The organism is Pseudoxanthomonas beigongshangi (assembly GCF_016820515.1).
In the GTDB taxonomy this organism is placed as follows: Bacteria; Pseudomonadota; Gammaproteobacteria; order Xanthomonadales; family Xanthomonadaceae; genus Pseudoxanthomonas_A; species Pseudoxanthomonas_A beigongshangi.
The window spans coordinates 1-57671 of the sequence record NZ_JADHDV010000012.1; the positions used below are offsets into that span (position 1 = coordinate 1).

Consider the following 57671-nt stretch of genomic DNA (forward strand, 5'->3'; position numbering starts at 1 on the left):
CCGGCGGCGGCGGCATGGCCGGCGACGGCGCCTTCGAGCAGCGCGCTGTCGCGGCCGCCGACGCCGCAGGCTTCGCCCGCCGCGTACACCTCGGCCAGGCTGGTCCGTTGATTGGCGTCCACCCACACGCGCGGATGCCGCGGTGCCGGTTCCAATGCGCAGCCCAGCGACTGCGCCAGTTCGATATTGGGCACCAGCCCATAGCCGACCGCCACGCCGTCGCAGGCAACGCGCAGGCGTTCGCGGCCGCGCCGGATGTCGACGGCTTCCACGCATCCGTCGCCGTGCGCGGCCAGCACTTCACTGTCGTGCCAGTACGGCACGCGTGCCAGCCGCAGGCGCAGCGCGATCGCCTGCCCGGCCTTGCCCGGCCAGCGCGGCAATCCGGCCGCGAAACGCCACAGGCGCCCAGGCGGGGTCCATTCGCAGAGGGCGACCACGTGCGCACCGTACTGTCGCAGGGTGTCGGCGGCGGCCAGCAGCAGTGGACCACGACCGGCGACCACGATCCGGCGACCGTCGTACGGAACGCCCTGCTTGGCCAACGCCTGCGCGCCGCCCGCGCCGGTCACGCCCGGCAGCGTCCAGCCGGGAAACGGCAGCAGCAGCTCGCGGGCGCCGGTGGCGAGAATCAAGGCGCGGAAACGCAGGCGCAGTGCGCCAGACGGGTCTTCGGCCAGCAGCTCCCCGGTGGTTCCGGCGGTGGCGATGACCTGGGTCTGCGCGTGCCACTGCACGCCGGCGGCCAGCGCCTGCCGCAGATATCCCGCGGCGGGCGTGGCGGACTGGCCGACCGCGTTTCGCCACACCTGGCCGCCCGGCGTGGCCTGCGCATCGACCCAGCCCACCCGAGCGCCATGGCCACGTGCCGCGAGCGCCGCGGCCAGGCCCGCCGGCCCGGCGCCCACGATCAGCACATCGTAGTCGCGCACGCGCTCAGCCATCGGTTTCCACCCGCATGCCGTCGCGTACCGGCGTCATGCACGCGCGTCGCTGGCCGAGGCCGTCGACCTGCACCCGGCATTCGAAGCACACGCCCATGCCGCACAGCGGCGCGCGTGGCAATCCACCGACCGAACGGCGTGTCGAGAGCACACCGGCCCGCGCGATCGCGGCCGCCACGCTGCTGCCCGCCGGCACGTCCACAGGCTGGCCGTTCACCCTCACCCGCACCGCGCCGCTCACGACATCCCCCGCGCGGGCGAATACGGTGCCGGGTCGATCGCCGGCTCGCGTCCCAGGAACAGATCCATCAGCAGGCGGGCGGTGCCCAGCGCGGTGGTGATGCCAAGCCCTTCGTGTCCGGCCGCCACCCATATGTCGCGCGCGTCGGGCATCGCTCCGATATACGGACGCCCGTCCGCCGTGGCCGGGCGAAACCCGGTCCACACGCGGATGGCCTGCACGGATCGCAGGATCGGCAGGTAGTCCAGCGTGCGTGCCAGCATGCGTTGCAACATGGGGATAGACACCGACGCATCGGTCACGCCTTCCTCGCGGGAAGAACCGATCAGCAGTTGCCCGGTGGGACGCGGCTGCACGTTGAAGGCGACGCTGCTGGCTGCGTTGCCGTGCGCGGAATCGGCATAGCCCAATTCCAGCAATTGGTGGTGGACGATGCCGGGATGGCGGTCGGTAATCAGCAGTTGCCCCTTGCGCGGACGCAGCGGCAGCCCGGGCAACAACGTCGGCGCCGCGCATCCGGTGGCGACGAGCACCGGCCCGTGCAGGCGGGTACCGTCGTCCAGCTTCACGCCGCCTTCGAATCGCGCCTCTGCACGACGACCAAGGAACAAGTGCAGGCGATGGGTCCGCGCGCGATCGACCAGGCAACGCGCTGCGCGTGGTGGATACACCACCGCCTCCCGCTCGACCCGCAGGCCGCCGGCCACGCCCTGCGCCAGATGCGGTTCCAGTGCCCGCAGGCGTGCGGCATCCAGCGCCTCCGCCTGGATGCCGACGGCCGCCAGGCGCGCGATCTTGGGCGCTACCCGCTCAAGTTCCCGTTCGTCGCGCGCGACCCAGATCGTGCCGCAGCGACTGAATTCGGCCGCGCACGGATCCGGGAATTCCTCCCACAAAGACAGCGAGTACGCCGCCAGCGCGAGTTCCGCCGGATCCTCGTCCATCGCCACCAGATGCCCCATCGCCGCCGCCGTCGCACCACCGCCGATCGGACCCGGCTCGACCAGCGCCACCTTCAGTCCCTCCGCGCAGGCGGCGTCGGCACAGGCCGCGCCAACCATGCCGGCACCGACGACGATGAGATCGAACGTGTTCACCGCGCGCCGTCACCCGTCGCGCCGATGCCCCAGGCAAAGGGATCGGAGGGATCGATGCACAGCTGCGCCCTGGCGGTGAGGTAGGCCTGGCCGGTAATCCGCGGCAGGATGCCGCGGGTGCCGCGCCGGTAATGGCCTTCGAAGCGGGTGCCGAGGATGCCCTGTTGGATCCAGGTCTCGCCTTCGGCGAGTTTTCCGTCAGCGGCCAGGCAGGCCATCTTCGCGCTGGTTCCGGTGCCGCAGGGCGAGCGGTCATAGGCCAGTCCGGGACACAGCACGAAATTGGCGATTACCCCGCTGCCGTCGCCGGCCGGCGCGTTGAGTTCGATGTGATCGATCTCCGCACCATCGGCACCGGTGATCCCCGACTTCCGCAGGGCGTTGCCGATGGCTTCGCTGTAGGCGGTCAGCTCGCGCTGGTGGCGCAGCACCAGCGGCAAGGGCGTCTGCGCGGTGATGAAGAACCAGTTGCCGCCCCACGCGATGTCGCCGCGCACACGGCCATGTCCAGGCACGTCGACCGCGACGTCGGCCGCCAGCCGGTAGCTCTCCACGTTGTCGACCGAAACACGGCCGTCGGTGTGCAGTTCCACGCCGACCGTACCCACCGGCGTCTGCAGACGATGCGCGCCCGGCGCCAGCCGCCCCAGCGCATGCAGGGTCCGCACGACGCCGATGGTGCCGTGCCCGCACATGCCCAGATAGCCGACGTTGTTGAAGAAGATGACGCCCGCCGCGACATCCGGCTCGGTTGGCGGCAGCAACAGCGCTCCCACCACCGTGTCCGAGCCACGCGGCTCGCACACGATGGCGCTGCGCCAATGATCGAAATCCTGGCGGAAGCGGCGCAGTTGCGCCGCCGGATCGCCGCCGCCGAGATCGGGAAAACCGGCCACAACCACCCGGGTGGGTTCGCCGGCGGTGTGCGAATCGATGACGTCGAGTGTCTGCATGGCGGACATGCTTTCATCCGCGGGTTGGCAGCGGATAGCCGGCAATGTCCGGTGCCGATGCGGAATTCGGCATGATTTTGACGCGACCGGAACGGTGCGCCGCAGCATTTCCATCCCTGCCGGATGGCATTGACATATCGGCGCGAATCACTGTTATGGTGCTTCACGGAGAGGGGTACACGGTGCCCGCGGAAACGCGGTTCCACTAACGCCACGATGCCGCGCCGGCGTCGTGGCGGATGCCGAATGCCGCAGGATTGCGAACGCGGCGCGCGCCCTGGCGGTGCGTGGACGCGCATGCACTCTCCGCGTTTCGCCGCCATCGGAGTCCATGCCCATGCCGTTCGACATCGACATCCCGTCACAGGAATTGCAGGCGCTCTACGACGCTCTGCCGGACGTGGTGTTCTTCATCAAGGATGCGCAGGGCCGCTATACCCATTGCAATCTCACCCTGATGCGCCGACTGGGCCGCAAGCAGCGCGCCGACGTGCTCGGCAGGACCACCGTGGAAGTGTTCCCGCAACGCTTCGGCGACAGCTACCAGCAGCAGGATCTGCGCGTGCTGCGCGGCGAGATCATCGAGAACCAGCTGGAAGTCCACCTGTTCCCCAATCGCATGCCGGGCTGGGCGCTCACCTTCAAGCGGCCGGTGTTGCAGGCCGGCGCGGTGGTCGGGCTGATCGGCATCTCGCGCGATCTCGGCCAGCCGGACAATCGCCATTCGACCTTCCCGCGCCTGATGAAGGTGGTGGACCACATGCAGGAGCACCACGGCGAGAACGTCCGCATCACCGCCCTGGCGGATCTCGCCGGCCTGTCGGTCGCCCAGCTGGAAAGGCACTTCCGCCGCGTCTTCCAGCTCACCCCGCAGCAGATGCTGACCAAGCTGCGCATCGAGACCGCGATGCGCTTGTTGCAGGACGATGCCAGCATCGCCAGCATCGGCCAGGCCTGCGGTTTCGCCGACCAGAGCGCGTTCACCCGCCAGTTCAAGGCCACCGTGGGCATGACCCCGCGCGACTATCGCGCGCTTGGCCGGCATCCGCGCGCGGCGCCGATCGCCGGCACCTGACCGCCGCCCTGCGGGGGCGCGCTACTGATCGTCCTCCGCACCCAGATCCAGCTGCGTGGCGGGCAGGCCGGTGGCGGCACCCCAGCAATAGGCCAGCAGGGCGAACACCGCCACCGCCGTGGCGTCCCAGGGATGGACGAGCATGCCGCGGCCACCGAACGAGCCCAGGTACGACACGCCGATCATCATCAGGTAGAACCCGATCAGCCACAGCGAGGAGCGGATCTGCGCGCGCAGCGGCAGCTGTCCCGCCGGCATCAGCCGCGCGCAGGCCAGGTAAATCAGATAAAGCAGCACCTGCAGGCCCAGCAGCCAGGACACGGTGGACCAACCGGACCAGTAGACGATCAGCGAGGCCACCACGAAAGCGAGAGGTCCAAGCACGTCCAGCGCCTTCACCCGGAATGGCCGGTCCAGTCCGGGTGCGCTGCGACGCAGCGCGGCGGCGGTGACCGGTGCGACGGCGTAGCTCATCATCAGCGCGGCCGACACCACGTTGATCATCGCTTCCCACGACGGAAACGGCAGTGTCCAGAACACCGAGAGCGCGAAGGTCAGCCACAAGGCCGGGCGCGGGATGCCGGATGACACCCCGACCCGGGTGAACAACCGGAAGAACGTACCGGTCCGCGCCCAGCCATAGATCACCCGCGGAGTCGCGTTCATGTAGATGTTGCCGGTACCGCTGGGTGAAACGATGGCATCGGACACGACCAGCACCGCCAGCCAGCGGGCGCCCAGCGCCAGCGCGATGTCGCGGTACGGCAGCGAGTACTCGCCACCGACCGGTCCCCAACCCTGCGTCAACGCCGATGCCGGCACGCTGCCCAGGAACACCACCTGCAGCAGCACGTAGATCAGCGTGGACAACACCACCGACAGCAGCAGCGCGATCGGAATGGTCCGCTGCGGATTCCGCACCTCGCTGGCCACGGAGATGATCGGTGTCAGCCCCAGGTAGGCAAAGATGATGCCGCCGCCGGATACCGCCGCCCCCACGCCGGCCATGCCGAACGGCGCGAAGCCGTGTTCGGACAGGTTGGCTGGCTGGAAATGCAGCGCGAGCACGCCGATCACCAGCATCGGCACAACGAACTTGAACGCGCTGACGATGTTGTTCGCCAATGCGAAGGTCCGGATGCTGAAATAATTCAGCAGGAAGAACAGGCACAGCAGCAGGAACTGCACGGTCCAGCCGGCCAGGCTGGCATCGCCGGAACCAGGCTTGTTCATCCAGGGAAACCAGGCCGCCGCGTACTGCCGCGCCGCCACCACTTCGATGGCGATCAGGCTGGAGAACGCGATCAGCGTGATCAGTCCCATCAGGTAACCCAGCAGCGGACCGTGCGAAAAGGTGGGATAGCGGATGATTCCGCCCGCGCGTGGCAACGCGGCGCCGAGCTCGCAGTAGATCAGGCCGAGCAGGAGCACCGCCACGCCACCGATCAGCCAGGAGAGAATTCCCGCGGGGCCGGCAATCGACGCCACGTGGCTGGCCGCGAACAGCCAGCCGGATCCAAAGATGGCGCCGAGCCCGATCAGGGTCAGGTCCGCCACGGAAAGACTTCGTTTGAACTTGCCCTGCTGCATGCCATCCCCCCCGGGTAGCTCGTTGCCTTGCCGTGCTCCGCCCGCGGCCCCCACCGGGAACCGCGGGCGATTCGTCCCGCCGTGCCGTGTCCGGTGCATCCGGTCGTGCGTGGCGGTCAATGGAGTCTAGAAAGCGCGTTTTGCCCGGGTCTTGGCGGATTCCGTCGGTCCTGGCGGCGAAGTGAGCACAAACCCGTTTCCATTTTTCCCGTTTTGTCGGGATCGGGGATTGGCATCAAGCATGTCATCTGCAAACCCAGTGACGGGCGTTGCGCGCCTGTTGCTCCGGCAGAGCTCACCGCGGCTCTCCGACATCCGCATGACGCACTTTCGTTATGCGGTTTTCCGCATCCCTCCGCGCCATCAACGCCTAGAACGCGGCCGGCTCTCGCACCTAATGTGAAAAACGACACGTAAGCCCTGGGAGGGGCGAACGACGTTTGCCGGCATCCGGCCAAAACACCATCGGGGAGAGGGAATGAAGACGCATTCAGAACGGCTGCGGCCGACAATCCTGTGCCATGCGCTCGTGCTGGCGCTGGCGGCAGGCACACCGGGGGCGCTGTTCGCGCAGCAGGCAGACGGCGCAACACCGCAGGCCACTGCATCGACCGACCAGGACGAAGACACCGCCGAACAATCGGCCAATGGCCAGACCAGGACGCTCGATCAGGTCACCGTCACGGGATCGCGCATCAAGCGCGCCGAAGTCGAAGGCCCGGCGCCGGTGACGGTAATCACCGCCGACGATATCGAGAAGCAGGGCTTCAAGACCGTCTTCGACGCGCTGAACACGCTGACCCAGGCCAACGGTACCGTGGTCAACGAATCCACCTTGGCCAGCCAGTCGATCTTCGCGCCCAACGCCAACATCATCAATCTCCGCGGCCTGGGCCCGGGCCGGTCGCTGATCCTGATCAACGGCCGCCGCGTCGCCGAGTACCCGCTGCCCTATGGCGGCCAGAGCAACTTCGTCAATCTGGGCGCGATTCCCAGCAGCGCGGTCGAGCGCATCGAGGTGCTGTCCGGCGGCGCTTCGGCGATCTATGGCTCCGACGCGGTGGCCGGGGTGATGAACATCGTCACCAAGAAGAACTACGAAGGGCTGGAAGCCAAGCTCTACGGGAGCACGACCACACGCGGCGGCGGCGACACCGGCAACCTGCAGATCGTGGGTGGAAAGTCCGGTGACCGCTGGAGCCTGACCTACGCGATGGAATACATGAACCGCGAGGCCATCTTCACCCGCCAGCGCGACTTCATGGATTCGATGCGGGACAGCCCGATCGCCAGCGGTCGCACGCCATGGGCCAACCTGTACCTGTACGACTTCGACGCGCCCGGCTACGTCAGCGAGATCGCCGACGCCTGCGACCGCTTCTTCGGCCATAGCGTGGTCTACACGACCGCATCCGGCAGCCGCTGCGCGCAGTACGACCGCCTGGCCGATTCCACCATCCGCAGTTCCGACGACAACCTGTCGCTGTACGGCTCCGGCGTGTTCGATATCAGCGAGAACGCGCAGATCTTCATGGATGCGATGTGGTGGCGATCCAAGGCGCGCTATTCCACCGGCACCCAGTGGTGGTCTCCCTACAACGAGGAAACCGGCTACTACTATTACGACGTCGGCCGCGGCGCGCTGATGGACGCGCTGCGCGTGTTCCAGCCGGAGGAAACCGGTCGCGATGGCCTGATGACCGACAACGACGAGGAATCCTGGAGCATCACCACCGGCATCCGCGGCAGCCTGTTCGACAACCGCTTCGACTACGAACTTTCCTACAGCCATGCCGAGTACGAGACCGACACCCGCACCCCGCGCCTGATCGCCAGCAAGGTCGCCGACTACTTCCTTGGTCCGCGCCTGGGCAACGATCCGGTCTACGACTACTACCCGGCTTACCGGCTGGACTACGACCGCTTCACCACCCCGCTGACGCCGTCGCAGTTCGCGGCGATGTCGGCGACCATCCGGCCACGCGGCTACTCCGAGGCCAGCCAGTTCCAGGCCACCCTGAGCGGCGATCTGTTCGAACTTCCGGCCGGGCCGGTCGGCATGGCCTCGGTGCTGGAATGGGGTTCGCAGGAATATGAGCTGGTGGCCGATCCGCGCACCCTGCCCAACGCCGACCCCGCCGAGGAAGCCTACAACTGGAACGACACCGGCGGCCGCGGCGCCCGGGACCGCTATGCGCTGGGCCTGGAGTTCAGCGTGCCGATCTTCAGCACCCTGAAGGCGCAGTTGGCGGCGCGCTACGACAAGTATGACGACATCACCGAGGTGGACGGCGCGGTCACCTGGAACGCCGGCCTGGAATGGCGTCCGGTCGACAGCCTGCTGCTGCGCGGCAGCTACGCCACCAGCTTCCGCGCACCGGACATGCACTACGTGTTCGCCGAACCATCCGGCTACTACATCCAGATCTTCGACGAATACCGCTGCCGCGCCGAGAACAACAACGACGTGCTGGCGGCGGCGTGCCGCGACAACAGCAACACCGACTACTACTACTACACCGAGGGTGGCCGGCGCGGCAACCGCCTGCTGGAGGAAGAGACCTCCAAGTCGTGGACCGCCGGTTTCGTCTGGGACATCCTCGACGGTCTGTCGGTGCAGGCCGACTACTACAGCATCCAGCTCGACCAGGGCGTCAACGATCTGTCCAACGGCTACGTGCTCAAGCGTGAAGCCGATTGCCGGCTGGGCGTGGATCGCAGCGGCAATCCGGTCGACACCAACTCGCTGCTCTGCCAGACCGCACTGGATTTCGTCCAGCGCCGGCCGTCGCCGACCGACCCCGAAGGCACCGCGGTGACCCTGCTGACGGTCGGGCCGATCAACACCGCCACCGAGAAGACCACCGGCATCGACGCCACGGTCCGCTATCGCTGGGACACCGATCGCCTCGGTCGCTTCAACGTCCTGCTCGGCTGGTCGCACACGCTCAGCTACGAGTTCACCCAGTACGCCGAGGATGGCGTGCTCTACGACCGCGACAACCGCTCCTACAACTGGAACGCCCGCAGCCGGGCCAACCTGTCGGTGAACTGGAATCGCGGCGACTGGGGCGCGAACGTCTACGGCTCGCGGATGGGCTCGATCCCCAGCTACGACCTGGACCGCCGCATCGCGCCCTACCTGCTGTGGAATGCGAACCTGTCGAAGAAGATCACCGACAGGATGTCGGTGACCCTGTTCGTCAACAACGTGTTCGACAAGATCCATCCGCGCGACGACAGCTACGCCGACTACCCGTACTTCTACTGGACCTACAGCCCGATCGGGCGGGAGATCGGCGCGCAGCTGGCTTACCGGTTCCAGTGATCGGTGTTTCCCCGGGGCCGGCGATGGCCGGCCCCTTCTTTTTTTGCTCCAGAGAAGATCGAATGAAAGATGCCCTTCGCCCACCTGCCGCCACCCGCCGGTCACGCGCGGCCCTGACCGTACTGGCCCTGCTCTCGCCGTTCGTCGCTTCAGCGAGTGATACCGCCCCCGGCGATGCGGACTATCAGCGCTCGCTGCACCTGGGACAGGAATGGATGTACCTGACCCGCGACCTGCCCTTCGCGGCCAAGGCCACCCACGATGGCCGCTTCTACTACCGCAAGACGGTGCCCGGCGGTTTCAGCTACGTGATCGTCGACCCAAAGGACCAGCGCAAGCGCCCGGCCTTCGACCAGGCACGCCTGGCGGCGGCGCTGGGCAAGGCCACCGGCGAACGCTACGAGCCGCTGCGGTTGCCGTTCCGCGATTTCGAATTCGCCGACGAAGGCCGCGCCATCAAGATGAAAATCGGCCTGGCCGAGCCGCGGCCATGGCGTTGCGAACTGAAGAACTACACCTGCGCGCGCGACGGTGGCACGCCCAGCCGCCCGCGCGGCTGGGGCGTCGTGCGCGACATGACCCAGCCCGCCGACAACGCGCCGCGCCGCTCGCCGGACGGCAAATGGGAAGTCTTCGCGCAGGGCCACGACCTGGTCATCCGCGCGGCCGGTTCACTGGCGCAGCCCGAACCGCTCACCCGCGACGGCCGCGCCGACGCCTTCTACGATCCCGAATCAATCGCGTGGTCGCCCGATTCCCGGCGCCTGGCGGTCTACCGGGTCAAGCCCGGCACCGATCGCCGCGTCACCCGGGTCGAATCCACTCCCCGCAACCAGATCCAGCCAATCGTCCACACCCAGCTGTATCCCAAGCCGGGCGACGAGGTCGACATCGAACGACCGGTACTGATCGATGTCGATTCACGCACGGTACGGGTCGTCGACGACGCGCTGTTCCCCAACCCGCTGCAACTGTGGGAGATCCAGTGGCGCAAGGACAGCGAGAGCTTCGCGTTCGAATACATCCAGCGTGGTTTCAAGCACGTCCGCGTGATCAGCGTCGATGCCGCCAGCGGCCAGGCGCGGGTGGCGGTCAGCGAGGACAGCCCGACCTTCGTCAATGCCTGGAACCTCTATCGCCATGACGTCGGCAAGGACGGCAACGAGGTGCTGTGGATCTCCGAACGCGACGGCTGGCGCCACCTGTACCTGTTCGACGATGCCAGCGGCCAGGTCAAGCGACAGATCACGCGCGGCGAGTGGGTAGTGCGCGACGTGGTCAAGGTCGATGACGACAAGCGCCGGATCTGGTTCACCGCCGGCGGCATGGACGCGGGCAAGGACCCGTATCTTCAGCATTACTTCCGGGTCGACTTCGACGGCGGCAATCTTACCCGCCTGACCCAAGCCGACGCCTGGCACGATGTCGCCTTCTCCAGCGACATGGCCTATTACCTCGATACTTACTCGCGGGTGGATCTGCCGCCGGTCTCGGAACTGCGCCGCGCCGACGGCAGCCTGGTGTCGGTGCTCGAACGCGCCGATGTCGGCGCGCTGCGCGCGGCGGGTTGGAAGCCGCCCCAGATCTTCGCCGCCAAGGGCCGCGACGGCGCCACCGGCATCTGGGGCATCGCGGTGCGTCCACGCGATCACGACCCGTCGAAGCACTATCCGGTCATCGAGTCGATCTACGCCGGGCCACACGGCGCCTTCGTGCCCAAGCGCTTCTGGCCGTTCGACATGGATTCGGGCAGCGACAGCCTGGTACGGATGCAGGCATTGGCGGATCTGGGCTTCATCGTCGTCCGCATCGACGGCATGGGCACCACCGGCCGCTCCAAGGCCTTCCATGACGTGGCTTGGCAGAACCTGCAGGACGCCGGTTTCCCGGATCGCATCGCCTGGCACCGCGCGATGGCCGCGACGGATCCGTCCTACGACATCGGCCGGGTCGGCATCCACGGGATGTCGGCGGGCGGGCAGAACACCCTGCACGCGCTGTTGTTCCATCCGGAGTTCTACAAGGCTGGCGTGGCCAGCAACGGCTGCTACGACAACCGCATGGACAAGCTGTGGTGGAACGAGCAATGGCTGGGCTGGCCGGTCAACGGCAGCTACTCGGCCGCGTCGGGCGTAGAACACGCCAGCAAGCTGCGCGGCGACCTGCTGCTGATCGTGGGCGAACAGGACGCCAATGTGGATCCTGCCTCGACCCTGCAGGTGGCCGATGCGCTGATCCGCGCCGACAAGGATTTCGAACTGCTGATGATGCCCGGTGCCGGCCATTCGGTGGGACGCTGGTCCGAACCCTTTGACTACGTCCAGCGCCGCCACTACGACTTCTTCATCCGCCACCTCCAGGATCGGCCAACACCGCGCTGGAACTCGGCGTCATCGGCGCCCTGAGCCACGCGCCTGTTTCGCGCGCCGGATGAACGGGCCAACGCGCCCGTTCGCCACGACCGGAAAAAGCGAAGCCCGGCAATGAATGCCGGGCTCTGCAAGCAGCGGCGGAGGGGGAGAGAGGGAGCCTCGTCGCTACGGAGGGAATTTTCCGCTGCCCCGGTTACGGGAACGTTTCACCCAATCGCAAATCCTGTTGCGGTCGCCACGCGGCCGCGGCGCCATGGTTGAAATGAACACGTAGCGTCACGGCTCTATAACTGTGCCCGGAACACGGGAGGATCCACGCCCCCGCCCACGCACCCGAGCCCCTTGCGGAACCCGCCATGCACAAGCCGTTCCGTGATTACCTGGGTGCTCACGGTGGAAAGAGCCTGGTCTGGCACGCCTACGATCTGCTGTTCGCCTATTTCCTGACCCAGCATCTCCAGTTGCCGCCGCAGACGATGGGGCTGCTGACGATGGCGCTGATGCTGTTCGGCGCGCTGGCCGATCCGGTGGCGGGCTGGTTGATCGGACGCGGCCCGGACGTGCCTCACCGGCTGGTCCGCCTGCAGGCGTGGGGAGCGCTGATCTCGACGCTCGCGTTCATGGCGCTGTTCTCGGCGCCACTGCCGTTGTCGCCGGTCGTCCATGCCCTTGGCACCGGGCTGGTGTTCCAGCTCTGTTACAAGCTCTACGACGTTCCCCAGAATGCGCTGACATCGGTGCTCGCGCGCGACCACCGGGAAGTCCTGCAACTTTCGGCCGGGCGCTATTTCCTCAGTGGCGCCGCGCGCATCCTGGTGGCCCTCGCCGCCTATCTGCTGGTCGGCGAACATGCGGTGTCGCCTTCCGGCCGGCACATCGCGCTGTTCATCGCAGTGCTGTGCGCGCCGGCACTGCTCTCCGCCTGGCGACTGGCCCGCGTCGTCCGGAAACCGGTGGACGATTCCGCCAACAGGAATGTCCATGGCGTCGCCGTCCGGATCCGCAGCGGCACTTTTCCGCGCCTGCCGGAGGGCATGGCGATGCTGTTGATCGCCACCTTCGTCAACGCCGGCCTGCTCTCGGTGATGGGCAGGATGATGCCCTACCTAGCGTCGCGTTCCGGCGTGCTGATCGTCTTTTCCATCGGCACGCTGGCGCTGCTGCCGCTGTTCCGGCAGCTGGCCTCGCGCCGCGGCGAACATGCGGCGTTCCTGCTGGGCGCCTGCCTGTCCGCGATCGCCTGCCTCGGCCTGTCACGATCGTTCGCGCTGCCGGGTGTTGCCGGGGATATCGGACTGAATGCTTTCGCATTTCTTTATGGCGGCGGCTCATTCGGCTGCACCATGCTGCTTTGGGGAACGGCCGCCAATCTGATCCATCGCCATCACGATCGGACCGCGACGCGCGCCGACACCTGGTCCTACGGCATCTACACCTTCGCTTCCAAGCTCGGCATCGCCCTGTCGATGCTGATGCTGGGCCAGGTGCTGGATCCGGCGGTGGCGCGGTCGCCGGCGGCCGATCACGGGCTTGCCCTGGCGCGGGCGGCGGCATTGGCCGCGCTCGGCGCACTCGTCTGCACCATGGTCATCTATCGGACGATGAAGTCGCTGCGCGGATCGCACGCCGGGCGCCCGCGCCCGTCTCCCGTGCTTGAAGCCGTCCCTCAGGGATCCAACGGATCCAGCGGATCCACCTTCGCCGAATCCGGCGAGGGACGGAACGGCACGTCGAATGGCGAGGTGCGCTTGCCGAGCGTGCCCGGCAGGTAGCCCAACTCGGTCCGGTTGCGTTCGACGAATTCCGCGCCCACCACGTAATCGATGTGCTTCGGGTCGCTGAGCACCAGTGCATCGCGATCCGCTGGCGCCTTCATCGCCATCAACAGGCGCGAGGCATTGCGCAGGTTGGTGGTGGTGTGCCGGGCATAGGGTTCGATCACCAGCGCGTTCTCCGGAACGCCGTACCGCTCCACCAGCGCGCGGCGCATCTCGACTGCTTCGACATGGCGGGTTCCGCGCGGGTGGACGGCGGCACCGCTGAGGATGATGAAAGGCGCCAGTCCGTCGAAATAGCGTTGCGCGGCGACCTTCACGTGCAGCTTGCCGCGCGCGCTCAGCGGCGTCAGCGGATCTTCCGGCCCGGCCCCGAGCACGATGATCGCGGTGTAGCGGTAGCGCGACCAGTCCAGCGTTTTCGCCTGGGCGAAGGCGGCCGCGTTCAGGCCACCCTCGATGGGCTCGAACGCGATCGCGTCGAGCCGGTCGTTGACGTCGATCAGCGCCAGCGCCAGGCCGATGCTGGCGTCCAGCGAGGCGACCGCCTCGCCGCGGCCGACCTCGCTGATCGCCACGGCGGTGGCGACGTCGGCGGCAAGCCGCTGGCTGCCCGCCTCGCCCATCGGTCCGTCGATTCGCGGATAGCGCGAAGCCGCGCCCTTGCCGTAGACATCAAGGATGGAATTGAGTCCGGCCAGCTCGCGGCGGATCGCCTCCGGCGGGCGGTCCGGCGCCGCCAGCGTCGCCATCGCGTCGATCTCCTGGCGGTTCCAGCGCGCGGCGTCGACCTTGCAGGCGGCATCGTCACCGCACTGCGTGAGCCGGCGCTCGCGCGCGGCCAGCAGGGTGCGAACCTCCGTGCCCGCCTGGTCGCGGCGGATCGCGGCGAGCGCCGGGAACAGGCGCTGGCCCAGCGCGGCGGTCACGCCGTCTTCCACGGTCGCGGCGAATCCGGGTTGGGCCACCGCCAGCATCAGGCACAGCAGAGCCGCGACGCGCATCACCAGCTCCGGCTCAGGACCAGGCGGAAGTTGCGCCCGAACAGCGGCCGCCCGTAGATGGCCTCGCTCGAACCCTGCCCGGACAACGCGTCGGTGCGCGTGTTGCCTTCGGTCAGGCCCTCTTCGTTGGTCAGGTTGTCGCCCACCAGTTGCACGCCCCACGGGCCACGCTTCCAGGACACGCCAAAACCGAGGGTTTGATAGGACGGCAGCATCGTGCGGTTGAAGAGATCCACGTAGGCCTTGCCGACCACATCGTAGCGGAGATAAGCCTCGATCTGTCCATCACCGGCGTCGAAGTTCACGGTCGGGCGGATATGTCCGTAGAACTTGGGCTCGCGGACGATCTGGTTGCCGTTCACCGCGCTGGGGTCGGCGCCGGAATTGTTCTGCAGATCCTTGTACTGCGGATCGCTGAAGGTCACCGCGCCCGCCACCGCGAACCAGTCCGTAGCCCGGAACAGGCCGTCGATCTCGACGCCCTTCGATACCGCCGTGCCGATGAAGGGCACCGACTGGTCGTTGCGGCCTGTGGTCGGGTTGTATGCCACGAACGAGGCGTTGAGCGGATCGAACTTGGTGTAGAACGCGGTCAGGTACAGGTACGAGGCTCCGAACGATGCCTTCAGGCCCAGCTCGTACTGATCGGTCGCGGTCTTGACGATGGTCGGATTGATGCTGCGCGCGACGCTGGACTGCGGCGGAATCTCCACATGGGAGGCGCGTGCGTACGCACCCAGTCCCGGGCGGAAGTCGTAGTTCAGGCCCACGGTCCAGTTGGTGACCGACGGGCTGAGGTTGTGGGTCTGGGTGGCGCCGTTGAAGCGGCGGGTGGTGTCGTCGGCCAGGGTGGTCGCATCACCCAGGTTCGCGGCGGCGGTGTCTTCGGCGTAGCCGTCGTAGCTGTACTTCTCGTGGCGGATGCCGCCATCCAGTTTCAGTTTTTCGGTGATTTCCCAGGTGTCGTTGGCGTAGACCGCCAGCATCCGCGCATCCACTTCGCCGGCATTGAGCGTGGTGGTGTAGCGCAGCACGCCGTTGTCGGTGACGTAACCCAGCGGCGCGCCGGCGGCCGAATAGGCGACCAGATCGAGCGTCCTCGGCTTGCCGGACACCTCCAGCAGCATGTCCTGGTAGGCGGTGAACGCGGTGGTGCCGTAGAAGGCGGTGTAGATGCCGAAATTGACCTCGTGCGCGCCCAGGCCGGTTTCGAACCTGCGCGCGGCGCTCAGATCCGCCTGCGCCGAATAGAATTCCGACTCGATCGCGCGGTACTGCGCGGAGATCACCAGGCCGGAGGCGCCATAGGGGTCATAGGCCGCCGTGCCGCGGCTGCCGGCCAGGGCATAGCCCATCCGGGCGACGTCCGGACCGAACGCGGCCCGCGCCCGCTCCAGGTAGCTGTTGGCGAAGGTGTTGCCATCGGCCGGATTGGTCGTCGAATACAGCGCGTCGAAACTCAGCTTGCCCTTTGTGTAGCCGGACTTGAACGAGATGGTCCAGTCACCGGCGGTGTTCTCGTACTGGAAGCCGACGTTGCCGAAGCGCATGTGGCGGCCGTCGGCCAGATCCCGGCGCAGGCCGTGCATCACGCCGGCCGCGTCCAGGTACTTGAGCGAGACGTTGCGCAGCGACGGCGAGTTCATCGTTCCCTCGAAGTAATCCAGGTACGGATTCAGCGACACCGAGGGATTGCGCGGATCGGCGACCGGGATCGGCAGGTAGAACACGTTGTGGTCGTCGACGTAGGTCGCGCTGAACTTCATCCAGCTGTCTTCCATGTAGTGCTTGATGTTGGCGCGCAGCTGGCCGCCCTGGTCGTTCGGGAAATCGTTGTCGCGATAGCCGTCGTGATGGCGGAGGAATCCGCCCACCGCGTAATAGGTGTCCTCCGACAGCGCGCCGGATTGGTACGCCTCGCCGCGGTACAGCCCGGTGTCGCCCAGGGTCAGCTGCGCCTTGCCACGGGTTTCGTCGCCGCCCTCGACCAGCACGTTGTTGACGATGGCCGCGCCGCCGCTGGCATAGATCGGCGCCGGACCGCCGCGCACGATTTCCACGCGCTGGTTCATGACGTCGAAACGGTGCATGCCCTCGCCGGAGTTGAAGAAGTGCCCGTCGATCTCGTGGAACAACGGCAGGCCGTCCTGCTGGAACACGATGTAGCCGCGATCGGTCGGTATGCCGCGCAGGCGGGTGATGTTCTGCACCTCGCCGCCGGTGGATTCGACATGGATGCCCGGCACGCTGCCCAGCAGATCCGCGAAGCTCTTCGGCGCTAGCCGCTGCACTTCCTCGGCGGTCAGCGAATTGACCGCGTAGGAGGCGTCGAACCGCCGCTGGGTGCGCGCGGCGCCGGTGACCACGATGGCGTCCAGGGTGTTGGCGTCGGTGTTGCCCGGGCGGGCATCGGCGGGGCGTGCCGGGGTGTCCTGCGCCGCGGACGCCGGGGCGGTATCGGCGGCGGCCGGCGGGTTCTGGGCGAACCCCGGCAGCGCGGTCAGGATGCCGGCCGCGAGGACGGACAGCCTGAAGGCAGAACGACGGGTAAGGCTCGACATGGTGGCTCCGGTGGGGGTGGCGGGGCAAAATATATTCCGCCAAGAAACATACTTGCTGATTGTTTCAGCCGGATTTCATGCTTAATCGCGAATTATTCTGTGTCTTTGACGAAATTCGCCCGTAATATCTTTGTCACTGGAATATAAAGGAATGGATCCATGTCCATAGCCCTGGGACTGGCGCCCAGCGAGCAGCGCGTGCTCGACCTGCTCCGTTATCGCGGACCGATGTCCCGCGCGGAACTGTCGCGCGAATCGGATCTGGCGCCGCCCACCCTGTCGCGACTGATCCAGCAACTGCTCGACCGCGGACTGGTGATCGAGTCCGAGAAGGTGCGCGACGGCCAGCGCGGCAAACCCGCGCAGCTGGTGCGGCTGAATCCGCGCGGCGCCTTCGCCGCCGGCATCGCCGTGCAGAGCGAATACCTGGAAGGCTGCATCGTCGACATGGAGGGCGGCGTCTGCGCGAGCGCGAGGCTGCCGCTGCCGACCCTGGCGCCGGATCAGGTGGGCGCGGCGGCCTCGCGCATGCTCGGGCAACTGATCGCCGAGGCCGGCATCGACACGTCCCGGTTGATCGGCGCCGGCGTTTCCATGCCCGGCGTGGCGCTGGGCGCGTACGGCTCCGGCACCCGCCCCGAAGGCAACAACGATCTGCCCGACGAATTCGAGGACTGGAAGCCGCTCGATCTGCAGGCGTTCTTCGCCGGAGTGCTGGAACTGCCCTGCTGGCTGGAGAACAGCTCCAAGGCCGTGGCGCTGGCGGAAATGTATTACGGCGAGGGACAACGGCTGGGCAGTTTCGCGGTCATGCACATCGCCTACGGCTTCGGCGGCGGGTTGATCCTCGACCGCCGTCCGTTTCGTGGCGCACGCGGCCACGCCGGCGAATTCGGCGGGCTGTTCCCCTACTCCAGCATCCGCCCCTCGGGCCGCGATCTGCTCGCCTACCTGGGCGAACGCATAGCGCGGCCGCCGCGGCATGTCCGCGACGTGGTGATCGAGGACATTCCCGAACATCTGCTCCACGGGTGGGCCGAGCGGGTCTATCCCTGCATGCACGACCTGTGCAGGTTCCTCACCGTCGCGCTGGACCTGGACGGCATCGTCCTGCACGGCCTGATTCCGGAAAAGCTGCTGCACCTGCTGGCCGATCTCCTGCGCCAGCGCGTGCCGCAGACCCTGCCGCCCGAACTCGTCATGCCCCGCGTCGTGGTCTCGCCCCTGTCCGCTTCCAGCCTGAGCGTCGGCGCCGCCAGCCTGCCGCTGCACTACACCACCGCCGCCACCCCGTAGAGCGGAGCTCGCTCCGCTGCTCCTCCGGCACCGCCCGAATCCACGAAGCCGAGCAAGCTCGGCTCTACGTAGAGCGGAGCTTGCTCCGCTGCTTTCCACCGCCGCTCGAATCCGCGGAGCCGAGCAAGCTCGGCTCCACCGCATTCGACGCGCCGCCATCGCGGCTGACGCTCAATCCAGCTTCACCACCAGCTTGCCGAAGTTGCGTCCCTTGAGCAGGCCGAAGAAGGCTTCGGGCGCGTTCTCCAGGCCTTCCACGACGTCCTCGCGATACTGGATGCGGCCGTCCGCCAGCCATTGGCCCATCTCTTCCAGGAAGCGGGGAAACAGATCGATGAAATCGCGCTGGATGAAGCCGCGCACGCTCAGGCGCTGGCGCAGGATCTGGCTGAAGAATCCGGGCAGGCGATCCGGTCCCGGCAATACCTGGCCGCGCGCGTTGTAGGTGGCAATCGTGCCGCAGACCGGGATCCGGGCGAAGTCGTTGAGCAGGGGAACGACCGCGTCGAACACCTTGCCACCCACGTTCTCGAAGTACACGTCGATGCCATCCGGTACCGCGGCGCGCAGCTGCTCGGAAAAATCATCCGCGCGGTGATCCAGCGCGACGTCGAAGCCGATCGTTTCCAGGTACCGCCGCTTGGCCTCGCCGCCGGCGATGCCGACGGTGCGCGCACCGCGCATCTTCGCGATCTGGCCGACCGTGGCGCCGACCGGGCCGCTGGCGGCGGCGACCACCAGCGTTTCCCCCGGCTGCGGCTTGCCGATCTCGTGCAGGCCCGCGTAAGCAGTGAAGCCCGGCATTCCGTACACGCCCAGCGCCGTGCTGATCGGCAGCGTCATGCCGTCGAGCCTGCGCGTGATCGCATCGCCATCGACGACCACGAACGTTTGCCAGCCGCCCGTGGCCACGACCTGATCGCCCACCGCGAATCCGGGATGGCGGGATTCCAGCACCTCGCCCACCGTGCGCCCTTCCATGACGTCGTCGATGGCCACCGGCGGCGAATAGGAACGCCCGGCATCCATGCGTCCGCGCATGTACGGATCCAGCGACAGGTAGCGGTTGCGCAGCAGCACCTGGCCCGGACCGGGCGCGGGCACCGGCAATCGTTCGAGCCGGAAGTGGGACGCGTCGGGCTCGCCACTCGGACGCGCCGCCAGGACGATACGGGTGTTGATGGGATTGCTCATTCGCGGGAACCGGGTTCAGGGGGGCCGACAGCATCGCACCGGCACCACTCTCCCTGCCCGGGAACCCGCTCGAAATCTGTGTTCCATCGGGAGCGGTGAACCAACGGGGCGGCCGTCCTCGCCTGCACCGGGGACATGCGACGTCAATCTGCCTTCCATCAGGCAGGTCGGGTCCCCGCGGGAAACGCCGTCCTTTGGCCGACGGGTGCCGTGCTTGGCAGACGGGCGTGCCGGGACTAAGGTGGCGGTCCGCCACGCCGCCGGCGCCGCCGATGAAGTCCTCCGCCCGGGGAACCCTGCAGGCTCGGATCAACCGCCGCGTCCGCCTTGAACTGCGGGCGGTGCGGCGCGCGCTCGCCGATCGGCGTCATCCGCACCGCGCGGTGCACGAGGCGCGCAAGGCCATCCGGCGCCTGCGCGCGTTGCTGGCGCTGGCCGTGCGGCGGCTGGAGGCGATCGAAGTCGTGGGCCGGGAGTTGCGGCGCCTCGGCGACAGCCTGTCCCGGCTGCGCGATGCGCAGGTCGCGCTGGAAACGGCCGAGGCCATCGCATCGCAGGAACCGGCCTCCGCGCAGAACGTCGTGCACTGGCTGGCCGAACGCCGCGATCACATACTGGAACGCGCGCTCCGCCGCGATCCCGACTTCGCGCGCCGGCAGATGCTGCTTGATGCCTGCACGCGCGCGCTGGAGACGGTAGCGTGGTCGGAACTGGAAGACGACGACCTGCACGAGGCGCTCCGTCATTCGCGCAAGCGCCTGAAAAAAGCCGAACGCAAGGCGGAATGCAATCCGTCTCCGGAGCATCTGCACCGGCTGCGCCGCCGCGCGCGGCGCCTGCGCATGCAACTGGAACTGCTGCGCACGCTGGTCCCGGATTTCCATCCGGAGACGCTTCACGGCGAGACTCCGGGCAAGGCCATCCGCATCCTGCACAAGCAGAGCAATCGGCTGGGTCAACGCCAGGACAAGGAACACCTGGCCGATGTGCTGGAACGCATGCCGATGACCTTCGAGCGCGAGGTCATGCGCCGGCGCATCGAACGCGAGCTGAAGGAACCGCGCTGACCGGGGCTGTCGCAACGGATACATGATGCCGTCGCGACGTCCCGCCGCACGCTATCGCCGGGAAACCACCCGCCGGTCCGCGTCCAGCCGTTCCATCACCACCTCCAGCGGTGCCGGCCTGGCCACGTAGAAGCCCTGCACGTAATCGCAGGCATTGTCGCGCAGCCAGTCGTACTCTCCCTTTTCCTCGACGCCCTCGGCGATGGTGCGCAAGCCAAGGCCTCGCCCCAGCGCGATGAGCGCGCGGCAGATGGAAGCATTCTTCTCGTCGCGATGCACGCCGATCACGAAACTGCGGTCGATCTTCAGGTAATCCAGCGGCAGATCGCGCAGGTACGCCATGCTGGAGAAGCCCGTGCCGAAATCGTCGATGGAAATGCAGACGCCCTGGCGCTGCAGTTCCTCCAGCGAAGCGCGCACGGCCTCCCGGCTCTTGAGCATCGCCGTTTCCGTGAGCTCCACATGCAGGGCGCCGCGCGGCAATCCATGCCTGTCCTGCACCTGGCGAAGACTCGATGGCAGGGTGCCCTGCAGGAACTGCACGGCGGACACATTGACGGCGATGGCGATGTCGTCCCAGCCTGCCGCGCCCAGCCGCGCCCTCGCCCGGGCCGCATGCTCCAGCACCCATTCGCCGATCGGCACGATCAAGCCGGATTCCTCGGCCAGCGGCACGAAATAGGCCGGCGGTACGTAGCTGCCGTCGTGCTGGCGCCAGCGCAGCAAGGCCTCCATCGCCACGATGTCGCCGGTGGTCAGGCAGGTGACGGGCTGGAAGAACAGCTCGAACTCGTTGCCCGCGATCGCACGGCGGAGCCGGGACAGGATGGCCAGGCGCTCGGCGGCCTGCTCGTTCATTTCCAGCCGGAACACGGTCGCGGGCTCGTTCTCGTTGCGGGAATGCAGCGCCGCCAACGCGGCGTGATCGACCACCTGCTCCGCCGCGCCGGGCACCACGCCCGGCGAATCGGCCACGCCAATCCAGGCTTCGACCCGATGGCTGCCGCCTTCGAATTCGACCGGATCCGCCAACACCCTGACCACCTCCGTGACGAGCCGCTCGATCTCGCGCGCGTCCCGTGCGACGAGCACGAACGCATCAGAGGGCAGGTAGGCGGCCGGCCCGTAGCGGCCGGCCACCGCGGACAGCCGGCGCGAGATCTCCGACAGGATGGCTTCGCCCATCCGCCGGCCGAGCGTGGGGGAGACCACCTCCAGGTCCCGCAGTTGGAGGTAGACCGCGCCATAGGGCGTATGCCAGTTCTGCGAGCGCGCATTCACCTGATCGATCAGCGCGCGCAGTTTCAGCAGGCCCGTGCTTTCATCGTGCGTCGCCCGCCACGCCAGATCCTCCTCGTAGGCGACGCGTTCGCTGACGTCCTCGGCCAACACCAGCCGGGCCGGGCGTCCGTCGAACTGGATGCTGCTGCTGTGCACGCGCACGTACATGGGGCGTCCGTCGCGGCTGTAGTGGATCCAGACATTTTCCGATTCGCGCGGCTCGGCGGTATCGCGCACCGACTTCAGCACCTCGGCCTGTTCCTCGGGCGAACGGATCTGGAGGATGGTCATGCCGAGGAACTCCTCGCGCGAATAGCCGTACTTGCGGATGGCCGCCTCGTTCACCGCCAGGAATCGCAGCGATTCCAGATCGAATACCCAGAACGGCAGCGGATTCAGATCGAACAGCTCGCGGAACTGGATTTCCGCGCGCTCGATCTGCGCCTGGCTTTCGCGCCGTTCGGTGATGTCGACGATGGTGCCGGTCATCAGCGGCTTGCCGGCTTCGTCTGCCACCCGCGCACCGCGCGCGCTGATCCAGCGGATCCTCCGGTCTGGAAGGACAACCCGGTATTCGGAATGGAACGACTGCCCGCTGGACAGCGAGTCGGAAAACTCGCGGCTGACGCGCTGGCGATCCTCGTCGTGCATGCGTTCGAAAAAGTCCTCCAGCGGAATGAGGTCAGGCTTCTGGTCGAATCCGAACAATGCGGCCGCCTGCGCGGAGGCGCGGACCTTTTCCTGATCCAGCTCCAGCGCCCAGACCCCGGCACGCGAGGCTTCCTGCGCCTTGGCCAGCCAGTCGGCATGCCGCACCAGTTCTCCCTGCGTGGCAAGGCGCGCGGTTTCCGAGGACAGCAATCGCCTGACCAGATAGGCCGCACCCAGCCAGTAGAAGACCAGCAGCAGCGACGCGCTGATCACATAATTCCACCATGGCGCCAGCACTTCCCGTTCGGCGATGCCGACCGCGACCACGAACGGATAGCCGCTGGTGGAGGTGAAGCTGGCGTAGCGCCTGACCTGGTCGAGGGGGCTGACCCGCCTGACCTGCGTGGTTTCTCCCGCCGCAAGTAGCGGGATGTCCATCCGCTTGCCGATATCCCCCGCCTCACCCTGGCGCGCCAGCAGGTACCCATCGCGATCCAGGATGGCCGCGCTGCCGAGCTGGCCGATGTCCAACCCTTCCAGCAGGCGTTGCAGTTCGCCGGTCCGCAAACGCGCCACCAGCCAGTTGCCATCGGGGGTCCGCAACGCCAGCGGGACCACCGGGTGGCTGTGGCCCTGCACCTGCAGCCTGCCGGTCCTGAGATCCCCTTCGCCCGGGGGCGGCTGGAAGTTCGACTGCGAGGAATACTCGCTGACCCCGCGCCGTATCGGCTTTCCCTCGCGATCATAGAGATCGATGTCCTGCAGTTCGGCATTCCTGGAAATCACGGCGCGGATGGCCGAGGAGATGTCCCAGGTACTCTGCGATGGATAGTCGCGGACGTAGCCGTCGGCATCGCCCGCCATGCCGCGCAGGGCGCGTTCCAGGTGGCGTAGCTCGTAATGGAGCAGGCGATCGATGCCCACCGCGACCGCCAGGCTGTGGCGCTCGGCGGCATCGACCCGCGTGCCGCGGTCATGCACGATCGCCGCCAGCAGCGCGACGGTGAGCGCCAGCCCCAGCAGGATGCCGAACCGCCGGAATGCCGGCAGGGAACGGGCCAACGTGGCAAACCTTGCGGGATTCATGTCCATTGAATCGTCAGTCATGGCGGGGAAGATCGCTCAGGACGGCCCTCGTTCCACGGGTGGGATGATTTTTTTACGTTACCGAGTGCGCGAAGGTGTTTTTGTGATGAATGTCGTCACTTGCCGTTGACCCGGAAACGCGAGCCGGCTGCGGATTCCGGCAAGGGATCCTTGCAGCTGCAAGCCATCCGCCAACGATGCGAATGGCGGGACATTTCCAGGCGAACTCAGGCACTGGGCGCTTCCGCGCCCAGCACGCTCACCCGGTATTGATCACGGCCCCCCTCCTTCGCCTCGTACAGCGCATCGTCCGCCGCCACCAGCAGATCCTCCTGCGCCTCCACTTCGCGGGCGAAGGCGGCGCCGATGCTGGTGGAGATCTGCAAGGTCAGATCCTCCAGCTGCAGCGGTTCGCGGACGCTGGCGATGATCTTCTCGGCGACCACCTTGACCATCACCGGGTGGGTGATGTGTTCAAGCAGGATGACGAACTCGTCACCGCCCAGCCGCACCACCAGATCGGTCGCGCGCACGCACGACACCAGCCGGCGCGCGAATTCGCGGATGACCCTGTCGCCGACCGCGTGTCCATGCGTGTCGTTGATGCATTTGAAGTGGTCGATGTCCAGGTACATCAGCGCCAGCGCCTCGCCGCTGCGCTCGATGCGCAGCAACGCCAGCGACAGCCGTTCCTCCAGTTGCCGGCGGTTGGGCACGCCGGTCAGCGCATCCACCCGGCTCAACCGCTCCAGTTCGCGGCGACTGGCTTCCAGCGCTTCTTCCGCCGCCACCCGCCGGCTGATGTCGCGCCCGGTCAGGATCAAGTCGTTCTCCGCCGGATTGTTTTCCTTGGGGATGGGACGCATGACCACCTCCATCCACAGGTAGTGCCCGTCGCGGTGGCGGACCCGGTACTTGAGCGTCTGCGGCTGGCCGGAAGCAAGCACCTCGTCCATTGCCACACGTTGCCGGCCCTGGTCGTCGGGATGCACCAGGCTCCAGCGCAGGCCCAGCATTTCCGCCGGCTTCCAGCCCAGGATGTCCTCGGACGCGGGGGACACGTACACGCGCTCGCCATCCGGCCGCAGCCGCACCACCAGATCGCCGGAGTAGTCGGCCAGCAGGCGGTAGCGGTGCTCGTTCTCGCGCACCCTGGAAGTCAGCTTGTCGCGCTCGGCCATGCCCAGCACCACCGGGATGGTGATCAGGCAGCCGCCGGCCAGGTACAGCTGAAGCAGCGCGATGCGGCCGGCATCGCCCAGATCCTCCGGTCCCCACAACGGACCGTTGCCCTGGGCGGTCAGGGTGCCGCCGATGACGCCCAGCAGGATCACGCCCGCCGCCACGCCCGGGAACCGATGCCGGAACGCGGCCAGCAACAGCGGCGGATAGGTCAGGAACAGCACCGGGTACGAGGTGCTGAACACCAGCGCACCCACCGCGGCAATCAGCGCCATGCTGATGACGAAGCTGCGCCGCTTGCCGCGCGGCGCGACGGCCCGCCAGCCTTCCACGTGCAGGACCAGGGTGGTGGTGGCGAAGATCACCATGCCCACCACGTGCGCGGCGTACCAGCCCAGGAACGCCCGCACGAAACTGGACGGCAGCGAAGCTTCCGCCATCCACGCCGCCAGCACGCCGGACAACGCGCAGCCGGCCAGTGTGCTGGCCGTGGCAACGCCCCCCAGGGTCAGCCAGCGCTGCGGGTCGCCCACGTTCGGCACCACCCGGCGCACCGACCACGCGACCACCAGCACTTCGATCAGATGGCAGGTCGCCAGGAAGGCCGCGGCTCCCAGCGGCACCCCGGCCAGCCACTGGCCCAGCAGGTCCGCCGCGATGCCGACACCCAGACAGAGCGGCCAGGCGCGCGTCTCGCGCGCCAGCAGCCAGCCGGTGAGGATTCCGCTGGATATCCAGACGGCTGCGAGTTCGTCCGCGCCTTTCCCCCATTTCAGGGAAAGCCACGCCGTCCCTCCGACCAGCACGGCCAGCGCGATGCCGTCCGACCACCGATTGACCTGCTTCCCAGCGCCCACCGCGCCCCCTCGCCATACCCGGCCAGACGCCAGCCTGGCCTGCCTCCCGTCATCGACGTGTCGATGACCCCGCGCCAGTGTAGCCACCCCGGGGCCGGGGGATAACGGGGCGGCATGCATCGTCGGGGGGATTCGACGCTTCCTGGACGCCGGCCGTCAGCCGGCGCCGCGCACCGCCATCGCGCAATCCCATCGTCCGCCGGGTCCGGCCTGCCCGCGGGAGACCCCGCGGACGCGATGCTCAGACGACGCCGTGCCGCTTCAGCAGCGCCTGTTCGTCGCCCGATACCCAGCCGAAGACCCTGGCCTCGCCGTCCCGAACCTGGACCAGGTAATGCACCTCGAAATCGATCGCCGTTTCGGCGAGATCGTCGCGCGCATAGGTCGCGGTCCATGCCACGCTGGCCATGCAGTGAAGCCCGTCGATGGGCGCGACGCGGATATCCCGTATCCGCATCCGCCGGGTACCGATGTCGCGATAGTACGCATACCCCTGGGCCATGACGTTCCTGAGCTGCTGATCGTTCTTGCCCGACATCACCCCGGCCGGCGAAGCGGCGATGAAGTCCGAGGCATACAGGGATGCGACCTCGTCCATGTCCGCCTCGCCCGCCAAGGCTTGCCGGAACAGCCGCTCGTAGCGTTCAAACAGCGTTCTTACTTCCGTTTCGATGACAGGCGCTCCGATGAGGGTGCCGGCCCCATTCTGCCTCCCCGGAGCGGTGGCAAGCCGGTGAAGGCGCCGCCTGCGGCGGGATCGTCCCTCCTGACGCCTGCTGTCGCGTCCGCTGGCATGCACGGGTGGAATCCGGCACCCAACCGGGGACCTGCGCCCACTCGCCGGCAAAGGCGTGCTTTTCACGACCCGACCACGCTGGCGGCCGCAGGCTCGGCTGGCAACGCCGTGCCTCCGGAGATTCCGCCATGATGCGTCGTGGTTCGTTTGCAGGGCTCCTGCTTGCCGCGTTGTCCGGGATGGCGGCGATCACCGGATCCGGCCAGGCGCACGCGGCCACGATCACGGTGGGCAACTGCGACGACGCCGGTCCCGGAAGCCTCCGCGCGGCGGTGGGTTCCGCCGCCAGCGGCGACATCATCGACCTGCGCGGGCTGGCCTGCGATCGCATCGTGCTCGGCGGCAGCCTGTACTTCGGGCAGGAGGACCTGACCTTCAAGGGTCCCGGGCGCGCGCGACTGGCCATCGACGGCAACTGGTACGGCAACCGGGCCATCGAGCACTGGGGGCGCGGGACGCTGCGCATCGAGGATCTTTCCATCGAGAATTCGCGCGACGAGCTAGGCGGCTCGCACGACATGGGCGGCTGCATCAAGTCGCTGGGGAACATCGAGATCGTGCGCTCCCGCGTGCACCACTGCCTGCTGGTCGTCCGCGATGACATCTACTGGACCGAGGAGGGCCGTGGCGGCGCGATCTATGCCTTCGGCAACGTGCTCATCGAGCGCAGCATCGTGTCCGATGCCCACGTGACGACCTTCGGCTATGGCGGTGCGGTCAACGCGGGCGGCACCGTGACGGTCCTGGACAGCCAGATCCGCGACAGTTCGGCGTACTACGGCGGTGGCATCGCCGCGAACGACCTGACGTTGCGACGTTCGGTCGTGAGCGGAAACCGGGCGCGGGTCGGCGGCGGACTGCACATCGATGGCGCCGCGCTGATCGAGGACTCCACGATTTCCGGCAATGCCGCCTCCGAGCCGCAGCATCCTGCCCGCGACGAGGCCCTGGCCGGGGGAGGGATCAACGCCTACTCCGGTCCCGTCATCGTCAACAGCACCTTCAGCGGCAATGTCGCCGAATACTGGGCGGCGATGCTCCTGCAGGGCGGCGGGGCAAGGATCCTCAACAGCACCATCGCCTTCAACGAGAACACCCTGGATTGCAGGGGCGCGCTTCGGTCGGTCCTGGAACTCGACCTGGAAAGCACCGTGGTCGCACGCAACACCTGCCTCGGCGCGCCATCCATCGACGTCTCCGTCTACATCGACGGCGTCGTGGGCGGCCACAACCTGATCCAGTCATCGCAGGCCTCGTTGCCGGCCGACACCCTCCAGGCCGATCCGCTGCTCTCGCCGTTGGCGGACCACGGCGGTCCGTCGCCCACCCACCTGCTCCTGCGCGGCAGCCCGGCCATCGATCGTGGCAGCAACCTGCTCGATCTCCGCCACGACCAGCGTGGGCGTCCGTTTGCGCGCGTGCGCGGCAACGCGCCGGACATCGGCGCGACCGAGAGCAGGTTCCGGGCGGAGTGACCCATGCCGCCGGCCGCCGTCCGGCCCGCGTGGCCATGCTTCGCGGGCATCGCCGTCGGTGCGGGTGGACACGGGCAACAGGCAAGCGGAGTCCGCATGCGAACCACTACCGTCCAGATCGACGCAATGAAGCTTGCGGCCACGCTTGCCGGCGATGATCGACTGCCGCCACTGCTGTTGCTGCATGGATGGCCGCATTGCCGCCATCTCTACGATCCGGTGATCGACGCATTGGGCGGACACGCGTTCGCGATGGCCATCGACTTGCCGGAAGTAGGCGAATCGCGGGGCCCACCGCCGTCTTCCGACAAGGCCACCCTGGCCGACGTGGCGATCGCGGCGGCCGAACGATTGGGGGGATCGCGCCCCGTCGTGGCCGGCATCGACGTCGGTGGAATGATTGCGTACGCGGCGGCCCGTTACCACGGCGATCGCATTGCCGGGGCGATGGTGATGAATACCGCGGTGCCGGGACTGGATCCGTGGGACGAGGTGGTCGCGAATCCGGCCATCTGGCATTTCGCTTTCCATCGGGTGCCGTCTCTTCCCGAAGCGCTGGTGGCGGGCAGGCAGCGTGCCTACTTCGACTACTTCATCGATGCCTTGTCACGCGACAGGCAGGCGGTTGGAAACGACATGCGCCAGCGCTTCGCCGAAGCCTACCAGCGCCCGGAAGCCCTGCGTGCCGGGTTCGAGTGGTACCGGGCCATGCCCGAGGACGCGGAGCGGAACCGGGAATGCGTGCCCTTCGATACGGCCCTGGCCTACGTCCGTGGCGATGCGGACCCCGCCGACCTGCAGGAATACCTGGCTGGACTGCGCGCCGGCGGTGCGGTCAATCCCGCCGGAAGCCTGATCCCGCGATCCGGGGAACTTCTGCCGCTGGAGAACCCCTCGGCGTTCGTCGCCACGGTGCTGGCGTTCATGCGACGGGCAAACGCGTCGGGCCACTGACCGCGCGGCTTGCCGGGCGCACCGCCAGACGTTCGCAGACACCACGGGACCTTCATCTACGCTCGGCTGCGGGCGCGGCACTCTCGCCGACCGGCGGATCCAGCCATGGGGTTCCATCCTCGCGCCAATGCACCGGCTGGATGCGCGGGGATCGCTTCGCCGTGCATTTCATGTCGGGTCCGGGATTGGCGTGATACACGATCCAGGCACTGCCGTCGGGCATGTCGAAGAAGCCGTTGTGGCCGGGTGCGTGGACATCGCCAGCGGGATTCTTCGCCAGGATGGGTTGCGGCGCCTTGATCCACGACGAGGCTTGCAGCGGATCGCTTCCAGGGCGCGCGTGCAGCAGGCCGATCGCATAATCGTCCGACCAGCAGGCGCTGCCCGAGTATGAGAGGAACAGATCGCCCCGGGGCCCGGCGAGGAATTCCGGCCCCTCCAGGATCTGCCGGCCGCCCTGCCGCTCCCAGTCCTGGTCCGGGCGCGCGATGATGGTTTCCTCGCCGACCAGCGTCCACGGATCGGACATCGCCACGATTGCGAGCACGCTGTCCGGGCCGACGTATGGCGAATAGACGAAGTAGCGCTTGTCGCCGATGGCGAACGTGGTGCCGTCGATGCCGGGATGCCGGGTGGCGAGCCGACCACGATCGCGCCATTCGCCGGTGGTCGGATCGGCGTTTCCGTTTTCCAGCACGAAGACGCCGCGATGATCGTCGTCATCGTGGCCGCTGGCCGCGGCGGTGTAGTACACGTACCACTTGCCGTCGATGCGATGCAGCTCCGGCGCCCAGATCGACTGGGCGTTCGGACCGCGCGCCGGCGGCCGCCAGATGGTCGTCTCCTCCGCCTCGGCCAGGCGCGCGAGGTCGCGGGTCTTGCGTATCGCCAGCCGGTTGCCGTGCGTGCCCATGTAGTAGTAGATCCCGCCGTCGCGGACGATCCAGGGATCCGGCCCGGAAGGCAGCAGCGGATTCCGGAACTCCGGTGGTTCGGCGGCGTTCGCCGTGCTCGTGTACAGCAGGATTGCGCCCAGCAACAGGCGTGCCGGCCAATGGAACATGAGTCCTCCTCGGTTTCCGGTCAGCCCGGCGCCGCGTGATGCGGACGACGGCGGGAAGACGGGCCGCGTGCGACCCGGTTTGCATGGAGCCGCCAACGTAATCATATAATCCGACAATATACAAGCCGCCTCCGCGCCGATCGCGGCCAGCGGATCGCACCGCCCTCATTCGAGCCTCGCCATGAACCACGCGCACGCGGACAGCATCGTCGGAATCAACTGGGGCAGCTCCAATTTCCGCGCCTATCTCATCGCCACCGACGGCCAGGTGATCGACACGCTCGAATCCGCCTCCGGCATCACCACGCTCTCGCGCGAGGGCATGGTCGATGTCGCCAATCGCGTGCGCGCACGCTGGCCACAGGCCGGCGCCGTCTACGCGGCCGGCATGATCGGCTCCAACATCGGCTGGATCGACGCGGGCTATGTCGACTGCCCGGCCGGCCTGCGGACGGTGGGCGCGGGCCTGGTGCCCGTGCGCATCGGGGAGCTGTCGCTGTACATCGTTCCCGGCCTGGCCTGCGTGCGCGAGGCCGATGGCACGCCGGACATCATGCGCGGCGAGGAAACCGAACTGTTCGGCCTGCTGGCCGGCGATCGACTCGGTGATTCGCCCGTGATCGCCCTGCCCGGCACGCACACCAAATGGGTGCGCCTGCGCGACGGGCGCGTGCATGACTTCATGACCGCGATGTCGGGCGAAATCCACGACCGCCTGTCCGCGGCGGGCCTGCTTGCCTCGATCGTGGAGGGCCCGGGCCACGATGGCCCCGCGTTCCGGGACGGCGTAGGCGCGGCCGCGGCCCATGCCCTCGGCCTGGGCGCGCTGCTGTTCGGCGTTCGCGCACGGGTGATTCGCGGCCTGCTGCCGCGCGCGGACGCCAGCGCCTACCTGCGCGGCCTGTTGATCGGGGCCGAGATCGCCGACGCGCTGGCGCTGTTTCCGGAACTGCGCGCCACCACCGTGCCGCTGGTCGGATCGGCACCGGTGTGCATGTTGTACCAGGCTGCGCTGGCGGTGCAGGGGATCGCCTCGCGGCCGGTCGCCTCGGCGGATGCCGTCGTACGCGGATTCACCGGCATCCACGCGTTGCGCGGCTAGGTTGGCCGAGGTTGCTCACGCGGGCCGCGTGACCGAGGCCGCCTGCCATGTGTTGCGCCGCAACGTGCATATTGTCTGATTATATGTTTTTGTAGCCTTCCACGCCGTTGGGAGAGGTCAAGAGCGATGTTGCTTGGCAAGGGGATGGCAGTTGGTTGCATGGGTGCGCTGGCGCTCGCGGTCGCCGCATCGGCGGGCGCGCAGCAGCGCACGGTCATCGGCACGCTGCCGGACGGCACGAAGGTCGAATCCATCCTGCTGCGCGACGGCAGCGGCATGCAGGCGCGCGTACTGACGCTGGGCGCGGCGCTGCATTCGCTGGAAGTGCCGGATCGCGACGGCAAGTACGCCGACGTGGTGTTGGGCGACGCGACGCTGCAGGCCACGCTGGCCAAGCCGCAATATTTCGGCACCGTCGTCGGGCGCTTCGCCAACCGCATCGCCCGCGGCAGGTTCACGCTGGATGGACGCGAATACAGCGTGCCCACCAACGATGGCCCCAACAGCCTGCACGGCGGCACCCGCGGCTTCGACAAGGTGGTCTGGGACGTGGTCGAGGCCAAGCCTGATCGCACCACCCTGCGCCACGTCAGCGCCGACGGCGACCAGGGCTATCCCGGCACGCTGACGGTCATCGCCACCTACGCGCTCGAAGGCGATGGCCGGCTGGCGATCGAATACCGTGCCAGCACCGATGCGCCGACCATCGTCAACCTGAGCAACCACGCCTACTGGAACCTGTCCGGCGAAGGTTCGGGCACGGCGATGGATCACGAATTGATGATCGCCGCCGACGCCTATACGCCGGTCGACGCCACCCTGATTCCAACGGGCGAGTTCCGGCCGGTGGCCGGCACCGCGTTCGACTTCCGCACGCCCAAGCCAATCGGCCGGGATCTTCGCACCGGCAGCGAGCCGCAGTTGCTGCATGGTCGCGGCTACGACCACAACTGGGTGATCAGCCGCGAACCGGCGAAGGAAGCCCGCGAGGTGGCGCGCGTGCATGACCCGCGTTCCGGCCGGGTGATGTCGCTGGTGTCCGCGCAGCCCGGCCTGCAATTCTATTCCGGCAACTTCCTGGACGGCACCACGGTGGGCAAGAGCGGCCGCGTATACCGCCAGGGCGATGCCATCGCGCTCGAACCCCAGCTGTTTCCCGACACGCCGAACCAGCCTGCTTTCGGTTCGGCGCGCCTTGCGCCCGGCCAGCAGTACGTGAACCGCATGGTCTACCGGTTCTCCACGGACAAGGACGCCAGCAGCACCCGTTGATCCCGGCGCCAACCGGCGCCGCATGCCACCCACCGCGACGGCCCCGGCCGTCGTGGATGCCGGAGGCATGCCCGAATCCTCTCAGGTAATGGAGATGCATCCGATGCAAAAGTGGCTCACCCCCCTGCTTGCAATCCTGCTCGCCGCGACCGCGCCGATGGCGACGGCCGCCGACGGCGAACGCTGGTCGCAGGCCGAAGCGAAGAGCTGGTACGAACAGCAGCCCTGGCTGGTCGGCGCCAACTACACCACCTCCAACGCGATCAACCAGCTGGAGATGTTCCAGGCCGAGAGCTTTGATCCGGTGGCGATCGATCGCGAGCTCGGCTGGGCGCGCGAAAAGTTCGGCATGAACACCATGCGCGTCTACCTGCATGACCTGCTGTGGAAGCAGGACCAGAAAGGTTTCCTGAAGCGCCTCGACCAGTTCCTCGTCATCGCCGCGAAGCACGGCATCCGGCCGATGCTGGTGCTGTTCGACAGCTGCTGGGATCCGGATCCGGTGCTCGGCGCGCAGCGCCGTCCGATTCCCGGCGTGCACAACTCCGGCTGGCTCCAGAGCCCGGGCCGGCACGAACTGGTCGATCCGGCCAACGACGCGCACTTCCGCGCCTACGTGCAGGGCGTGGTCGGTGCCTTCGCCAACGACAAGCGGGTGCTGGCCTGGGACCTGTGGAACGAACCGGACAACCCGGGCGGCGGCAACTACATGGACAAGCAACTGGATCGCGAGCAGGCACGCATCGAGGAACTGCTGCCGAAGGTCTTCGAATGGGCGCGCGCGAAGAAGCCGATCCAGCCCCTCACCAGCGGCGTGTGGATCGGTGACGACTGGTCGCCTGGCGCCAGGAGCCTGAACGCCATCCAGCGCACCCAGCTGGAGCAGTCCGACGTCATCACCTTCCACAACTACGAACAGCCCGAAGCCTTCGAGGCGCGCGTCGCCCAGTTGCGCGGTTACGACCGCCCACTGATCTGCACCGAGTGGCTGGCGCGCGGCAACGGCTCCAACGTGGACACCATCCTGCCGATCGCGCGGCGCGAGAACATCGGCATGATCAACTGGGGCTTCGTCGACGGTGCCATCCAGACCCGCTTCCCGTGGGACAGCTGGCAGCGTCCGTACACCATGCAGGAGCCGACCCTGTGGTTCCACGATCTACTCAAGGCCGACGGCACGCCCTACCGCACGCGTGAAGCCGAGCTGTTCCGCAAGCTTGCCAACACGCCCGGGAACGCCGTTCCCAGTCACTGAACCGAGACGCCCCACCGGCCGCTCCCGCGGCCGGCGGGTCGCTCATGCCCCTCTTCCGGAGAAGATGTCATGAACACTCGTTTTCCCCGCTCCCTGCTGTCGCTTTCGATCCTGTCCGCCCTCATGTTGCCGACGCTGGCCATGGCCCAGGATGGCAACGCCGGTACGACCGCACAGCAGGCGCCGGCCGACCAGAATCCTTCCTCCCAGGACGCCACCAACCTGGATACGGTCGTGGTCACCGCGTTGCGCCAGAGCCTGCAGACCGCGCAGGCGATCAAGCAGGACGCGGACATGGTGGTCGATTCGATCGTCGCCGAGGACATCGGCAAGCTGCCCGACAACAGCGTGGCCGACGCGCTCCAGCGCGTGACCGGCGTGCAGATCGCGCAGGGCGGACAGGGCGAGACGACCTCGGTGGTGATCCGCGGCCTGCCCAACGTCATCAGTACCCTCAACGGTCGCGAGATCTTCAGCGGTTCCGGGCGCGGTTACGCTTTCCAGAACCTGCCGGCCACCGCGGTGAAGACCCTGCGCGTCTACAAGAGCAGCGAGGCCAGCCTGCCGCTGGGCGGCATCGCCGGCCTGGTCGACATCGAGCTGCGCCGTCCGTTCGACTTCGACGGCGCCGAAGTGGCCGGCACCCTCACCGGTACCCACAGCGAGTACGGCGGCAAGGTCGACCCCAACGCCAGCCTGCTGCTCAGCAACCGCTGGGACACCGACGCCGGCGAATTCGGCGCGCTGGTCAACTTCGGCTATCTGGGCAAGCACTACGCCTACGACGCGGTGTGGGGCGACTTCCCGAAGATCGTGAACAGCGGCGGCACCACACCTCCGATACGAACCGCGGAGGGCAATCTCATTGCCGCGCCAAACGGCTGGGGCACGGCGTACAACCAGGGCGATCGCAAGCGCGGCGCATTCAACTACGCCCTGCAGTGGAAGCCCAACGATCGCACCGAGGTCTACCTGGAAGGACTGTACGACTGGGTGCGCGACGATTTCGACCAGGCGTTCTACTTCTCGTTCCCGAACGGTGCGATTGCTCCATCGCAGCTCAACGTCGGCAACCACTGCTATCCCAACCAGATGGACGGACCGCTGGCCGGCCAGACCGTCTGCGACGCGACCAGCGGCACCTGGACCGGCAACAGCTACGCCGCGACCAGCACCCAGGCGCACGAGCAGCGCGGCCAGGACATCCAGAACGCGCTGGGGGTGAAGTGGGACGGCGACCAATTGCACCTGTCCACCGAGTTCACCCGCACGTCCGGTTATTACCGCGACGAGAACTTCATCATCGACACCTTCCTGAGCGGCCCGATCACCACGGTCTGGGAAGGCACGTCCGGTAGCCACCAGAACTGGTACCTGGCCGGCGATCCGGCGCTGGATCCGTCGCGCTTCCACCTCAACGGCCTGTTCCAGACCTGGGCGCACTCGCGTGGCGAGGAGAACAGTTGGCGTGGCGATGGCCGCTTCGAATTCCTCGACGGCCCGATCGCCTCGATCCAGTTCGGCCTGCGCTATGCGGATCGCACCGCCAGTGCCAAGGGCAGCGTGGAAATCTCCACGCCGCCGCCGGGCGGCGCGGGTGATACCGCCAACCCGAACCCGGACAATCAGGTCGTCGGCCTTTTCCCGGCCTCCAGCTTCTTCTGCAGCAAGCGCGACAACGCCGCGCTGCACCAGAAATTCCTGGTGCCCTGCTACGACTACCTGATCGACAACGCCGACGCGCTGCGCGCGTTCTATGGCCTGCCCGCCGGACTGGCGCCGGAGAATCCCGGCCGCTTCTTCGACATCGGCGAGCGCAAGGCCGCCGGCTACCTGCAGGCCAAGTACGACTTCGAGTTGTTCGGCCTGCCGGTCGACGGCCTGGTCGGCGTGCGGGTGGAGAAGGTGAAGCGCGATCTCAGCGCCTTCTCCTTCGATGCAAGCACCAGCGTCTACAGCCCGATCACGCGCCAGACCGACGACACCAACACGCTGCCCAACGCCAGCATGAACCTGCACTTCAGCGATGAATGGCAGCTCCGCCTGATCGCGGCCAAGACCATCAGCTACCCGGACTTCGGCGCGCTCAATCCGTCCATCTCGCTCAATCCGGGCACCATCAACCGGCCTGGCATCGCCTCCAGCGGCAATCCGGACCTGATGCCCATCGAGTCGATGAACTACGACGCCTCGCTGGAGTGGTACTTCTCGCCGGTGGGCTATGCCAGCGCGGGCGTGTTCTATCGCGACATCGACGGCTACATCCAGACCTACGTCACCAACGTGACCATCGGCGGCGCACCGTACGAGCTGTCCTTGCCGCAGAGCGCAGGTACCGGACACCTGCAGGGCGTCGAGCTGGCCTACCAGCAGACCTTCGACTTCCTGCCCGGTGCCTGGAGCGGCCTGGGCGCGCAGTTGAACTACACCTACATCGATGGTTCCACCCGGTCGCCGGACCTCATCGGCGGGCCGGTGATCTCGCGGCCGCTGCAGAACGTGTCGAAGAACAACTACAACGCGGTGCTGTTCTACGAGAACCAGGGGCTTTCGGCGCGACTGGCCTACGGCTATCGCAGCCGCTACATCGACTTCTTCACCCAGTCCACGGTGTCGGGCAACGAAGACCAGGTCGAGCCGGCCAGCTCGCTGGACTTTTCGGTCAGCTACGACGTGACCCCGCAGACCACGCTGGTGTTCTCGGCCACCAACCTGCTGGGCAACAACCTGCACCAGTTCTGGGGCGACGGCGATACCCGTCCGCGCGACATCCGCTTCCAGGACAAGACCCTCGCCCTGGGCCTGCGGTTCAAGCTGTGAAGAAGCACGCGACGCCCCGCGTGAAGTGGCTGGCACCGGCGCTGCTGTGCGCCGGTGCGGCCACCGCCGCGCCGGCCACGGACGATGCCGCCCGCGGCGCGCGCCTGGCCGCGGGCGTCGGTTATGTGTCGGCGATCCAGTTGGCGCACCAGCCGCGTGCGGATGACAACGGGCGCATGTTGCTGGTGTTCGAGCCGTCCGCTCCGGGCGGCATTCCGCTGTACGAAAGCCGGGACGCGGGTGGGCATTGGCGGCAGGTCGGCGAGATCACCGATCAGCCGCACGGCGATGCGCGCCGCTGGCAACTGCGCTGGCAACCGCACCTGAGCGAACTGGCCCGTTCCAGCGGCGACCTTCCGGCAGGCACCCTGCTGCTCGCCGCCAATTCGACCGGCCGCAACGAACATGATCAGGTAATCGCGCAGGACCTGCAGCTCTACGCCAGCCGTGACGGCGGCCGGCATTGGGAGTATCGCGGCAGCATCGTGCAGGGCGGCGGCCAGCCCTCCGATCGGCTCAACCAAGGGGTCTGGGAACCCTACATCGTGGTGCTGGACGACGGCCGCATGGTCGCCTTCTACTCCAGCGAGCAACACAAGCCGGCCGGTTTCAACCAGTTGCTGGCGCACAGGGTCTCGCTCGACGGTGGCCGCAGTTGGGGAGAGGAGACCGTGGACGTCGCACTCCCGGGTGGTGTCGAACGCCCCGGAATGGCCATCGTCGAACGCGTCCCCGGTCGCGGCTACGCGATGGTGTTCGAGAACATCGACGGTGAACGCAACGGCCAGGTCCATCTGAAATTCAGCGCCGATGGACTGGACTGGGGCGCACCGGAGGATCCGGGCATCGCCCTGCGCACCGCCGCAGGCGCCTGGCCGGCGGCGTGCCCGAGCATCCGCTGGCTGCCCGGCGAAACCGCGGATGGCGTGTTGCTGGTGGCCGCGCAACGGGCCGGCGGCGGTGGCGATGCGGGTGGCCGCACGCTCTATCGCAATGACCATGGCGGACGCGGACCCTGGTGGGAAGTCGACGCCCCGGTGCGCAAGGCCAGCGGCAACATCCACGCCGGCTGGACCCAGGCCATGCTGGTCCGCGCCGACGGCCAGTTGCTGCACATCACCTCCTCCTCCATCGCCTCGGCGCCCGCGCGGGCCGAGTCCAACGAGATCCTGCATGCCACCGCGCCGCTGGCGCTGGGGCGGTACGAAGCCGAGAACGCGGTCCGCCGCCGCGCCGCGCAGATCGACGACGCCGGCGCGTCGGCCGGCCGCAAGGTGCGCCTGGCCAGCGGCGCCGGCGCCGATCTCGTGTTCGAGGTCCGGGCCGGACGCGCCGGCGATCGCCACATCCGCCTGCGCTACGCCGACATCGGCTTCGCCGCCGCGCCGCGCGTGCGGGTGAATGGCCGGGAGCTGCCCTCCCCCGCTTCCGCCGCCAGCACGCCCCGCGACGGTGGCGCCATGATTTCCCACGGTTCCCATGCCATGCCCCCAGTCGTGCTATACCCCTATTGTCGGATAATCAGAGTGGCCGCCGGACGCGGCGCACCGAACCCAAGGGGCTCCAGTGAAGCAAATCGCGGTACGCAATCTCTACGACCAGGTCATCCAGGCGATCGGCCGGATGATCGTCAGCGGCGAGATCAAGCCCGGCGAACTCCTGCCGCGCGAGGAAGTGCTGGCCCAGCGCATGGCGGTGAGCCGGACCGCGCTGCGGGAAGGATTGAAGGTACTCGGTTCCAAGGGCCTGATCGAAACCAGGCAGAAGACCGGCACCCGGGTGCGCGAACCGCGCCACTGGAACCAGCTCGACGGCGACATCCTGGCCTGGCGATGCGCCTCGATGCCGACCGAGGACTTCGTCGAGAAGCTGGTGGAGATGCGCGAAATCATCGAACCGGCCGCGGCGGCGGCGGCGGCACGGCGGCGCTCGCCGGAGCAGTTGGCGAAGATCAAGGCGGCCTACGAGGCGATGGCCGCGGCCACCGACCAGGACGCCTGGGCCAAGGCGGACCTGGACTTCCACGAGAGCGTGCTGGACGCGACCAACAACGAACTGATGGCTTCGCTGTTCTCGGTCATCGACGCGGCGCTGGGCGCGTACTTCCTGCTGTCGGCTCAGACCGCGGCGGACTTCAAGTACTCGTTGCCGCGCCACTTCGACGTCTACGACGCGATCCGGCTCAAGCGGCCGGAATCCGCGCGCGAGGCGATGCTCGGCATGATCGAGGACTCGCGCGCCAACATCAAGAAAGGACGAGGGCGCACGCGCAAGTCCACCCGCTGAAGGAGTTCCCATGAGCACCGCCTGGATGCAACCCCTCCCTCTGGTTGCCATCCTGCGCGGGCTCACCCCGCAGGAAGCGCCGGCCATCGGCCTGGCGCTGGCCGAGGCCGGCTTCCGGATCCTGGAAGTCCCGCTCAACTCGCCGCAACCGCTGGAAAGCATCGCGCTGCTGGCGCGCGCGCTCGGTGACCATTGCCTGGTCGGTGCCGGCACGGTGCTCACGCCTCGCCAGGTCGAGGACGTGAAGGACGCCGGCGGCCGGCTGATCGTGATGCCGCACGCCGATGTCGACGTCATCGCCGCGGCGCACGCGCTCGGGCTGCGCTGCACGCCCGGCGTCGCCACCCCCACCGAGGCTTTCGCCGCGCTGCGCGCCGGCGCCGACGCGCTGAAGCTGTTTCCCGCCGAGCAACTGCCACCGCCGGTGCTGAAAGCCTGGCTCAGCGTGCTGCCGCGCGGCACGGGCGTGTTGCCGGTGGGCGGCATCACGCCCGAACGCATGGCCGCCTATCGCGACGCCGGTGCAACGGGCTTCGGCATCGGCTCGGCGCTGTACGCGCCCGGCACCCCGCCCACCGAAGTGGCGCGGAGGGCGCGCGCCTTCATCGATGCATGGAACAAGACCAACCGGGACCCCACCCCATGAAGATCACCGCCATCACGCCTTATCTCGTGCCGCCACGCTGGCTGTTCGTCCGCATCGATACCGATGCGGGCATCAGCGGCTGGGGCGAACCCATCGTGGAGGGCCGCGCGCATACCGTGGCCGCCGCGGTGGAGGAGCTGTCCGACTACCTCATCGGCCAGGATCCGCGCCTGATCGAGGATCACTGGAACGTGCTGTATCGCGGCGGTTTCTACCGCGGCGGGCCGGTGCTGATGAGCGCGCTGGCCGGGATCGACCAGGCGTTGTGGGATATCCACGGCAAGGCGCTGGGCGTGCCGGTGCATGCGCTGCTCGGCGGCAAGGTGCGCGATCGGATCCGGGTGTACTCGTGGATTGGCGGCGACCGCCCGGCGGACACCGCGCGCGCGGCGAAGGAAGCGGTGGCGCGCGGATTCACCGCGGTCAAGATGAACGCGACCGAGGAGGTGCAGTTCGTCGACTCCCACGAGAAGGTGACCCACGTACTGGAAAACGTGCAGGCCGTGCGCGATGCGGTCGGCCGCGAAATCGGCCTGGCGGTCGATTTCCATGGTCGCGTGCACAAGCCGATGGCCAAGGTGCTGATGCGTGAACTCGCGCCGTTCGGGCTGATGTTCATCGAGGAGCCGGTGCTGTCCGAACACCTGGAAGCCATTCCCGAACTGGCCGCGCTCTCGCCGGCGCCGATCGCGCTGGGCGAGCGCCTGTACTCGCGCTTCGACTTCAAGCGCGTGCTGCAGACCGGCGGCGTCGACATCATCCAGCCGGATCCCTCGCACGCCGGCGGCATCACCGAGACCCGCAAGATCGCCGCGATGGCCGAGGCCTACGACGTCGCCCTGGCCCTGCATTGCCCGCTCGGGCCGATCGCGCTGGCCGCCAACCTGCAGCTGGACGCGATCTGCTACAACGCCTTCATCCAGGAGCAGAGCCTGGGGATCCACTACAACGCCGCCAATGATCTGCTCGACTACCTGGCCGACCGCGCGCCGTTCGCCTACAACGACGGCTACGTGGCGATTCCCGGCGGCCCGGGCCTGGGCATCGAAATCAACCAGGCCTACGTGGACGAGCGGGCTTCGGAAGGACATCGCTGGCGCAATCCGGTCTGGCGCCATGCCGACGGCAGCGTGGCGGAGTGGTGATCCCGATGACTGAAACGACACCTCCCGCGGGCGCGATGGCGCGCTATCCCAGCCTCGCCGGCCGCAGCGTGCTGATCACCGGCGGCGCCACCGGCATCGGCGCCAGCTTCGTCGAACACTTCGCCCGCCAGGGAGCGCGCGTCGCCTTCCTGGACATCGACGATGCCGGCGCCAAGGATCTGCTGGACGGCCTCGGCGCGGTCGAGCACGTCCCCGTCTACCTGCGTTGCGACGTGACCGACCTGGACGCGCTGCATGCGGCCATCGCCGATGCGCGCCGGCACGTCGGGCCGATCGCGGTGCTGGTCAACAACGCCGCCAATGATGGGCGGCACGGCTTTGGCGATACCACGCCGGCCGACTTCGAGCGCAATGTGGCGGTGAACCTGCGCCACCAGTACTTCGCCACCCAGGCGGTGGTGGCCGACATGCGCGCGCTCGGCGGCGGCTCGGTGATCTGCCTGGGCTCCACCGGCTGGATGATCAAGAACGCCGGCTATCCGATGTATGCGATGGCCAAGTCCGCCGTGCATGGGCTGGTCAACGGTCTGGCGCGCGAACTGGGCGCGGATCGCATCCGCATCAACGCGCTGGTGCCGGGCTGGGTGATCACCGAAAAGCAGCGGCGGTTGTGGCTGGATGCGGAAGGCGAGGCGCAGATCCGGCGCGCGCAGTGCCTGCCCGGCCATCTGCAAGCCGAAGACCTGGCGCGCGCGGCGCTGTTCCTGGCCGCCGACGACAGCCGCATGTGCACCGGCCAGGACTTCATCGTCGACGGCGGCTGGGTGTGAACATGGACGTGAGCATCGTGGTGCCCGCCGGCAACCGGCTCGGCGAAGGCGTGTTGTGGTGCGACCGCGAACAAGCGCTGTACTGGACCGACATCCATGCCGCGCGGCTGTGGCGGTACGCGCCCACGAGCGGCAAGGTCGACCAGTGGCCGCTGCCGGAGCGCCTGGCCTCGTTCGCGCTGTGCGAGGCGGAGGGGTGGCTGCTGCTGGCGCTGGCCTCGCGGCTGGCATTCTTCCACCCGCAGCGCTACGAGTTGCGCGAGCTGCACCGCATCGGCATCGTGCCCGAGACCCGCGCCAACGATGGCGCCTGCGATCGCCAGGGACGCTTCGTGTTCGGCACCCTGCACGAACCGGCGCGAGGACCCCGATACGCGGTGGGCGGATTCCATCGCCTGCATGCCGACCTGTCGCTGGAAGCCCTGCCGCTGCCACGCGTGGCGATCGCCAACAGCGTCGCCTTCAGCCCCGACGGCGCGACCATGTACTTCTGCGATTCGCTGCGGAAGGTCATCCAGCGTTGCGACTATGGCGACGCATTGGGTCCGGCTTCCCCCTTCGCCGACCTGACCACGCAGGACGGCGAGCCGGACGGCAGCGTGGTGGATGCCGACGGAGGGCTGTGGAACGCGCAATGGGGCGCGGTGCGGGTGGTGCGCTACCTGCCCGACGGCCGCGAGGATCGCCGCGTGTCGATTCCCGCCACGCAGCCGACCCGCCCGGTCTTCGGCGGCGCCGATCTGCGCACGCTGTACGTCACCAGCGCGCATGACGGCCTGGACGCGGATGCGCGCGAGCGTGATCGCCATGCCGGTGACGTGTTCGCCTTCACTCCCGGCATCGCCGGGCTGCCCGAGCCCCGGTTCGCCGGCAACCCCGACGCCAAGCCGCGCCGCTGACGCGCGCCCCCTCCCGCGGAGATCCCATGACGCTTTCCACACTCGACGTTGGCATCGTGCTGGCCTACCTGGCCGCCATCTTCATCCTGGCGCAGTGGGTCTCGCGCGAGAAAGCGGGACACGAGAAGTCCGCGCAGGATTACTTCCTCGCCAGCCGCGCCCTGCCCTGGTGGGCGATCGGCGCCTCGCTGATCGCGGCCAACATCTCGGCCGAACAGATCATCGGCATGTCCGGTTCCGGCTACGCGATCGGCCTGGCCATCGCCTCCTATGAGTGGATGGCGGCGCTGACCCTGCTGATCGTCGGCAAATGGTTCCTGCCGATCTTCCTGCGCAACGGCATCACCACCATGCCGCAGTTCCTGGAGGAGCGTTACGGCAATCGCATCCGCACCCTGATGGCGGTGTTCTGGCTGGGCCTGTACGTGTTCGTCAACCTGACCTCGATCCTGTGGCTGGGATCCATCGCGGTCTCGCAGGTGGCCGGCCTCGATCAGAACCTGGCGCTGATCCTGCTCGGCACCTTCGCCCTGGCGTACCAGTTGTACGGCGGCCTGAAGGCGGTGGCGCTGACCGACATCGTGCAGGTGTCGCTGCTGGTGCTGGGCGGATTGCTGGTCACCGGCATCACCCTGGGCCAGATCGGCGATGGCAGCGTGATCGACGGGTTCACCACGCTGTGGCGGCAGCAGCCGGAGAAGTTCGAGATGATCCTCGACCCGGCCAATCCCTTCTACAAGGATCTGCCCGGCCTGTCGGTGCTGCTGGGTGGCATGTGGATCGCCAATTTGAGCTACTGGGGTTTCAACCAGTACATCATCCAGCGCGCGCTCGCCGCCAAGGATATCCGCGAAGCGCAGAAGGGCGTGGTGTTCGCCGCGTTCCTCAAGCTGCTGATGCCGGTGATCGTGGTGCTGCCGGGCATCGCCGCGGTGGTGCTGGCGCCGCAACTGGAACGCCCGGACGCGGCCTATCCGACGATGATGCGGCTGCTGCCCAGCGGGGTGCTGGGACTGGTGTTCGCCGCGCTGGTGGCGGCGATCGTCGCGTCGCTGGCCTCCAAGATCAATTCGGTGGCGACCATCTTCACCCTCGATTTCTACGCCAAGCGCGATCGCGAGGCCTCGCAGGCCAAGCTGGTGCGGGTGGGCCGCATCGCCGCGGCCGTGGCGATCCTGGTGGCGGTGCTGACCGCGCGTCCGCTGCTGGGCGGATTCGACCAGGGCTTCCAGTACATCCAGGAATTCACCGGCTTCTTCACTCCCGGCATCGTGGTGATCTTCCTGCTGGGACTGTTCTGGAAGCGCGCCAACGAGGCCGGCGCGCTCGCCGCCGCGATCGGTTCGTTCCTGCTGTCGCTGGCGCTCAAGCTGGCGTGGCCGGCGCTGCCGTTCATGGATCGCATCGGCCTGGTGTTCCTGCTGGCGCTGGTCCTGGCCGTGGGCGTCGCGCTGGCGACACGCGCCAGTGGCGATCGCGATCGGATCCGCACCGCCGACGTCAGTTACGCCACCGCGCCTTCGTTCAACGTTGCCTCGCTCGCGGTCGTTGCCATCCTGGTCGCGCTGTACGCGGTTTTCTGGTGATGGGCATGCGCGCGCTTCGCATGTCGGCGCAAGGCGCGCTCCTGGCGGGCCTGATGCTGGCCGCGGCCCCGATCTGGGCAGTCGAGGTGCGCTGGACCGATACCGCCACCGTCGCCGCACGGGACGCCGGCTGGGGTCGCATGACCCGGCTGACCGACGGCCGCTGGCTGGCGGTGACCACGCGCTTCCACAAGGACCGGCCGACCACGCTCGCGCTGTCCGTCAGCGACGACCACGCGCGCAGTTGGCAGCCCTGGTCGGAACTGGCCGAACCCGGACGCAAGATCGACAACGGCGAAGTCCTCGCCCTGCCCGATGGGCGCGTGCTGCTGGCGATGCGCTCGCTGGTGGACGGCGCCTCCTACCGGTTGCATCTCTACGCCAGCGATGACGGCGCCCGCAGCTGGCGGTTCCTGAGTGTCATCGACCAGAACGAAACGCCCGGCGGCCGCAACGATCGCGGCGTATGGGAACCGGTGCTCACCCTCCTCGACGACGGCACGCTGTCGGTCCTGTATGCGGACGAGACCCTGGCCGACGGCCAGCCGGCCTACAACCAGGTGGTTTCGCAGCGCCTGTCGCGCGATGGAGGACGCAGTTGGGAATCCAGGGCGGTGATCGCCGCCCAGCCCGGCGGCGGCGCGCTGCGACCCGGCATGCCGGTGATGGCGCGGCGTCCGCAGGGCGGCTACGTGCTGGTGTTCGAAATCTGTGGCGAAGACAAGCACTGCCCGGTTTCTTCCAAAATCTCGCCCGATGGCCGTTCCTGGCCCGCCGGACTGGGCACGCCGCTGGCGGATCAGCGCTGCGGGCCGCAGATCACCACCACCACCCGCGGCACGATGTTCGTCACCTCCTGCCAGAACGAGATCAGCGTGAGCGAAGACGGTGGCGGAAACTGGCAACGCTTGCCCGAACCCGCCTGGCCAATCGGTTTCCGCCATTCATGGCCGGCCGTCTACGAGATCGCGCCCGACGAAATCGGCGTCATCAACGTCACCGAGGGCGGCCGCGTGCAGATCCGGTTCGGCACCTACTGAGGCCGCGACATCACGCGGCGAGGCGCGGGCTTACCAGTCGATCCGCAACGCGAGCGATCCGTTCCTGGCTTCACCCAGGGTATCCAGGTTCCAGTACCGCCGGTTGAACAGATTGTTGACGTTCGCGGTCACGGTGGCCATGCGTCCGCCGATCTGGGTCCGATACTGCAGTCCCACGCTGGTGAGGGTACGCCCGGGAATCAGCACGCGGTTCGCGTCCTCGTAGTACTGGTCGCCGGAGTGGCGCACGTTGCCGTGCAGGCTAAGGCCGCTTACCGACGGCGGCCGATACTCGAAGTTGGCCACGATCTGGCGGCGCGAGGATCCGGCGGGGCGATTGCCCTGCAAAGCGGCGTTTTCCGGCGACAGGTCTTCCAGACTCGCGTCGAGCCACAGGAAACCCAGTCCAAGGTCGAGATCGTGGGTGAGGCCGAAGCTGCCGATGGCCTCCAGGCCGCGATACAGCGTCAGGCCATCTTGTACCCGGTACCGTTCCGCGCCGCGCCACTGGTCCACCTGGGCCGCACGCTCGACGCGGAACGCCGCGGCGGTGAAGCCGAAGCGGCCGGCCTGGTACTTCGCGCCGATTTCGTACTGTTTGCTGGTGGTCGGATCCAGCGCTTCGCCCGCATTGACGTAAGGCGGTTCCGCGTCCATCGCCACGCGGCCGGCGGCCTCCAGCGATTCCACGTAGCTGGCATAGAGGGACAGGTTGTCCACCGGCTTGTAGACCAGGGCGAGCGTCGGTGTCAGCGATGAGGTGGTATAGCGCGAATCGGATTGGGGATCGCCGTCCAGGTCCTTCTGCTCGTAATCCACGTGGCGCACGCCCAGGACGGCTTGCCAGTGATCGCCGAAATGCATCGTGTCGCTGACGAACAGCGACTTCTGCCGTTCGTCGTAATCCACCGGGCCAAAGCCGAAGTCGGGGACGTGCGTCGACAGGAAGTCCAGCCGCCGGTACAGGTTGCCGTTGAAATCGTTGCTCCAGTACCAGTCCGTTCCCCAGCGCTCCCACTTGCGCTGGTAGCTGGCACCGAATACCAGTTCGTGCCGGAGCGCGCCGGTCGTCGCTTCCCCCGTCACCAGCAGCTGGCCCACGCTGTTGCGCAGATCGCCGGCGAAGTTGTAGACGTTTCCGGCATAGTCGCCCGCCTCGTTCAGCAGGTCGGCGAACATCTTGTTGGAGTAGTGCTCGCGCCGGCTGCTGCCGACCGTCAGATCGATGCGCCAGGCATCGCCCAGGCGCCATTCCAGCCCGGTGGTCGCATGCAGTGTCCGGGACTTGTAGTAGCCGTTGCGGACGATGACGTTCTCGTAGTCGTAGGTCGGCTTCGGCAGGCGCGTGCCCTCGTAACGATCCCAATAGAAGTACAGCGGTTCGTGCTTGAGGTTGCTGTCCTCGCTCACCACTTCGGCGTGCCAGCGCAGGGCGTCGCCGATGGGCCGGTCCAGCGCCAGCGAAAGCAGCGTGCGGTCGATGCCCGCGCCGTTGTACGCATCGCCCTGTTCGGTCGCCGCATTGACGCGCAGGCCCAGCGAATCCGGCCCGTCCACCCGTTCACTGGCGTCCACACGCAACGCGTACGCACCGTCGTTGCGATAGCCCAGCGTGGTGGCCAGCAGCGGCGTGTCGGTGGGGCGCTTGAGCCGGTAGCTGATGATGCCGCCGGGCGAACCGAAGCCGTACATGAAGCCGCCCAGGCCCTTGAGCGCCTGCACCGACTCCACGGCTTCCAGCGGGAACTCGCCGCCCCACTCCATCAGCATCGGCACGCCGTCCACGTAGTGGTTCAGCACACCGATGCCGCGAATCTGCGTGCCCCACCAGTTGGTGGTGGCCGAAGGCTCGGCGGCGAACACCGACGGATCGTTGATGAACACCTGGCCCAGCGTGGTGGCGCCACGCTTGTTGATGTCCTCCTCGTCCACCACCGTCACCGAGAACGGCGTATCCAGCAGGCGCTTGTTGCCCAGCACGCCCACGCCGGCATCCTGGTCCAGGTTCAGGTCGACGCGCTGGCCCTCGACATGGATCGTGTCCAATTGCTTGGCTCCATTGCCGGCGGGCGGATCCTGCGCGGTCGCTTCCTGCGCGCGTGCGCCGGAGGTCGTCAGCATCAGGCCGAGGCAGAGGACGGAATGGCGTGGCAGCGCGGTACGGATGGCGTGCGGGAACAAGGCGATACCCCTGCTGGAATCCGGAACGGGAGTCGAGACGTGGATACAGCGGGAAGAGTCGAATGCGGCGGCGTCAGCGGCGAGATCCTGTCCACGGCGCCAGCACGCGCAACGCGCGCGGACGCCATGCCAGTGACATCGCGATCACCAGTGCCGAGAACGCCAGCGTCATCACCCAGACCAGGACTGCCATGGAGGCGTGATCCACGCGCAGGCACAACGCCAGGGCCACGCCGATGCCCGTGGCGCCCAGCCAGCGCAGCAGCCGCGAGGCGGTGGCGGGCAATGCCCTGCCCCATACCTGCTGGGCGTGCGCCTGCATCGACAGCGCCAGCCAGCCCATGCCGGCCATGCCGGCCAGTACGGCGGCCGCAAGCAGCCAGTTCGACACGGCGGCGTCAGACATGCGCCGCCTCCCCGCCTGTCATGCGCGCATCCGCCGCGACCGCGCGACGCCTCAACCAGCGTGCGGCCAGCGCGGCCAGCCCGGCGGTGGCCAACAGCGCCAGATCGATGCCGGCCACCGGCCAGTAGCCGGCCATCAGCGTGCGCAGCAGATGATCGCCGGTGGTGATCCAGTTCAATCCGACCGCCGCCAGTGCGAAGACGGCGATGGTCCAGCATTGTTCGCGCCATGCCGGGTTCGGCAGCCCCTTCGATACCGGCGCGCTGCGCAGGACGGCATGCACCAGCGCCAGGCACCACATGCCCCAGAACGCGTATTTCTCCCAGTCGCCGCGCCCGGGCATCGTCTCCGGCAACCACCGGTTGGCGATCAGGATGCCCAGGGTCGCCAGCACCATGCCGGTCACCGTGGTGACGGCCAGCGCATCGACCACCCGCGCGCCCTGGCTGCCCTGCTGCGCGTGCTGGCGCTTGCGCTTTTCCACGAAAAAGATGAAACCGGTGGCGATGCACACCGCGCCGGCCAATCCGCCCAGCACATACAACCAGCGTAGCAGCCAATGGCGGAAGTGCTGCAGGTGCAGGCCGGTGAGGAATTCGCTGACGCGGCCAACCGCGGTGGCGGGCGGATCCTCGCGGATCAGCTCGCCGGTGGCCGCCTTGAAGTGGACGCCGTCGCCGACCAGCGCGATGCGATCGGTACCGGCGCGATAGACGCTGACGTAGCCGTTGGCATCGCCCACGTGCTGCAACACCAGGAAGCCCACATCACCGGCCTTGTCCTTTGCCGCCCACCGCCGCTTCGCCTCGGCCACCATCGCATCGACCGGGGCCAGCCCGGCCGGCACGCCGGAGCGCTCATGCGGCAGGCCGGTTTCCCGCGCCTCCACCTGCGCGTGCAGGTCGTGCAGTTCGTGCAGTTGGGTATGCCCGACCGGGAAATAATAGGTGGCGGCGAAAATCACCAGGCCGGTGAAGGCGAAGAAGAAGTGGAACGGCAACGCCACCACGCCGGTCAGGTTGTGCAGGTCCAGGGTGCTGCGCAGGCGCGCCTTGCCCGGGCGGAAGGTGAAGAATTCGCGGAACAGCTTCCGGTGCATGACCACGCCGCTGACCAGCGCGGCGAGCATCACCAGCGCCGAGAAACCGACGATCCAGAAACCCAGGTTCTTCCAGTCCCAGGTCAGGCTGTAGTGCATCGGATAGAAGAACTCGCTGCCGATCTTCAACTGGTCGTCGCGCAGCGCAGTTCCATTGCGCGGATCGATGGTGCCGTAGGCCCAGATGGCTTCTTCCGGATCCTTGGCGTTGGGCACCTCGTAACCCGCGTACAGGGCCAGCACCGGATCGCGGTGGGTGGTGTAGGCGCTCCAGCTGACCACCGTGTCGAACCGCCGCGGCATGTCGCCGTTCACGCGCGGGCGCATCTGCTCGATCGCCTCGGACGTGGGCTGCATGCGTTCGAAGGCCGGACGCAGGACCTGTTCGAACGAAGGCATCGGCTGGGGCTCGAAACGGGTGGCCGGCAGCGCCCAGCGGTCGAATTCGCGATCGAACACCGACAGCGCGCCGAAGAAGAACGCGGCCATCAGCACGAAGCCCAGCACCAGGCCGAACCAGGTATGCAGCCAAGCCATGGCCTGTCGGAAACTGTTGTGCATGGCGTCTCTCCGTCTCAGGCCAGCATCGATTGCAACAGCGAAGCCGCGCCGGTCATCAGCGCGCCCGCCGCCAGCAACACCGCCCATGCCCGGCCCAGCCGGCGCGTGGCGATGGTCCACAGGAACACCGCCAGGTAGGCCAGCAGGCCCAGCAGCGCGCCCATGAACTCGGCATCGTGGAAATCCAGCCCGGCGGCGAACAGCAGCGCGGTCACCAGCGCGACCGCGCCCCAGGCGAAGGCATAGCCGCCCAGCACCGCCGCGCACGCGCGCGAGGCCACGCGAAGGCGGGAGGTGGCGGTGGCCGATGGCAATGTGGTCGTGCGTGACATGGCGTACAGAACCTCTTCGGCGGTGGACGGCGATCAGAACCGCCAGTTCAGGCTCAGCGTGTAGTTCGCGGGCGCGCCGTAGTAACCGCTGTAGCGCAGCGTGTTGATGTATTTCTCGTCGGTCAGGTTGTTGGCGTTCAGGCGCAAGGTGGCATTGGGCAGGAAGTCCCAGGCCAGGTAACCGTTGATCACCGCGTAGCTGCCCTGCCTCACGGTGAAGCCGTTGCTCTCCACGTTGGAGATCTCGCTCTGCCAGCGGCCACCGATGCCGTAGGAGACCGCTGTGTGGCCCGGCAGGCGCGCGCTCAGCATCAGGTTGGCGGTGCGGCGCGGTACCCAGCGATAGGTGTCGTCGCCATCCTGGCCGGTCAACTTCAGCGCGGTGGCACCGAACACCAGATCCATGTGCTCGCCGATCCGGCCGGTGGCCTCGAACTCGATGCCGCGGGATTCCACGTCCACGCCGGTGTAGTAGAACTGGCCGTTGTCGTTGTAGCCGGCACCGGTGGCCAGGTTGTCCTGCTTGGCCTGGAACACCGCCAGCGTGGTCAGCAATCGCTTGTCCAGCCAGTCGGCCTTCACGCCGATCTCGTAGTTGGTGCCCTTGGTCGGGTCGAGATAGCGCTCGTTCTCGTCGGACTGGCTCTGCGGCTGATAGATGTCCGAATAGCTGACATAGCCCAGCACATGCGCGTTGAAATCGAAGGTGAGGCCGGCGTAGGGGCTGGTGTGGCCTTCGGTCTGGTCGAACACCACGCCGTAGTTCACGCCATCGCGGTGGTATTGCGCGTAGTTCGCGCCCACGACGGCCTTGAGGCGATCGGTCAGCGCCAGCCGGGTGGCGCCGAAGGCGCGCTTCAGTCGCTGGTTCAGGGTGCTGTAGAGCGAAGCGCTGCCCCACTCCGGTTCGGGGATGATGTTGCCGGCCCACGGGAATCCGGGCATCTCGATGTAGCCGAACAGATCGCTGTCATAGACCGCGTTGGCGTACTCGTAGCTGCGGGTCTCGCTCTTGGACCAGCTGACGCCGAACATCACTTCCTGATCGCGCCCGCCCATCTGGAAATGGCCGTTGGCGGTCAGCGTGCCCAGGTGCGCGGTCATCTCGTCCTCGCCGCGCCACGGATAGCCGTACAGGCCCAGGTGGGTGCCCGGTTCCAGCCCGGTGCCGGCGTAGTCGGTGGCGTAGAACAGCTTGTCGTCGTTCTCCACCTTGCGATAGTTGTAGGTCGCCTTCAGTTGCCAGTCCGCGCCCAGCTGGTGGGTGTATTCGGCGAACGCGTTCTGCTGGGTGGTGTCCCAGTAGGTCCAGTCCTGAGTGGTGGAGGCGCTGCGATCCCACTCGGCCTGCGTGCCGTCGCTGTACATGAAGGCCAACGCGCCCCACATGTTGCCGTCGGTCTGGCCCTTCTGCCAGGAATAGCCGAGGGTGAGCGTGCCGTTCTCACCGATCTGGCCATCGACGACGCCGTACAGGAAATCACGCTGGTCCTGCTTGGCGCGCAGCCAGGAGTCTCCCTTTTCATGCGCGGCGACAAAGCGCCCGGCCCAGCGGCCATCGGCGGTGAACGGCGTCGAGTAATCGGCTTCGGCGCGCACCGTGGCCCAGGAACCGTAGCTCAGTCCGAACGCGCCCTGGCGCTCGTTGGTGGGGCGCTTGCGCACGTAGTTGATGGTGCCGGCGGCATTGCCCACGCCGGTCAGCAGGCCATTGGCGCCGCGGATGACTTCCAGCTTCTCGTAGCCGAACGTGTCCATGGCACCGGTGACGATGCCCCAGTCGTTGGGCAGGCCGACGCCATCGATCTGCGTGTTGGCGATGTCGAAGCCGCGCGAGGTGAAGGTGGTCCGGTTGGTTTCCCACTCGTCCACCTGGATGCCGGTGGCCAGGCGCAGCGCTTCATTGAGGCTGTCGGCGCCGAACTCGCGCATCTGGGTGGCGGCCACGACGCTGATGGACTGCGGCGTGTCCTTGATGTCCAGGTCCAGGTTGGTGGCGCCGTTGCTCACGCGGTTGGCGCGCTGCGCGACCACCAGCACGGTGTCCAGATCGGTGGCGGCGTCGCTGGCGACCGTCGGGACGGCGGCGGTTTCCTGGGCCGAAGCCAGGGAGGTCGCCGACAGCGCGGCCAGGGCCAGGCAAATCGCCGCGCCGAGGCGGTGGGTGGCGGGCGGGGCACGGAAACGGAAGAACGGGGACGGAGGGGTGGGACGCATGGGGGGTGATCTGCTGGTCGGAATGGCGAGGGGGTCGGCAGGACGTCCGGCCGCCGCCCACCCGCACGCGGCGCGCTGGACACAGCACGGGCCGGCAGCGAGTTCCGGCGGCTCCTGCGGCCTCACATTAAATGCGAATGACTATCGTTTTGCAATTCATTCGCATTTGTTTTGCCCGGTTTGCCCGGAGAATGCCCTGTTCAGGGGCCAAGCGGCGGTCGCCGGCACCGGATGGGCATGGGCCCCTGCCCCGCCTAGACCGGCTGCCACCGGTATGGCCGGGGCGTCGCCGGTGGTCATCACCCCTTCCCCGCCCCCGCACTACGAACGGTTGCGGCGACTCGCGAATTTCGCCAGCGCGATCTTGGTCCCGAGCAATACCGGGACCGCCGCCACGAACAGCAATGCCACGGCCATGAACGCGGTGTCGAACGCGATGACCGTGGCCTGGCCTGCCATCGCCTTGCCCAGCAGACCAAACGACGCGCGGGTGGCGGACGCCAGATCCATGCCGTGACCGGCGAGCATCGCAGTGGTTGCGGCCAGCCGTTCACCCAGGGGCGCGCCACCGGCGGTGAGGTGGCCACCAAGCACCGTCGCGTTGATGTGGGTTTCGTGCTCGATCAGGGTCTGCAGGCCGGCCACGCCGATCAGGCCGCCCAACTGGCGACCGGTATTGAACAGGGCCATGCCGCTGGCCAGGTTCCGCGAAGGCAGATGGCTGAAGGCAATCAGCGTGATCGACAGGAACAGCAAGCCCAGGCCGAATCCACGCAGCAGGATGGCCGCCATCATGTCGTCGGCGCCGCTTGCGCGATTCGATCCCGACAGCATCCACATGGCCGTCATGATCATCAGGATGCCGAACGGCACCGTGGCCACGGGCGGCAGCCGGCGCGCCTGCATCAGGTAAGCGGCGATCAGGAGCGCCACGATGAACATGCCGCCGCCGGGCAGGAGCAGTCGCCCGGCGTCGGTCAGGGTGAAACCCAGCACGGACACCGCGAACGCCGGGATCAGGTAACCGCTGCCGAACAACGCGGCACCGGCCACGAAGCTGACGACGAAGGCAAAGCAGAATTCCTCGTCCGCGAATACCGAGAAGTCGACCAGGCCCCGGCCGCGCATCCGCAACTGCCAGCCGATGAACCCCAGCAGGCTCGTCGCGCCTATCGCGGTCATCCACGCAATGCGTGGTTCCTGGAACCAGTCCCACCGGTTGCCCTGGATCAGGGCATAGCCCAGGCAGAAAAACGCGACACCCGCCAGGGCGAAGCCGATTCCGTCGAAAGGCGCGGGCGCGTCGTTCACCGGCATGTCCGGCATCTCCGCCAGCAGCAGGATGCCCGCCGCCGCCAGCGCGATCGGCACCACTCCGAAGAAAATCCAGGTCCACGCCTGGGTATCGAGCAACCAGCCCTGCAGGGCGGGCGCCAGCGTCGCGGGTGCCACCACCGATCCCATCGCGAACAGCGCCTGCAAAAGCGGCTGGCGCGAACGCGGGAAGGCCAGGAACAGCAGCGCCTGCCCGGCGATCAGCAGCACGCCGCCGGAAACCCCCTGCAGGCAGCGCAGCGCGATCAGCAGATCCAGCCGCGCGGTAGCCGCGGCGAACAGGCAAGCCACTCCCATCATCAGCGCGGCGCCGGCAATCACATCGCGTGCCCGCAGCCACGCGATCAGCCAGGGCGCCAGCAGGAAGCCGACCAGCTTCATCGACACGTAGCCCACGTCCAGCCAGGCGAATTCGTCCGGCGTGGCATGGGTGTCGCCCATGATGTCCATCCGCCCTAGCGACAGCACGGTACCGGCAACGGCTTCCGTCAGCGTGGCCAGCACGATGCCGGCGACGAGCAACGATCCCGTGGCAGAGCGGGCATGGGCCGGCGCGGCGGCCACGTCCAGGTTCACGACCCGGTCCGTCGATCGATCCACACGCGCGCGCTCAGGCCGGGCACCAGACGCGCCGGCAACGGTTGCCCGGTGAAGCGGATTTTCACCGGCACCCGCTGCACGACCCTGACGAAGTTGCCGGTGGCGTTGTCCACGGGCAACAGGCTGAAGGACGAGCCGCTGCCGGGCGCGAAGCTGTCGACCACGCCCCGGAACGCGGCGTCGGGGTAACCGTCGATCTCGATGCGCACGCGCTGGCCGGGGCGGACGTCCGCCAGTTGCGTTTCCTTGAAATTCGCCACCAGCCACAGGTCATCGACCGGCACGATGTCCAGCAGCGGCGCGCCCGCCGTGACGAAGCGGCCGACCCGCACCTGGCGATTGCCGACGACACCATCCAGCGGCGCCCGCACCACGGTGCCGTCCAGATCGATGCGCGCCAGGTCGCGCAGCGCGATGGCCTGGGCGACCGCCGCGAGCGCGGCTTCGCGCTGGGTGGCGAGCACGGCGATCCTGCGTGTCTGCGCTTCCACCGTCGCCGAAGCCGCCGATACGCCGGCCTCCGCGCGCGAGCGCGCCGCGTCGCTTTCATCCACCTGGTCCTGGCTGACGAAACGACCGCGGATCAGCTCGCGTCGTCGATCGGACACCTTCGCCGCCAGCCGCATCTCGGCCAGCTGCGAATGCCGTTGCGCACTGGCCTGGCGGATGAGCGCCTGTTGCAACGCGGTCTCCGCATCGACGTTGACCAGCCGCGCCCGCGCCGCCTGCACGTTGGCCTCGGCCTGGGCCAGCCGCGCCCGGTAGTCGCTGTCGTCGATGCGGAACAGCACATCGCCCGCGCGCACCGCCTGGTTGTCCCCGACCTTCACTTCCCGGACGTAGCCGGCGACCTTGGGCGCCAGCGAGGTGACGTCCCCGCGCACGTAGGCGTTGTCGGTGGACACGCTGGCGCCGGCACGCGCCCAGGCCCAGCCGGCCCCGACGGCGATGATCGCCCCAAGGCACAGCAGCACGCCGATTTTCCGGGCGCGGCCGCGCGGAAGTGCCGGTGCTCCGGGGTTGGGCGCCGCCCCTTCCCCTGCGCGGGTATTTTCTTCAGACGAAGGCATGTCGGTTCCTTCTCGCGATGGTCCTGACGGCGCTGCGGTCACGCAGCCGCGTTCGAACGGACCAGCCAGTCCTCGAAACGGATCGCGCCCAGGCGCGCATCGGGACCGGGCGTCAGCGACTGGTCGTCCAGTTCGCCGCCGAAGTAGCGCGCATGCACGTCCGCCACGACCTTGCGCGTGTCTCCCGTCACCGCGAACAGGCGCTTGGCCATTTCGTCGAGCGGGACGGCCTCCGGGCCGGCGATCTCGATCGTGCCGTCGATTGGCGTTGCCTGCGCGACATCGGCCAGCGCGGCCACCACGTCGTCCGATGCAATGGTCTGGATGAGCGCTGGCGACAGGCGGACTTCATCGCCGACGACGGCCGCCTGGGCGATGCCGGCGACGAATTCGTGGAACTGGGTGGCGCGCACGATGGTGTACGGAAGTCCCGACGCCTTGATCAGGTTCTCCTGCGCCACCTTCGCGCGGAAGTAGCCGTTGTCGGGATTGCGTTCACTTCCGACGATGGACAGCGCCACGTGGTGGCGTACGCCGGCGGCGGCTTCGGCGGCCAACAGGTTGCGGCCGGAGGTCTCGAAGAATTCCAGCACCGCCTGGTCGTCCCAGGCCGGTGCGTTCGCCACGTCGACCACCACCTGAGCACCGTCCATGGCCTCGGCCAGGCCTTCGCGGGTAATGGTGTTCACCCCGGTGCCCGGGGCGGCGGCCAATACTTCATGACCGTGATTGCGCAGGGTGGCGACGAGTTTCGAGCCAATCAGGCCGGTGCCCCCGATGACGACGATCTTCATTTGCATGTTCTCCGCTGGGTCAACGGCAGGACTTGCCGCCGATGGAGAAAGCTTGCGCGCCGGTCCCGGCGAAGTCCTTGCGGCGACCTTCAAGAAACCTTGGAATTCGCTTGGATTCGCGCCGGCGCCGGGACTGGCCGCCGGCCTGGTTCGTACGGCCGTGCAATTCAATCGGGTACCATGACGCGATTCCCTCGGGCACGGGGCGCGAGGGTACGGCAAGGGCGTTGACCGTGCGATTCGCGTTCGAAGACTGCTTGCTCGATGACGAGCGCCGGGAACTGACGCTGCGCGGGCAGCCCGTTTCCATCGGCCCGCAGGTCTTCGATCTGTTGCTGTACCTGGTGCTCCATCGTGACCGCGTGGTCGGCAAGGACGAGCTGCTGCAGGTGGTATGGAGCGGCCGGATCGTCTCCGAGTCCACGGTCGCCAGCCACATCAACGCCGTGCGCAAGGCGATCGCGGACACCGGCTCCGAACAGCGCCTGTTGCGCACCGTCGCGCGCAAGGGGTTCCGCTTCATCGGCGAGATCCGGGACGACGACATCGCGCCGGTACCGGCCCTGCCGGATGCGCATGGCAGCGGCGTCGGCGCGCTGTCCGCACCGATGCTGCCCGACAGGCCCTCCATCGCCGTGCTGCCGTTCCAGAACCTGAGCGGTGACAGCGGCCAGGACTATTTCGCCGACGGCGTGGTCGAGGACGTCATCACCGCGCTCTCGCGCGTGCGCTGGCTGTTCGTCATCGCCCGCAACACCAGCTTCGCCTACAAGGACCATCGGGTGGATCCGCGGACGGTCGGCCGCGAGCTGGGCGTGCGCTACATACTGGAAGGCAGCGTGCGCAGGGCTGGCAACAAGGTCCGCATCACCGGGCAGCTGATCGACGCCTCGACCGGCACGCACCTGTGGGCCGAGCGCTTCGAGGGCACGCTCGACGATATCTTCGAGCTGCAGGCGGAGGTTGCCGAAAGCGTGGTTGGCGCAATCTCTCCGCAGTTGGAGCGCGCGGAAATCGAACGCGCCAAGCGCAAGCCGACCCAGAGCCTGGATGCGTACGACTACTACCTGCGCGGGGTCGCGAACCTGCACAGCGGCAGCCGCGAAACCATCGAGGAAGCGCTGCGCCAGTTCTATCGCGCCATCGAGCTGGATCCGGAATACGGTTCGGCCTACGGCGGGGCGGCCTGGTGCCATGTCTGGCGCAAGGTCAATGGCTGGATGATCGACCGGCCCGCGGAGGTCGCCGAGGGCGTGCGCCTGGCGCGGCTGGCGGTGACCTGGGGACGGGACGACGCGGTGGCGCTGACCCGCGGTGGCCATGCGCTGGGCCACCTGACCCGCGATCTGGACGGCGGCATCGCACTGCTGGATCGGGCGGTGCTGCTGAATCCGAACTTCGCACCGGCCTGGTTCCTGGGCGGTTTCCTGCGCATCTTCCACGGCGAATCGGAAAGCGCGATGGCGTTGTTTTCCCGCGCGGTTCGGCTGAGCCCGCTGGATCCGGAAATGTTCCGCATGCAGGCGGGCATCGCGCTGGCGCACTTCTTCGCCGGCGATTTCGATGCCGCATCGATCTGGGCGGAGAAAGCGCTCAGCAACCTGCCCTCGCTGCTGGTCGCCGCCGTGGTGGCGGCGGCGAGCCATGCGCTGGCCGGACGCGCGCGGCAGGCCGGCCTCGCCGTCGCGCACGTGCGCGCGCTGGATCCGTCGCTGTCCCAGTCCAGCCTCGCCGACTGGCTGCCCATCCATCGCCCGCAGGATCTCGCGCGGCTGACCGAAGGGCTGCGCCTGGCGGGCCTGCCCTGACGGCTGCCCGGCGGGATCATCCGGCCCTGTTCCGGCGCTTCCCTACGAGGCGGGCGCGGCAGTCGACCCGCGCAACATCAGGCTGAATTCCAGCGTCTGCTGATGCGGTACGTCCACGCCCTCGATGATGGCGAGCAGCAGCTTGACCGCACGCATGCCGATCTCGCGCATCGGCTGGCTGATGGTGGTCAGCGGCGGGTTGAGGTAACGGGACGAGGCCAGATCGTCGAAGCCGACGATCGAGAAGTCCTCCGGCACGCGGATGCCCAGATCCCGGCACGCGGCGAGCATGCCCAGCGCCATCTGGTCGCTGAAACAGAATGCGGCGGTCGGCGCGGCCGCCTGGCCCAACAACCGCTTCGCGGCCGCATAGCCGGATTCCACCGAGAAGTCGCCCGGCACGATCGTCAGCTGACGCAGGCGGCCACGTACCCTGGCCGCGATCCGGGCTCCTTCCAGCCGCTGCTGGTGCAGCGGATTGTCGGGCGGTCCGCCGATCACGGCGATCCGCTCATGGCCCAGGCCGTAGAGATGTTCCATCGCGGTGCGCGCGGCGGCGGCGTTGTCGATGTGGACACTGGGAA

The 57671-nt window shown here is 67.8% G+C and carries 41 protein-coding genes (1 of these 41 running past the window's edge); 20 read left to right on the plus strand and 21 right to left on the minus strand.

Features of this window, described 5'->3' with window-relative positions; all coding sequences use genetic code 11:
- The 4 genes from IQ458_RS10530 to IQ458_RS10545 all read right to left on the minus strand — a co-directional run.
- Window positions 1–944, minus strand: a 944-nt coding sequence (locus tag IQ458_RS10530; RefSeq protein WP_203322752.1) for an NAD(P)/FAD-dependent oxidoreductase, incomplete at its 3' end; no start/stop codon positions are given.
- The gene (locus IQ458_RS10535; RefSeq protein ID WP_203322753.1) at window positions 937–1185 is read right to left on the minus strand and encodes a (2Fe-2S)-binding protein; all 249 of its coding nucleotides are present in this window, start codon (window positions 1183–1185) and stop codon (window positions 937–939) included. The genes IQ458_RS10535 and IQ458_RS10530, both read right to left, overlap by 8 nt.
- On the minus strand, window positions 1182–2246 hold the full coding sequence (locus IQ458_RS10540) for an NAD(P)/FAD-dependent oxidoreductase (RefSeq protein WP_235996769.1): 1065 nt from the start codon (window positions 2244–2246) through the stop codon (window positions 1182–1184). Before IQ458_RS10540 ends, IQ458_RS10535 begins: the two co-directional genes overlap by 4 nt.
- A 32-nt stretch (window positions 2247–2278) precedes the next feature.
- Complete coding sequence (locus IQ458_RS10545) at window positions 2279–3235, minus strand: proline racemase family protein (protein ID WP_203322829.1); 957 nt, start codon at window positions 3233–3235, stop codon at window positions 2279–2281.
- Between the two features lie 337 nt (window positions 3236–3572).
- On the opposite strand from IQ458_RS10545, the gene IQ458_RS10550 reads away from it, so the two are divergent.
- Window positions 3573–4310, plus strand: a complete 738-nt coding sequence (locus IQ458_RS10550) for an AraC family transcriptional regulator (RefSeq protein ID WP_183639450.1) — start codon at window positions 3573–3575, stop codon at window positions 4308–4310.
- A gap of 21 nt (window positions 4311–4331) precedes the next feature.
- Here IQ458_RS10550 and IQ458_RS10555 read toward each other — a convergent pair whose 3' ends face one another.
- On the minus strand, window positions 4332–5900 hold the full coding sequence (locus IQ458_RS10555; RefSeq protein WP_203322755.1) for an APC family permease: 1569 nt from the start codon (window positions 5898–5900) through the stop codon (window positions 4332–4334).
- A 478-nt stretch (window positions 5901–6378) separates the two neighbouring features.
- Between IQ458_RS10555 and IQ458_RS10560 the strand changes: the two genes are divergently transcribed.
- From IQ458_RS10560 to IQ458_RS10570, 3 genes are all read left to right on the plus strand, one after another.
- Window positions 6379–9228, plus strand: coding sequence for a TonB-dependent receptor plug domain-containing protein (locus IQ458_RS10560; protein WP_203322756.1), 2850 nt, complete (start codon window positions 6379–6381; stop codon window positions 9226–9228).
- Window positions 9229–9290: 62 nt separating this feature from the next.
- A complete protein-coding gene (locus tag IQ458_RS10565) occupies window positions 9291–11633 on the plus strand; it encodes a S9 family peptidase (protein ID WP_203322757.1) in 2343 nt (780 codons plus the stop codon).
- Between the two features lie 323 nt (window positions 11634–11956).
- Window positions 11957–13372, plus strand: coding sequence for an MFS transporter (locus tag IQ458_RS10570; protein ID WP_203322758.1), 1416 nt, complete (start codon window positions 11957–11959; stop codon window positions 13370–13372).
- On the opposite strand, the gene IQ458_RS10575 is transcribed toward IQ458_RS10570, so the two are convergent.
- Together IQ458_RS10575 and IQ458_RS10580 are read right to left on the minus strand one after the other, a co-directional pair.
- A complete protein-coding gene (locus IQ458_RS10575) occupies window positions 13267–14379 on the minus strand; it encodes a YdcF family protein (RefSeq protein WP_203322759.1) in 1113 nt (370 codons plus the stop codon). The two genes, IQ458_RS10570 and IQ458_RS10575, sit on opposite strands and share 106 nt — an antisense overlap.
- Window positions 14379–16940: a TonB-dependent receptor gene (locus IQ458_RS10580; protein ID WP_203322760.1), complete on the minus strand. Its 2562-nt coding sequence runs from the start codon at window positions 16938–16940 to the stop codon at window positions 14379–14381. The genes IQ458_RS10575 and IQ458_RS10580 overlap by 1 nt, the downstream gene beginning before the upstream one ends.
- Before the next feature lie 159 nt (window positions 16941–17099).
- On the opposite strand from IQ458_RS10580, the gene IQ458_RS10585 reads away from it, so the two are divergent.
- Window positions 17100–18236, plus strand: a complete 1137-nt coding sequence (locus IQ458_RS10585) for an ROK family transcriptional regulator (protein ID WP_203322761.1) — start codon at window positions 17100–17102, stop codon at window positions 18234–18236.
- Between the two features lie 171 nt (window positions 18237–18407).
- On the opposite strand, the gene IQ458_RS10590 is transcribed toward IQ458_RS10585, so the two are convergent.
- Window positions 18408–19430: an NADP-dependent oxidoreductase gene (locus tag IQ458_RS10590; protein WP_203322762.1), complete on the minus strand. Its 1023-nt coding sequence runs from the start codon at window positions 19428–19430 to the stop codon at window positions 18408–18410.
- Window positions 19431–19702: 272 nt separating this feature from the next.
- Here IQ458_RS10590 and IQ458_RS10595 point away from each other — a divergent pair, with 272 nt between their 5' ends.
- Window positions 19703–20497 carry a CHAD domain-containing protein gene (locus IQ458_RS10595; protein WP_203322763.1) on the plus strand — a complete coding sequence of 265 codons (795 nt, stop codon included), beginning with the start codon at window positions 19703–19705 and terminating at the stop codon, window positions 20495–20497.
- Between the two features lie 51 nt (window positions 20498–20548).
- Here the strand turns inward: IQ458_RS10595 and IQ458_RS10600 are convergent, their stop codons facing one another.
- The 3 genes from IQ458_RS10600 to IQ458_RS10610 form a co-directional block, all read right to left on the minus strand.
- Window positions 20549–23491 carry a bifunctional diguanylate cyclase/phosphodiesterase gene (locus IQ458_RS10600; RefSeq protein ID WP_203322764.1) on the minus strand — a complete coding sequence of 981 codons (2943 nt, stop codon included), beginning with the start codon at window positions 23489–23491 and terminating at the stop codon, window positions 20549–20551.
- Between the two features lie 251 nt (window positions 23492–23742).
- Window positions 23743–25554, minus strand: a complete 1812-nt coding sequence (locus IQ458_RS10605) for a diguanylate cyclase domain-containing protein (RefSeq protein ID WP_203322765.1) — start codon at window positions 25552–25554, stop codon at window positions 23743–23745.
- 241 nt (window positions 25555–25795) lie between these two features.
- Complete coding sequence (locus IQ458_RS10610) at window positions 25796–26353, minus strand: DUF4440 domain-containing protein (protein WP_235996757.1); 558 nt, start codon at window positions 26351–26353, stop codon at window positions 25796–25798.
- Window positions 26354–26478: 125 nt separating this feature from the next.
- Between IQ458_RS10610 and IQ458_RS10615 the strand changes: the two genes are divergently transcribed.
- Together IQ458_RS10615 and IQ458_RS10620 are read left to right on the plus strand one after the other, a co-directional pair.
- On the plus strand, window positions 26479–27825 hold the full coding sequence (locus IQ458_RS10615; RefSeq protein ID WP_203322766.1) for a choice-of-anchor Q domain-containing protein: 1347 nt from the start codon (window positions 26479–26481) through the stop codon (window positions 27823–27825).
- Between the two features lie 96 nt (window positions 27826–27921).
- Entirely contained in the window at window positions 27922–28779 is an 858-nt protein-coding gene (locus tag IQ458_RS10620; RefSeq protein ID WP_183641261.1) for an alpha/beta fold hydrolase, read from the plus strand.
- A gap of 52 nt (window positions 28780–28831) precedes the next feature.
- On the opposite strand, the gene IQ458_RS10625 is transcribed toward IQ458_RS10620, so the two are convergent.
- Window positions 28832–29842, minus strand: a complete 1011-nt coding sequence (locus tag IQ458_RS10625; protein ID WP_203322767.1) for a glycoside hydrolase family 43 protein — start codon at window positions 29840–29842, stop codon at window positions 28832–28834.
- 181 nt (window positions 29843–30023) lie between these two features.
- Here IQ458_RS10625 and IQ458_RS10630 point away from each other — a divergent pair, with 181 nt between their 5' ends.
- From IQ458_RS10630 to IQ458_RS10680, 11 genes are all read left to right on the plus strand, one after another.
- Window positions 30024–30944 (plus strand): 2-dehydro-3-deoxygalactonokinase, encoded by a 921-nt coding sequence (locus IQ458_RS10630; protein WP_203322768.1) that lies wholly within the window; start codon window positions 30024–30026, stop codon window positions 30942–30944.
- A gap of 144 nt (window positions 30945–31088) precedes the next feature.
- Window positions 31089–32216, plus strand: coding sequence for an aldose epimerase family protein (locus IQ458_RS10635; protein ID WP_235996758.1), 1128 nt, complete (start codon window positions 31089–31091; stop codon window positions 32214–32216).
- 103 nt (window positions 32217–32319) lie between these two features.
- Window positions 32320–33471, plus strand: a complete 1152-nt coding sequence (locus tag IQ458_RS10640; protein WP_235996759.1) for a cellulase family glycosylhydrolase — start codon at window positions 32320–32322, stop codon at window positions 33469–33471.
- Window positions 33472–33540: 69 nt separating this feature from the next.
- Window positions 33541–36291, plus strand: a complete 2751-nt coding sequence (locus IQ458_RS10645) for a TonB-dependent receptor (protein WP_203322770.1) — start codon at window positions 33541–33543, stop codon at window positions 36289–36291.
- Between the two features lie 1566 nt (window positions 36292–37857).
- Complete coding sequence (locus IQ458_RS19895) at window positions 37858–38577, plus strand: FadR/GntR family transcriptional regulator (protein WP_203322771.1); 720 nt, start codon at window positions 37858–37860, stop codon at window positions 38575–38577.
- Between the two features lie 10 nt (window positions 38578–38587).
- Window positions 38588–39223, plus strand: a complete 636-nt coding sequence (locus IQ458_RS10655; protein WP_141455254.1) for a 2-dehydro-3-deoxy-6-phosphogalactonate aldolase — start codon at window positions 38588–38590, stop codon at window positions 39221–39223.
- A complete protein-coding gene (dgoD, locus tag IQ458_RS10660) occupies window positions 39220–40368 on the plus strand; it encodes a galactonate dehydratase (protein WP_183639469.1) in 1149 nt (382 codons plus the stop codon). Before IQ458_RS10655 ends, dgoD begins: the two co-directional genes overlap by 4 nt.
- Before the next feature lie 5 nt (window positions 40369–40373).
- Window positions 40374–41159 (plus strand): SDR family NAD(P)-dependent oxidoreductase, encoded by a 786-nt coding sequence (locus IQ458_RS10665; RefSeq protein ID WP_203322772.1) that lies wholly within the window; start codon window positions 40374–40376, stop codon window positions 41157–41159.
- A 2-nt stretch (window positions 41160–41161) separates the two neighbouring features.
- Window positions 41162–42058: an SMP-30/gluconolactonase/LRE family protein gene (locus IQ458_RS10670; protein ID WP_235996760.1), complete on the plus strand. Its 897-nt coding sequence runs from the start codon at window positions 41162–41164 to the stop codon at window positions 42056–42058.
- Window positions 42059–42084: 26 nt separating this feature from the next.
- Window positions 42085–43644: a sodium/sugar symporter gene (locus tag IQ458_RS10675; protein WP_192199569.1), complete on the plus strand. Its 1560-nt coding sequence runs from the start codon at window positions 42085–42087 to the stop codon at window positions 43642–43644.
- Window positions 43645–43649: 5 nt separating this feature from the next.
- The gene (locus tag IQ458_RS10680; RefSeq protein ID WP_203322774.1) at window positions 43650–44684 is read left to right on the plus strand and encodes a sialidase family protein; all 1035 of its coding nucleotides are present in this window, start codon (window positions 43650–43652) and stop codon (window positions 44682–44684) included.
- A 30-nt stretch (window positions 44685–44714) separates the two neighbouring features.
- On the opposite strand, the gene IQ458_RS10685 is transcribed toward IQ458_RS10680, so the two are convergent.
- From IQ458_RS10685 to IQ458_RS10720, 8 genes are all read right to left on the minus strand, one after another.
- Window positions 44715–46805 carry a TonB-dependent siderophore receptor gene (locus tag IQ458_RS10685; RefSeq protein WP_203322775.1) on the minus strand — a complete coding sequence of 697 codons (2091 nt, stop codon included), beginning with the start codon at window positions 46803–46805 and terminating at the stop codon, window positions 44715–44717.
- A gap of 133 nt (window positions 46806–46938) precedes the next feature.
- Complete coding sequence (locus tag IQ458_RS10690) at window positions 46939–47271, minus strand: DUF3325 domain-containing protein (RefSeq protein WP_203322776.1); 333 nt, start codon at window positions 47269–47271, stop codon at window positions 46939–46941.
- Window positions 47264–48931, minus strand: a complete 1668-nt coding sequence (locus IQ458_RS10695) for a PepSY-associated TM helix domain-containing protein (RefSeq protein WP_203322777.1) — start codon at window positions 48929–48931, stop codon at window positions 47264–47266. The genes IQ458_RS10690 and IQ458_RS10695 overlap by 8 nt, the downstream gene beginning before the upstream one ends.
- A gap of 14 nt (window positions 48932–48945) precedes the next feature.
- Window positions 48946–49263, minus strand: coding sequence for an iron uptake protein (locus tag IQ458_RS10700; protein WP_203322778.1), 318 nt, complete (start codon window positions 49261–49263; stop codon window positions 48946–48948).
- 33 nt (window positions 49264–49296) lie between these two features.
- Window positions 49297–51480: a TonB-dependent siderophore receptor gene (locus IQ458_RS10705; protein ID WP_203322779.1), complete on the minus strand. Its 2184-nt coding sequence runs from the start codon at window positions 51478–51480 to the stop codon at window positions 49297–49299.
- A gap of 321 nt (window positions 51481–51801) precedes the next feature.
- Entirely contained in the window at window positions 51802–53391 is a 1590-nt protein-coding gene (locus IQ458_RS10710) for an MFS transporter (RefSeq protein ID WP_203322780.1), read from the minus strand.
- Window positions 53388–54389, minus strand: coding sequence for an HlyD family secretion protein (locus IQ458_RS10715; protein WP_203322781.1), 1002 nt, complete (start codon window positions 54387–54389; stop codon window positions 53388–53390). The genes IQ458_RS10710 and IQ458_RS10715 overlap by 4 nt, the downstream gene beginning before the upstream one ends.
- Window positions 54390–54523: 134 nt before the next feature.
- On the minus strand, window positions 54524–55279 hold the full coding sequence (locus tag IQ458_RS10720) for an SDR family oxidoreductase (RefSeq protein WP_192199563.1): 756 nt from the start codon (window positions 55277–55279) through the stop codon (window positions 54524–54526).
- 233 nt (window positions 55280–55512) lie between these two features.
- Between IQ458_RS10720 and IQ458_RS10725 the strand changes: the two genes are divergently transcribed.
- Window positions 55513–57087 carry a winged helix-turn-helix domain-containing tetratricopeptide repeat protein gene (locus tag IQ458_RS10725; protein WP_203322782.1) on the plus strand — a complete coding sequence of 525 codons (1575 nt, stop codon included), beginning with the start codon at window positions 55513–55515 and terminating at the stop codon, window positions 57085–57087.
- Between the two features lie 42 nt (window positions 57088–57129).
- Here the strand turns inward: IQ458_RS10725 and IQ458_RS10730 are convergent, their stop codons facing one another.
- A protein-coding gene (locus IQ458_RS10730) for a LacI family DNA-binding transcriptional regulator (protein ID WP_203322783.1) crosses the window boundary here: on the minus strand, window positions 57130–57671 show its 3' portion. The gene runs 463 nt beyond the window's last position; only the last 542 of its 1005 coding nucleotides appear in the window; the start codon falls outside the window, past its right edge — the gene reads right to left on this strand; its stop codon occupies window positions 57130–57132.

What these genes read in the sequence shown, in the direction of transcription:
- IQ458_RS10540 (WP_235996769.1), bottom strand. Translation starts at nt 2,246, where the DNA reads ATGGTTGGCGCGGCCTGTGCCGACGCCGCCTGCGCGGAGGGACTGAAG.
- IQ458_RS10545 (WP_203322829.1), bottom strand. Translation starts at nt 3,235, where the DNA reads ATGCAGACACTCGACGTCATCGATTCGCACACCGCCGGCGAACCCACC.
- IQ458_RS10550 (WP_183639450.1), top strand. Translation starts at nt 3,573, where the DNA reads ATGCCGTTCGACATCGACATCCCGTCACAGGAATTGCAGGCGCTCTAC.
- IQ458_RS10555 (WP_203322755.1), bottom strand. Translation starts at nt 5,900, where the DNA reads ATGCAGCAGGGCAAGTTCAAACGAAGTCTTTCCGTGGCGGACCTGACC.
- IQ458_RS10560 (WP_203322756.1), top strand. Translation starts at nt 6,379, where the DNA reads ATGAAGACGCATTCAGAACGGCTGCGGCCGACAATCCTGTGCCATGCG.
- IQ458_RS10565 (WP_203322757.1), top strand. Translation starts at nt 9,291, where the DNA reads ATGAAAGATGCCCTTCGCCCACCTGCCGCCACCCGCCGGTCACGCGCG.
- IQ458_RS10570 (WP_203322758.1), top strand. Translation starts at nt 11,957, where the DNA reads ATGCACAAGCCGTTCCGTGATTACCTGGGTGCTCACGGTGGAAAGAGC.
- IQ458_RS10575 (WP_203322759.1), bottom strand. Translation starts at nt 14,379, where the DNA reads ATGCGCGTCGCGGCTCTGCTGTGCCTGATGCTGGCGGTGGCCCAACCC.
- IQ458_RS10580 (WP_203322760.1), bottom strand. Translation starts at nt 16,940, where the DNA reads ATGTCGAGCCTTACCCGTCGTTCTGCCTTCAGGCTGTCCGTCCTCGCG.
- IQ458_RS10585 (WP_203322761.1), top strand. Translation starts at nt 17,100, where the DNA reads ATGTCCATAGCCCTGGGACTGGCGCCCAGCGAGCAGCGCGTGCTCGAC.
- IQ458_RS10590 (WP_203322762.1), bottom strand. Translation starts at nt 19,430, where the DNA reads ATGAGCAATCCCATCAACACCCGTATCGTCCTGGCGGCGCGTCCGAGT.
- IQ458_RS10595 (WP_203322763.1), top strand. Translation starts at nt 19,703, where the DNA reads ATGAAGTCCTCCGCCCGGGGAACCCTGCAGGCTCGGATCAACCGCCGC.
- IQ458_RS10615 (WP_203322766.1), top strand. Translation starts at nt 26,479, where the DNA reads ATGATGCGTCGTGGTTCGTTTGCAGGGCTCCTGCTTGCCGCGTTGTCC.
- IQ458_RS10620 (WP_183641261.1), top strand. Translation starts at nt 27,922, where the DNA reads ATGCGAACCACTACCGTCCAGATCGACGCAATGAAGCTTGCGGCCACG.
- IQ458_RS10625 (WP_203322767.1), bottom strand. Translation starts at nt 29,842, where the DNA reads ATGTTCCATTGGCCGGCACGCCTGTTGCTGGGCGCAATCCTGCTGTAC.
- IQ458_RS10630 (WP_203322768.1), top strand. Translation starts at nt 30,024, where the DNA reads ATGAACCACGCGCACGCGGACAGCATCGTCGGAATCAACTGGGGCAGC.
- IQ458_RS10635 (WP_235996758.1), top strand. Translation starts at nt 31,089, where the DNA reads ATGGCAGTTGGTTGCATGGGTGCGCTGGCGCTCGCGGTCGCCGCATCG.
- IQ458_RS10640 (WP_235996759.1), top strand. Translation starts at nt 32,320, where the DNA reads ATGCAAAAGTGGCTCACCCCCCTGCTTGCAATCCTGCTCGCCGCGACC.
- IQ458_RS10645 (WP_203322770.1), top strand. Translation starts at nt 33,541, where the DNA reads ATGAACACTCGTTTTCCCCGCTCCCTGCTGTCGCTTTCGATCCTGTCC.
- IQ458_RS10655 (WP_141455254.1), top strand. Translation starts at nt 38,588, where the DNA reads ATGAGCACCGCCTGGATGCAACCCCTCCCTCTGGTTGCCATCCTGCGC.
- dgoD (WP_183639469.1), top strand. Translation starts at nt 39,220, where the DNA reads ATGAAGATCACCGCCATCACGCCTTATCTCGTGCCGCCACGCTGGCTG.
- IQ458_RS10665 (WP_203322772.1), top strand. Translation starts at nt 40,374, where the DNA reads ATGACTGAAACGACACCTCCCGCGGGCGCGATGGCGCGCTATCCCAGC.
- IQ458_RS10670 (WP_235996760.1), top strand. Translation starts at nt 41,162, where the DNA reads ATGGACGTGAGCATCGTGGTGCCCGCCGGCAACCGGCTCGGCGAAGGC.
- IQ458_RS10675 (WP_192199569.1), top strand. Translation starts at nt 42,085, where the DNA reads ATGACGCTTTCCACACTCGACGTTGGCATCGTGCTGGCCTACCTGGCC.
- IQ458_RS10680 (WP_203322774.1), top strand. Translation starts at nt 43,650, where the DNA reads ATGCGCGCGCTTCGCATGTCGGCGCAAGGCGCGCTCCTGGCGGGCCTG.
- IQ458_RS10685 (WP_203322775.1), bottom strand. Translation starts at nt 46,805, where the DNA reads ATGCTGACGACCTCCGGCGCACGCGCGCAGGAAGCGACCGCGCAGGAT.
- IQ458_RS10690 (WP_203322776.1), bottom strand. Translation starts at nt 47,271, where the DNA reads ATGTCTGACGCCGCCGTGTCGAACTGGCTGCTTGCGGCCGCCGTACTG.
- IQ458_RS10695 (WP_203322777.1), bottom strand. Translation starts at nt 48,931, where the DNA reads ATGCACAACAGTTTCCGACAGGCCATGGCTTGGCTGCATACCTGGTTC.
- IQ458_RS10700 (WP_203322778.1), bottom strand. Translation starts at nt 49,263, where the DNA reads ATGTCACGCACGACCACATTGCCATCGGCCACCGCCACCTCCCGCCTT.
- IQ458_RS10705 (WP_203322779.1), bottom strand. Translation starts at nt 51,480, where the DNA reads ATGCGTCCCACCCCTCCGTCCCCGTTCTTCCGTTTCCGTGCCCCGCCC.
- IQ458_RS10720 (WP_192199563.1), bottom strand. Translation starts at nt 55,279, where the DNA reads ATGAAGATCGTCGTCATCGGGGGCACCGGCCTGATTGGCTCGAAACTC.